At 72.7% G+C, this 42,500-nt stretch carries 35 protein-coding genes and 1 pseudogene; 17 read left to right on the top strand and 19 right to left on the bottom strand.

The genetic code is table 11. The annotated features are described in order from the left end of the window. The first annotated feature begins 198 nt into the window (after positions 1-198). Both RBH18_RS23220 and RBH18_RS23215 read left to right on the top strand, forming a co-directional pair. Complete coding sequence (locus RBH18_RS23220; protein ID WP_306211142.1) at positions 199-807, top strand: DUF998 domain-containing protein; 609 nt, start codon at positions 199-201, stop codon at positions 805-807. A 32-nt stretch (positions 808-839) separates the two neighbouring features. After that, entirely contained in the window at positions 840-2,294 is a 1,455-nt protein-coding gene (locus RBH18_RS23215; protein WP_306211140.1) for a glycoside hydrolase, read from the top strand. A 4-nt stretch (positions 2,295-2,298) separates the two neighbouring features. Here the strand turns inward: RBH18_RS23215 and RBH18_RS23210 are convergent, their stop codons facing one another. Further along, the gene (locus tag RBH18_RS23210; protein WP_306211139.1) at positions 2,299-3,237 is read right to left on the bottom strand and encodes an SGNH/GDSL hydrolase family protein; all 939 of its coding nucleotides are present in this window, start codon (positions 3,235-3,237) and stop codon (positions 2,299-2,301) included. A gap of 170 nt (positions 3,238-3,407) precedes the next feature. On the opposite strand from RBH18_RS23210, the gene RBH18_RS23205 reads away from it, so the two are divergent. Beyond that, on the top strand, positions 3,408-4,394 hold the full coding sequence (locus RBH18_RS23205; protein ID WP_306211137.1) for a DUF808 domain-containing protein: 987 nt from the start codon (positions 3,408-3,410) through the stop codon (positions 4,392-4,394). Positions 4,395-4,399: 5 nt separating this feature from the next. On the opposite strand, the gene RBH18_RS23200 is transcribed toward RBH18_RS23205, so the two are convergent. Continuing rightward, on the bottom strand, positions 4,400-4,777 hold the full coding sequence (locus RBH18_RS23200; RefSeq protein WP_306211135.1) for a DUF6114 domain-containing protein: 378 nt from the start codon (positions 4,775-4,777) through the stop codon (positions 4,400-4,402). Between the two features lie 2 nt (positions 4,778-4,779). Continuing rightward, positions 4,780-5,418, bottom strand: a complete 639-nt coding sequence (locus RBH18_RS23195; RefSeq protein ID WP_306211133.1) for a DUF6230 family protein — start codon at positions 5,416-5,418, stop codon at positions 4,780-4,782. A 264-nt stretch (positions 5,419-5,682) separates the two neighbouring features. Here RBH18_RS23195 and RBH18_RS23190 point away from each other — a divergent pair, with 264 nt between their 5' ends. Further along, positions 5,683-6,348, top strand: a complete 666-nt coding sequence (locus tag RBH18_RS23190) for a Tat pathway signal sequence domain protein (RefSeq protein ID WP_306211131.1) — start codon at positions 5,683-5,685, stop codon at positions 6,346-6,348. A gap of 219 nt (positions 6,349-6,567) precedes the next feature. Here RBH18_RS23190 and RBH18_RS23185 read toward each other — a convergent pair whose 3' ends face one another. Further along, positions 6,568-7,530 (bottom strand): EamA family transporter, encoded by a 963-nt coding sequence (locus tag RBH18_RS23185; RefSeq protein ID WP_306211129.1) that lies wholly within the window; start codon positions 7,528-7,530, stop codon positions 6,568-6,570. A gap of 79 nt (positions 7,531-7,609) precedes the next feature. On the opposite strand from RBH18_RS23185, the gene RBH18_RS23180 reads away from it, so the two are divergent. Then, entirely contained in the window at positions 7,610-9,232 is a 1,623-nt protein-coding gene (locus RBH18_RS23180) for a tetratricopeptide repeat-containing diguanylate cyclase (protein WP_306211128.1), read from the top strand. Between the two features lie 66 nt (positions 9,233-9,298). Here the strand turns inward: RBH18_RS23180 and RBH18_RS23175 are convergent, their stop codons facing one another. The 3 genes from RBH18_RS23175 to RBH18_RS23165 all read right to left on the bottom strand — a co-directional run bounded on the left by RBH18_RS23175 (position 9,299) and on the right by RBH18_RS23165 (position 12,867). Continuing rightward, positions 9,299-9,847, bottom strand: coding sequence for a hypothetical protein (locus RBH18_RS23175; protein WP_306211127.1), 549 nt, complete (start codon positions 9,845-9,847; stop codon positions 9,299-9,301). 321 nt (positions 9,848-10,168) lie between these two features. Beyond that, positions 10,169-11,962 carry a cation:proton antiporter gene (locus tag RBH18_RS23170; protein WP_306211125.1) on the bottom strand — a complete coding sequence of 598 codons (1,794 nt, stop codon included), beginning with the start codon at positions 11,960-11,962 and terminating at the stop codon, positions 10,169-10,171. Between the two features lie 41 nt (positions 11,963-12,003). Continuing rightward, complete coding sequence (locus RBH18_RS23165) at positions 12,004-12,867, bottom strand: helix-turn-helix transcriptional regulator (RefSeq protein WP_306211123.1); 864 nt, start codon at positions 12,865-12,867, stop codon at positions 12,004-12,006. Between the two features lie 111 nt (positions 12,868-12,978). On the opposite strand from RBH18_RS23165, the gene RBH18_RS23160 reads away from it, so the two are divergent. After that, entirely contained in the window at positions 12,979-13,854 is an 876-nt protein-coding gene (locus tag RBH18_RS23160) for an oxidoreductase (RefSeq protein WP_306211121.1), read from the top strand. 337 nt (positions 13,855-14,191) lie between these two features. Here RBH18_RS23160 and RBH18_RS23155 read toward each other — a convergent pair whose 3' ends face one another. The 7 genes from RBH18_RS23155 to RBH18_RS23125 all read right to left on the bottom strand — a co-directional run bounded on the left by RBH18_RS23155 (position 14,192) and on the right by RBH18_RS23125 (position 22,115). Next, positions 14,192-14,557, bottom strand: a complete 366-nt coding sequence (locus RBH18_RS23155; protein ID WP_306211119.1) for a 2-phosphosulfolactate phosphatase — start codon at positions 14,555-14,557, stop codon at positions 14,192-14,194. 15 nt (positions 14,558-14,572) lie between these two features. Beyond that, on the bottom strand, positions 14,573-15,121 hold the full coding sequence (locus RBH18_RS23150; RefSeq protein ID WP_306211118.1) for a hypothetical protein: 549 nt from the start codon (positions 15,119-15,121) through the stop codon (positions 14,573-14,575). A gap of 31 nt (positions 15,122-15,152) precedes the next feature. Further along, on the bottom strand, positions 15,153-15,965 hold the full coding sequence (locus tag RBH18_RS23145) for a trypsin-like peptidase domain-containing protein (RefSeq protein ID WP_306211116.1): 813 nt from the start codon (positions 15,963-15,965) through the stop codon (positions 15,153-15,155). Positions 15,966-16,019: 54 nt separating this feature from the next. Further along, a complete protein-coding gene (locus tag RBH18_RS23140; RefSeq protein ID WP_306211114.1) occupies positions 16,020-16,661 on the bottom strand; it encodes a DNA-binding response regulator in 642 nt (213 codons plus the stop codon). After that, a complete protein-coding gene (locus RBH18_RS23135; protein WP_306211112.1) occupies positions 16,658-18,844 on the bottom strand; it encodes a sensor histidine kinase in 2,187 nt (728 codons plus the stop codon). Before RBH18_RS23135 ends, RBH18_RS23140 begins: the two co-directional genes overlap by 4 nt. A 5-nt stretch (positions 18,845-18,849) precedes the next feature. Next, a complete protein-coding gene (locus tag RBH18_RS23130) occupies positions 18,850-20,049 on the bottom strand; it encodes a S8 family peptidase (RefSeq protein WP_372338969.1) in 1,200 nt (399 codons plus the stop codon). Between the two features lie 101 nt (positions 20,050-20,150). Next, positions 20,151-22,115: a right-handed parallel beta-helix repeat-containing protein gene (locus RBH18_RS23125; RefSeq protein WP_306211111.1), complete on the bottom strand. Its 1,965-nt coding sequence runs from the start codon at positions 22,113-22,115 to the stop codon at positions 20,151-20,153. A gap of 74 nt (positions 22,116-22,189) precedes the next feature. Here RBH18_RS23125 and RBH18_RS23120 point away from each other — a divergent pair, with 74 nt between their 5' ends. Continuing rightward, the gene (locus tag RBH18_RS23120) at positions 22,190-23,653 is read left to right on the top strand and encodes a gluconokinase (RefSeq protein ID WP_306211110.1); all 1,464 of its coding nucleotides are present in this window, start codon (positions 22,190-22,192) and stop codon (positions 23,651-23,653) included. Here the strand turns inward: RBH18_RS23120 and RBH18_RS23115 are convergent. Further along, a complete protein-coding gene (locus RBH18_RS23115) occupies positions 23,634-24,392 on the bottom strand; it encodes a hypothetical protein (RefSeq protein WP_306211109.1) in 759 nt (252 codons plus the stop codon). The two genes, RBH18_RS23120 and RBH18_RS23115, sit on opposite strands and share 20 nt — an antisense overlap. A 134-nt stretch (positions 24,393-24,526) precedes the next feature. Between RBH18_RS23115 and RBH18_RS23110 the strand changes: the two genes are divergently transcribed. Continuing rightward, positions 24,527-24,907 (top strand): STAS domain-containing protein, encoded by a 381-nt coding sequence (locus RBH18_RS23110; protein WP_306211108.1) that lies wholly within the window; start codon positions 24,527-24,529, stop codon positions 24,905-24,907. A gap of 137 nt (positions 24,908-25,044) precedes the next feature. Here RBH18_RS23110 and pdhA read toward each other — a convergent pair whose 3' ends face one another. Then, positions 25,045-26,142 carry a pyruvate dehydrogenase (acetyl-transferring) E1 component subunit alpha gene (gene pdhA / locus RBH18_RS23105; RefSeq protein ID WP_306211107.1) on the bottom strand — a complete coding sequence of 366 codons (1,098 nt, stop codon included), beginning with the start codon at positions 26,140-26,142 and terminating at the stop codon, positions 25,045-25,047. Between the two features lie 79 nt (positions 26,143-26,221). Here pdhA and RBH18_RS23100 point away from each other — a divergent pair, with 79 nt between their 5' ends. The 4 genes from RBH18_RS23100 to RBH18_RS23085 are packed head-to-tail and all read left to right on the top strand — an operon-like array spanning position 26,222 to position 29,937. Then, positions 26,222-27,268 carry an NAD(P)-binding domain-containing protein gene (locus tag RBH18_RS23100; RefSeq protein WP_306211106.1) on the top strand — a complete coding sequence of 349 codons (1,047 nt, stop codon included), beginning with the start codon at positions 26,222-26,224 and terminating at the stop codon, positions 27,266-27,268. A gap of 15 nt (positions 27,269-27,283) precedes the next feature. Continuing rightward, positions 27,284-28,309: a methyltransferase gene (locus RBH18_RS23095; RefSeq protein WP_306211105.1), complete on the top strand. Its 1,026-nt coding sequence runs from the start codon at positions 27,284-27,286 to the stop codon at positions 28,307-28,309. 22 nt (positions 28,310-28,331) lie between these two features. After that, entirely contained in the window at positions 28,332-29,297 is a 966-nt protein-coding gene (locus RBH18_RS23090) for a threonine/serine dehydratase (protein ID WP_306211104.1), read from the top strand. Further along, the gene (locus RBH18_RS23085; RefSeq protein ID WP_306211103.1) at positions 29,290-29,937 is read left to right on the top strand and encodes a helix-turn-helix transcriptional regulator; all 648 of its coding nucleotides are present in this window, start codon (positions 29,290-29,292) and stop codon (positions 29,935-29,937) included. The genes RBH18_RS23090 and RBH18_RS23085 overlap by 8 nt, the downstream gene beginning before the upstream one ends. On the opposite strand, the gene RBH18_RS23080 is transcribed toward RBH18_RS23085, so the two are convergent. Further along, positions 29,922-30,521, bottom strand: a complete 600-nt coding sequence (locus tag RBH18_RS23080) for a YdcF family protein (protein ID WP_306211102.1) — start codon at positions 30,519-30,521, stop codon at positions 29,922-29,924. The genes RBH18_RS23085 and RBH18_RS23080 overlap by 16 nt on opposite strands. Before the next feature lie 309 nt (positions 30,522-30,830). On the opposite strand from RBH18_RS23080, the gene RBH18_RS23075 reads away from it, so the two are divergent. The 5 genes and pseudogenes from RBH18_RS23075 to RBH18_RS23055 all read left to right on the top strand — a co-directional run bounded on the left by RBH18_RS23075 (position 30,831) and on the right by RBH18_RS23055 (position 40,867). Beyond that, positions 30,831-31,847 carry a multicopper oxidase domain-containing protein gene (locus RBH18_RS23075; protein WP_306211101.1) on the top strand — a complete coding sequence of 339 codons (1,017 nt, stop codon included), beginning with the start codon at positions 30,831-30,833 and terminating at the stop codon, positions 31,845-31,847. Continuing rightward, a complete protein-coding gene (locus tag RBH18_RS23070; RefSeq protein ID WP_306211100.1) occupies positions 31,844-35,716 on the top strand; it encodes a ThuA domain-containing protein in 3,873 nt (1,290 codons plus the stop codon). Before RBH18_RS23075 ends, RBH18_RS23070 begins: the two co-directional genes overlap by 4 nt. Before the next feature lie 56 nt (positions 35,717-35,772). Next, positions 35,773-36,654: pseudogene (locus RBH18_RS23065) on the top strand (OmpL47-type beta-barrel domain-containing protein); the annotation flags it as partial. 287 nt (positions 36,655-36,941) lie between these two features. Beyond that, positions 36,942-37,931: a hypothetical protein gene (locus tag RBH18_RS23060; protein WP_306211098.1), complete on the top strand. Its 990-nt coding sequence runs from the start codon at positions 36,942-36,944 to the stop codon at positions 37,929-37,931. Beyond that, positions 37,928-40,867: a family 16 glycoside hydrolase gene (locus RBH18_RS23055; protein WP_306211097.1), complete on the top strand. Its 2,940-nt coding sequence runs from the start codon at positions 37,928-37,930 to the stop codon at positions 40,865-40,867. The genes RBH18_RS23060 and RBH18_RS23055 overlap by 4 nt, the downstream gene beginning before the upstream one ends. Here RBH18_RS23055 and RBH18_RS23050 read toward each other — a convergent pair. Both RBH18_RS23050 and RBH18_RS23045 read right to left on the bottom strand, forming a co-directional pair. Continuing rightward, a complete protein-coding gene (locus tag RBH18_RS23050) occupies positions 40,864-41,655 on the bottom strand; it encodes an isocitrate lyase/PEP mutase family protein (protein ID WP_306211096.1) in 792 nt (263 codons plus the stop codon). The two genes, RBH18_RS23055 and RBH18_RS23050, sit on opposite strands and share 4 nt — an antisense overlap. Positions 41,656-41,722: 67 nt before the next feature. Next, positions 41,723-42,310, bottom strand: coding sequence for a hypothetical protein (locus tag RBH18_RS23045; protein ID WP_306211095.1), 588 nt, complete (start codon positions 42,308-42,310; stop codon positions 41,723-41,725). Between the last annotated feature and the right edge of the window lie 190 nt (positions 42,311-42,500).

Here is a 42,500-nt window from a genome sequence, read left to right as displayed (position 1 = left end):
CGCCCGGTTGCTGGAGGTGCTCTCCGATCCGGAGCGGGCCCGGGCCCCTGGGTCGCGAGGCGCGCGCGGTGGCGGAGCAGCACGACGAGGCCCGCACGGTGGCGGCCTTCGAGCAGTTGTACGCCATCCGGCGGCAACCGGCGGCCGTCCGATGACGCGCTGGTACCGGTTGGCAACGCTGTTCCTGCGCTGTCCACGGTGGCTGGCCTCGGCACGCTGGCCACCGTCGGCTCCCCGGGGGAGATGGTCAGCGACGCGGTCCGCTCGTTGCCCGGCGCCGTCCTGCTGGCCGTCTCGTGCTGCTGCCTCGCGGCCGCCGGCGCCTCGCTCTGCCTGGGCGTGCGCGCGGCGCTGTCCCGGACCCGGCTGCTCACCGCCCTGCTCGTGGCCTGGTGCGTGGCCCTGGTCGTGGTCGCCCTCTTCCCCGCCAACCCGCCCGGCGCGCCCCTCGATCACGCCGCCATGGTGCACCGCTACGGGGCCGCGCCGGTGGCCGCCCTGCCGCCCCTGTTCGAGCTGCTCGTGGCGGAAGTGGCAGCCCCTCGCCGCGGCGCCATGCTCCCCGGCCCGGCGCCGGTGCGGCTCCTGCGCGGGGCGAGCCTGGCCGCGCTCGGGGCGTGCCTGGCGTTCGGCGCCCTCAACGGGCAGGCGGTGCTGGCCGGCGACGACCTGCTGCCGCACTCCGGCGTGGCCGAGCGCATCCTGCTCGCGCTGGTCCTCGTGGTCGTCGGTCTCAGCGTCCGGGTGGTCGGGCACGAGCCGGCGAGCGGGCGCCGAACCCCGCACGAGCGCGCGACCTTATATTGACATCTGTCGATTGCTTGGGCGAGACTGCCGGCATGGTCACGCGAAGAGCTGTCCTCGGGGCGGCCGGCGCCGCGGTGGCGGGTTCCCTGGCCGGCCCCGGTGCCGCCCGCGCCGATGCCACCGTCGCCCTCACGCCGGGCGCCGACTTCGGCGCGTGGGAGGGGTGGGGCACGTCGCTCGCCTGGTGGGCGAACGTCTTCGGGAACCGGGACGACTTCGCGGATCTGTTCTTCACCACGAAGGCGGTGACCTACAACGGGGTGGCACTGCCCGGACTCGGGCTCACCATCGCGCGCTACAACCTGGGCGCCTGCAGCTGGAACACGGTCGCGGGCAGCAGCATGGCCGCGTCGCCCAACATCCCGGCGTACAAGCAGATCGAGGGTTTCTGGCAGGACTGGAACAGCACTGACACCGGTTCCAGCGCCTGGAACTGGAACGCCGACGCCAACCTGCGCGCCGCCCTCGTCAAGGCCACGCAGCGCGGCGCGATCAGCGAGCTCTTCGCCAACTCGCCGATGTGGTGGATGTGCCTGAACCACAATCCGTCCGGGGCGGCCGGCGGCGGCAACAATCTCCAGTCCTGGAACTACGCGCAGCACGGCTACCACCTCGCGGCAGTCGCGCGGCGGGCCCGGGACAACTGGGGCGTGACGTTCCGGACGGTCGACCCGTTCAACGAGCCCTCCTCGGCCTGGTGGACCGACACCGGCACGCAGGAGGGCTGCCACATCGACGCGAGCATCCAGCGGACGGTGCTGGCGCACACGCGCAGCGCCCTCGACGCGCAGGGCCTCACCGGCGTCGGGCTGTCCGCGTCCGACGAGACCAGCTACGACCTGGCCCGTACCACGTTCGCCAGTTTCGACGCGACGACGCGCGGCCTCGTACGCCAGGTCAACGTGCACGGATATCAGGGCAGCGGCGGCCGGCGCGACCTGCTGTTCAACGACGTCCGGGCGGCCGGCAAGGTGCTCTGGAACTCTGAGACCGGCGACAGCGACGGCACGGGACTAACCATGGCCAGGAACCTCTGTCTCGACTGGACGTGGCTGCACCCCACCGCGTGGGTCTACTGGCAGGTGATGGACCCCTCGGCCGGGTGGGGCGCAATCAGATACGACCCCGCCTCGCGTACGCCGGGAGCAGTCGAAGTCAAATATCACGTCCTCGCGCAGTTCACCCGCCACATCCGCCCGGGAATGCGCGTCATCGGCACGCCCGACGGCAGCACGGCAGCCGCCTACGACGCCGCGGGAAAGCGCCTGGTCATCGTGGCCGTCAACACCGGCGCCGCGCAGACGGTCACCTTCGACCTGTCCGCCTTCGCGACGGTCACCGGCGGCGTGACCCGGTGGACGACCGTGCCGGCGGGCACCGACCGCTACACCCGCCGCACCGACGTGACCCTCACCGGCAAGACCGTCCGGCTCGCCTGCCCCGCCGCGTCCGTGCAGACCCTGGAGGTCGCCGGCGTGAGCGCGTGACGGCTCAGACGTTCAGGAGGTCACCGGGGCCGGTCCAGTACTCCACGACGCGCGGCTCGCCGTCGACCTGCACCACGCGGCGGCGCAGCGTCTGCCACTGGCGGGAGCCGTCGGGCTGGTCGCGCAGCACCCACTGCCGGCACTCGGTCCGGTGCTTGACCTCGCCGTCGACGATCACCCGCTGGGCGAGGCACCGGCGGGCCTCGGTCATCAGGTACGGGTTCGGCCCCGACTCGATCGGCAACGGAAACGTGCGGGACAGCGCCTGATACCAGTTCCACGCCATTTTCTCGTACCCGAACTGGTCGGGATGGCGCAGGTCGTGCAGATCGATTCCGGTGACGCTCGACTGGTCGACGACGATCATCCGGCTGTCCTGCCGTTTCGCCACGAGCGCCGGGATGAGCGCGTTGTAGACCTGCGCCGTCTCCGCCTCCTCCGGCACGCGCGACAGAATGATCTGGGCCACGAAGACGTACGCCTCCGGCCGCGCCGCCCGCACTTGATCGAGCAGCACGCCCAGCTTCGCCACGATCGTCGCCGCGTCATCGCCCCGGGTCACGTTGTTCGTGCCGGCGTGCAGCAGGATCACGTCGGGCTCGTACTCGCCGAGCCAGCCGTCGACCTTCTCCCCCAGCTCCTCGATGCTGGCCCCGCCGTGCCCCTCGTGGTCCCGGTCGGCGGTCGTCCCGTTGCGCTGCGACCCGACGAAGTCCATCCGCAGCCCGGCACCGGACAGATGCATCGCCAGGTCGTCCCGGTACGACCCGAGCCCCGGCGTCCCCGTCCCGCGCGTGATCGAGTCCCCGAGCGGCATGATCCGCAGCGTCTCCCCCGGCGCCTGGTCGCCCGGCGCCGCCGCGGCCGCCCCGCCGTCCAGCAGCACCGTCGCCAGCACCGCGGCGATCATCGCCCGGCGTGCGTTCCCCAGCCCCCACGTCACCGCCCGATTCTGCGGTGCCGGCAACTGCCCCCGCACCACCGTCGGGCCCCCGGCCACCCGAACGAGGACAGCCCGGCGCCCTGCCGCCTGCCTGGTACAGCAAAGTTCCAGGCACCGTTCAGGAAAAGCCGCGAGAATGACCCGGCCGTCTCTTCTCTGGAAGGATCTCCTTGGCCGGTGGACTCGTAGCCCTGCTGGATGACGTCGCCGTGCTGGCGCGTGCCGCCACGGCCTCGCTCGACGACGTGGGCGCGGCCGCCGCGAAGGCCGGCGCCAAGGCAGCGGGCGTCGTGATCGACGACGCCGCGGTGACCCCGCAGTACGTGCGCGGGCTGGCCGCCGAGCGCGAGCTGCCGATCATCAAGCGCATCGCGCTGGGGTCGCTGCGCAACAAGTTCCTGATCATCCTGCCGGCGGTGCTGCTGCTGAGCCAGTTCGTGCCGTGGCTGCTCACCCCGATCCTCATGCTGGGCGGCGCCTTCCTGTGCTACGAGGGCGCGGAGAAGGTGTGGGCCAAGGTCGCCCACCACGACGCACACGGCGCCGACGAGCGGGCCACGGACGAGAAGAGCCTGATCTCCGGGGCGGTGCGCACCGACCTGATCCTGTCGGCCGAGATCATGGTCATCACCCTCAACGAGGTGATCGACGAGCCCTTCTGGTCCCGCCTCGCGATCCTGGCGGTCGTCGCCCTGGTCATGACGGTCCTCGTCTACGGCGCCGTCGCCCTCATCGTGAAGATGGACGACGCGGGGCTGCGCCTGTCCCAGCTGCCCGGGGCGGTCGCCTCGTTCGGCCGCGGGCTGGTCAAGGCGATGCCCGTGGTGCTGACCGTCCTCACGGTCGTCGGCACCGCCGCGATGCTCTGGGTCGGCGGCCACATCCTGCTGGTCGGCACGGACGAGCTCGGCCTGCACTTCCTCTACGAGCAGGTGCACCATCTCGAGGAGGCGGCGCACGACGCCACCGGCCCGCTGGGCGGCCTGGTCGGCTGGCTCGTCAACACGGTCGCCAGCGCCGTCCTCGGCCTGATCGTCGGCGCGCTGATCGTGGTGGTCATGACCTTCACGCTGCACCGCCGCAAGGGCGACCACGACAAGGCAGCAACCGAGGCGACGCCCGGCGCGCAGGCCGAGGCCGGCACAGAGACGCACTGAGACCGTCAGGCGCTGCTGTTCTCCTGGCGCCGGCGGGCGGTGGGCGACCAGGCGAAGGCCAGGGAGCTGCCGATCAGGCCGAGGAGCAGGCCGGCGACGAAGCCGCCCAGGTTCGAGGTGAGCCAGGAGGCCAGCGACAGGCCCGCGGCCACGAGCGCGTAGAAGAGCCGCTGCTCCGGGTTGATCAGCAGGAGCACGCCGCAGAGCAGGAGCAGCAGCGGGACGAGATAGCCGGCCAGCCCCTGCATGCCGACGTGCACGACGACCGGCAGGGGCGCCCGGACGGTCACGAGGATCTCGGCGCCCGCCAGGGTGACCAGCAGGCCGCCGGAGAACGGGCGGGCGCGCCGCCATCGGGTGAAGGAGGACGTCCGCCCGCCCATCGTCAGCAGCCGTCGCCGGTGAAGGTCATGCGCAGGTGCGGCAGGGTGAACCGGGCCGCCGTGGTGGCGTAGTTGTTCTGCCGCAGGTTGGCGATGTCGACGGTGTCGGCCTGCTGACCGAACACCCCCTCACCGCCCTTGACCTTGCCGCCGTTGCGGCGGTCGTTCACCTTGTCGAAGGTGCTCGCGTCCTGCCCGATGTCGATGTTCCTGAAGTCGGTGTCGCCCGAAATCAGGTCGGAGTCGACGATCAGGCTGTCGGCGCTCACGGGCGTGGCGCCGTCGCCGGCGGTGATCTTCAGATGCATGCCGCCGAGGGAGACGCTCTGGCACAGCTTGGTCAGCTTCGCCTTGTCGATCGCCGAGACGATGACGACGACCTGGCCGCCGGTGTCGCCGGCGTTCGGGCTGTCCTCGATCATCGTGTCGAGGGCGGCGAACTGCTCGAAACCGTCGCCGTGCAGCTGGGTGGCGGTGACCGTGAAGGGCATGCCGGAGATCGAGAAGTTCGCGGCGAGCACGCCCTGGGCGGTCAGTGCCACCAGACCGGCGGTCAGCGCCGTGGTCAGGGCCAGCATTCCGCCGAAGCGCTTCCATCGCACCCCGCCCTGCGGCGGGGGTGGAGATTCGTCAAGGGACATCGGTCGCTCCTGAGTCGACATGAGTGGCGGATAAGGCATTGCCGGGCGTCAATGTCGGTCGGGCGAAGTTACCGCTCGGTAAGAAGCGGGTCAAGGGCGGCGGACCGGAGATTGCAAGTCCTGGGATGTTACATATTCCTTGCCTTGACGTTACGGCTCGCCGGGGTCTATAAACCGACGGGTCGAGCGTCGGCGTCGGTACCGAGCGCACCATTCCGTCCACTTCCGGCAGGGAGAGTCATGCGCGCGTACCGAAGCATTGTTGTGATCTTTGTAGCGACCGCCACCGCGACCGCGGCCGCGTTCGCCGGCAGCCCCGCGCGGGCCGCCGGCGTCGCCGCGGCGTCCACCGTCCTGACCGTCGAGGCCCCCGGCGGCGCCGCCGTCGCCGTGGGCGACGTGCTGACTGCATCGGTCGCCGCCGGGACGACCGCCGACTTCGCCACCGCGGCCGGCGGCAGCACCGGCGTCACCTGCAGCCAGTCCGCCTTCACGGCGACGGTCACGGACAACCCGGAGGCCCCGGGCGTCGCGTCCGAGTCCGTCACCGCGCACACGTTCGCGTCGTGCACCTCGAACATCCTCGGCGTCACCCGGGTGAACAGCGTGACGGTCAACAACACCCCGTTCGCCACCACGGTCTCCAGCGGCACCGGCACCGTGACGGTCACCGGCACGGACGCGGCCCCGGTGCAGACCACGCTGAGCCTGGGCACGATCCTCGGCTCGGTCACCTGCGTCTACCGCGCCGTCGGGAACGCCATCACCGGCGTGTCCGACAACACCGACAACTCGATCTCGTTCGCCGGGCAGGCCTTCACGAAGTTCTCCGGCCCGATCACGTGCCCGGGCAGCGGCTACTTCACCGCCCGCTACGCCCCCGTGCTGGACAGCAGCGCGACCGGCGCACCCGCCGTCTTCACCAACTGATCCCGCCCCTACGGCTCGCCGGGCACCCGCAACGCGTCCGGCGAGCCGTGCCCTGCCACCGGGATCGCGGCGTCCTCGGCCGATCCGGGCGACCCCGTCCCTTGCGGAGAAAACCACGCATCAGCACGGTGATCGAGGTGGAATCCTCGGCCGCGGTCGCCGAAGGCTGCAACCGTGGGCTGCTGGAGGCATCGCGTCGCTGAGCTCCGCCCGGCCGGGTCAGCGCGGCGGGATGCTCGCCCCGGGGGCTGCCCCGGTCGCCGGGACCTGGCTCCGGCGCAGCTCGTCGAGGCGGACGAGGGCGATGCCGGCCAGGATGCACACGCCGCCGACGGCCTGCAGGACCGTCGGCAGCTCGTCGAGCAGCAGCCACGCGAAGAGCACCGCGAACAGCACCTCGGTCAGCCCCGCGAAGGACGCGAGCGCCGCGCCCAGGGCCCGGGCGGCGCCGATGCCGGACACGTACGAGACGACGCCCGCGAGGACGGCCAGGCCGGCGACCGGGACGAGCCAGCTGACCTCCCGGCCGGCGAAGGACACCGGGCCGGTGGAGGCGTGCAGCGGCAGCACTCCCACGGCGCCGAGCAGCAGCAGGATCAGGGCGCCGGACGCCATGCCGCCGCAGGCCAGGGTCACCGCGGGCAGCTCCGGGCCGACGTGCGAGGACACCACGAAGTACGTCGCCAGGCCCACCGCCGCGACCAGGCCCCACGCCACCCCGGCCGGGTCGAGGTCCGCTCCCCCGGCGAGGTCGAGCACGAGCACCAGGCCCACCGCCGCGGCCGCCGAGCCGGCGAGGGTCAGCCGGCGCGGCCGGTCGCCGTGCCGGGCCCACATCCACAGCACCACCAGGATGATGCCCGAGTACTCGAGCAGCAGCGCCACGCCGACCGGGAGATAACGCACGGCGTTGAAGAAGCCGACCTGCGCCCCGGCGACCGCGAGCAGGCCGAACAGCCCGATGGCCCCGAGCGTGCCGGGCCCCGCGAGCCGCCTGCCCCGCAGGGCGAGCAGCGCGGGCACGGCCAGCAGCACCGCGGCGATGCCCACCCGGACGATCACGGCGGCCTCCGCCGACCAGCCGGCGTCGATGAGCGACCGGGCAAACGACCCGGACGTCCCGAACGTCGCCGCCGACACCAACGCCAGGGCCAGGCCCGGGCCGACCCGCCCACTCCGCACGGAATCCAGCCTACAAAACCTCAGACCGAGCGACCCGGCGCCGATGGGGGCGGCCTGACCGGGCCGAGGGGAGGCGGACGTGAGCGAGGCCGTCGGAACCCTGCTCCTGCGCGCCGAGGACAGGCGGCTGGCCGGCGACTACCGCGGCGGCTGCGCCATCGCGGAGCAGGCCGCCACGCTGGCCGGCGCGACCGGGGACAGTGCGGGACAGGCTGCGGCCCTGCGGTCGTACGCGAATCAGCTGCTCCGCCTCGGCCGCCAGGAGGACGCCATCGCGGCGTGCCGGGAGGCGGTCGCGATCCTCGAGGCGCGCGGCGACGAGTACGCCATCTGCGAGGTGCTGACCGTCGAGGCCATGTCCCTCAACGACCTCGGCATGCACCAGGAGGCCCTCGAAGCCCTCGCCCGGGGACGCGACATCGCCCAGCGGCTCGGCGAGAACGGGCTGCTCTTCTGGGTGCACAACCGCACCGGCGTCGTCCACGGGAGCATGGGCGACCACGAGCTGAGCACCCACTATCTGATGCGCGCGCTGACCATGGCCGAGGGCATGGACGACGAGGCCCGCTTCTGCATCCTCAACAACGTGGGCGACAACGGCGTCTACGAGGTGCAGCGGTTGCGCTCGGCGGGTCAGTTCGCGGCTGCCGACCGTACGCTCGGCAAGGCTCTGGACTGTGTCACCGAGGCCCTGCGCCTGGCGCGGGCCGTGGACCACCCGTTCCGTCAGGCGATCAGCCTCGACAACCTCGGCATGCTGCGGGCGCTCTCCGGCGACCTCGACGCCGCCGCCGGGCTCATCGAGCACTCCCGGCAGATCGCCGTGACGGGCGGCTACCGGTCTCTGGAGCTGGCCGCCCTGCGCCATCTGGCCCGGGTACGCCTCATGCGCGGCCAGTCCGGCGACGCGATCGTGGGCCTGACCGTGGCGCTGCACCGGGCGCTCGACGCCGGCGAGAAGCCGATGGCCATGGAGATCCACCACGAGCTCTCCGCCGCGTACGAGCAGACGGGCGACCTGGCCGCGGCGCTGTCCCACTACCGCTCCTTCCACGAGCTGGAACGCGAGGCGCACAGCGACACGGCTGCGGCGCGCGCCCGGATGGCCGTGCACCACTTCGAGCTCGACAACGCCCGGCTCGAGGCGGAGAACGCCCGGCTGGAAGCGGAACTCGAACGCACCCGCAACGCCGAACTCGCCGCCGACAACGTGCTCTGGCAGCGGCAGGCGGCCGAGGACGCCCTGACCGGCCTGCCCAACCGGCGCTCGGTCGACCGGCGCCTGCCCGAGCTCGCCGCCGCCGGCCACCCCTTCTGCGTCGCCGTCGCCGACGTCGACCACTTCAAGAAGGTCAACGACGAGCATGGCCACCTGGTCGGCGACGAGGTCCTGCGCCGTATCGCCGCCGTCCTGCAGGAGAACCTGCGCGACACCGACCTGGTGGCCCGCTTCGGCGGCGAGGAGTTCCTGATCGCCGTGAACGCGGTGGACCTGCCCGCAGCGCGCATGCAGTGCGAACTGCTGCGGGCGCAGATCGCCGGGTACCCCTGGGACAGCATGCAGCCCGGCCTGGCGGTGACGATCAGCGTGGGCCTGGCCGAGATCCGCCCGGGCACCACCGTGGCGGAGGGCCTGGCCCAAGCGGACGAACGCCTCTACGCCGCCAAGCGCGCCGGCCGCAACCAGGTCTGCTGCGGCTGACTCCGCGTCGCGCCCGGTGCCCGTGACGGGCGCCTCGGCCGGATCGGCGGTCGCCCGGGCTGGAGCTCACAGCTCGGCGTATCGTCGGCGGATTCCTGCTCCCTTGTAGGCGCCTCTGACCGCGCAGACCGGGCAGCCGCACGGCCGCCTGCCGTGCGCGCCCGGGACGTAGCGCCAGCCGGTGCCCTGCGGAACGTCGCGGATCCGGCGCACCTCGGCGGCGGTGACCGCCCGCGGGACGAAAACCTCGTAGCCGCGCGGGTCGTCGAGGGCGGCGATCCGGCCGGCGGCCTCCGCGGCGCTGACCCACTCGGGTGCGGCGCCGTAGTGGCCGACGGTCACCGGCTGGTCGTCGGGCAGCCGCAGATGGACGGCGACCAGCACGCCGGGCTTCCACCGGCGCAGCTCGCGCGTCCACTGATGGGTGAGCACGAACGACGGCAGCATCGGCATGCAGTAGACCCCGCGCTCCCCGGCCCGCCCGTGGCCCCGCGCCTCGCCGACCCGCCCCTGGCTGCGCGGCTCTACGGCTCGCCCGTGGCTGCGCGCGGCAATGCCCGAGCGCTCGATGCCCCGAGCCGCCCGCGCCGTGGTGAGGTGCACGAAAGTCGCCATCGGTCCGGCACGCTACCGACATCCCGCCCGCGTCACCGCCGATTTTTCGCCTGCCGAGCCCTTGTTCCAGCCGGCCGACCTCCTGTTCCAGACAGCCGGTGTGCTTGTTCCAGACGGCAAGTTCCGCTGTTCGGGGCGGGCTGATCTGCGTTTCAGGCGGTTGACCGCGAACTGCAGGTTGCGGCCCTGCCGGCTCAGCGCCGGAACGCTGGGCTTTCAGCGCCCGCGCCGGCGATCCGATCGAGCTGACCGAGCTGACCGAGCGTGCGTTCGCCCGGCTGGAGCCGGCTCTCTGCGGCCCGGGAGCCGTCTGTTGAGCGGCTACGCGAGCTTGCCGCGGAGTTCGAGGTCGATCTGGGTGGCGTCGAGGGTGGCGAGGGCGTCGGTCAGCACCTCGGCGTCGAAGGTGCCGTGGTCGCGGGCGTCGAGGAGGGCTGCACGCTGGGCGGCCAGGACTGCGAGCCGGTGCTCCTTCGCGGCGGTGAAGTCGCGCTCCGTCGGGGCGGAAACCGACGGCGAAGCGGATGGCGATGCCGAGGCCGAAAGCGACGGCGAAGCGGAAAGCGGCGGCGAGGCGGAAGGCGATGCCAAGGTGGAAAGCGACGGCGAAGCGGAAAGCGGCGGCGGGGTGGAAAGCGACGCCGGGGCGGGGACGGATTCGCTGCTCGTTCGCAGGAGGGCGAAGAGCCGGTCCCGCTCCTCGGCCCGGCGGGCGGCGAGCGCCGCCTGATCGGCCGCGGGCGCGATGCGGCGCAGCAGGGGGCCGATCGTGCCGCCCTGGACCAGCAGGGACAGGGCGGCGACCGCGAAGGCGACGAGCACCAGCACCGGGCGCTGCGGGGTGTCTTCCGGCAGGGTCTGGGCGGCGGCCACGGTGACCGCGCCGCGCATGCCGGCCCAGACCACGGCAATGCCCTCGCGCCGGCCCAGGGGCTGGCGGAGGAAGTAGTCGATGGTGGCGAGGCCCATGATGACGCGCCGGGAGAAGAGGTCCAGGTCGCGTTCGGACGGCTCGCGCCGGCGCCGGGAGTTGACCTCCTTGAACGCCTCCTGTTTGCCCTCGGAGGTGCCGAGCTTCTCGTGCATGTCCTGCAGCATCGGCCGCATGCCGGCGCCGTGGCGGGCGCGGCGGGCGAGGGCGGCGAGGAGCAGGGTCACGTACGCCGCTCGCACCAGCACCGTCAGCACGAGCGCTCCGGCCGCCACGAGGACGGCGGTGCCGACGCCGGCGTGGTCCTGCTCGACGTCGGCGACGATCGCCTTGATCTGCAGGCCCATGGTGAGGAAGACCGCGCCTTCGAGGACCAGTTCGGCCGTACGCCAGTTCTGGGTGTCCGACAGCCGGTTCTGCGGTGACAGGTCGCGGGGCGCGCGGATGCCGGTGACGAGTCCCGCGACGACCGCGGCGACCAGGCCGGAGCCGCCGAGCAGGGTGGCGGGCACCGAGGCCAGGAACGGCACCGTGAACGAGATGACGGTGTTGACGGCCGGGTCGGTGACGCGGCGGCGCACCACGAGGTTGAGGCGGCCGGCGAGCCCGCCGACGAGCAGGGCGACGACGACCGACCACGCGAAGGTGCCGGCCGCGTCCCAGAAGGAGAAGGTCGCGGCCGTGGCGACGATCGCCGTGCGGAGCAGGACGAGGGCGGTCGCGTCGTTGAGCAGGCTCTCGCCGTCGAGCATCGCCACGACGCGCTGGGAGACCGAGGTCTGCTTGACGATGGAGGTCGCCACGGCGTCGGTCGGGCTGACGATCGCGCCGAGGGCCACGCCGTACGCGAAACCGAGCCCCGGGACGGCGTACATGAAGAAGAGCCCCAGCCCGAGCGCGGTGCCCACGACGAGCGCCACCGAGAGGCCGCTGATCGCGCCGAACTCGCGGCGGAAGTTCATCGCCGGCATGGACACGGCCGACGAGTAGAGCAGCGGCGGCAGCACGCCCTCGAGGATCCATTCGGGTTCGATGTGCGCCGACCCGAACACGGGCAGGAAGCTCGCGCCGACGCCGATCGTCACCAGCACCAGCGGCGCCGCGATCCCCAGCCGCGGTCCGGCCACGGTGGCCGCGGCGATCACGACGAGGCCTGTCACCATCACGACGAGCAGTTCGGTCACCGGTCAAGACTGGCAGCCGCCGCGCGGTGCCCGCAGGCGGTTCAGGCGCGCCGGCTCGTCCGGGTGGCGTGCAGCGTGGCCAGCAGGCGCAGGCGGTCCGCGGCGGGGGTGCCCGGCTCGGCGGTCCAGACCAGCAGGACCGGGCCGGGGCTGCCGGGCAGCGGATAGGTGTCCCAGTCCAGGACGATGTCGCCCACCTCGGCGACGTGGAAGGTCTTGGTGCCGCTGACCGACTCGCGCACGTCGTGGCGGGCCCACAGCCGGCGGAACTCCGCGCTGCGGATGCTCAGCTCGCCGACGATCTCGGTGGCGCGCGGGTGCGTGGGGTCGGTGGCGACGGCGGCGCGCAGCATCCCGATGTACTCCAGGGCCTGGTGCTCCCACGCGACACAGCTGTATCCCCGGGTGAGCGTGTCGTCGAAGAGCAGCAGGAGCATGTTGAGCCGGTCCGGGGGGACGATGCCCGGGTCGCCGAGCAGCGCCTCGGCCAGCGGGTTCCAGTCGAGCAGGTCGAGGTGCCGGCCGAGGACGACCGCCGGGGTGTCCATGACCCGCAGCAGCCGGCGGGTGCTCGCCGGCACGCTTTCCGCCGTACGGTGCACCGGGGCGGGCGCCGGTCGCCGAGCCGCCTGCGCGAGCGTGAACAGGTGCCGGCGCTCCTCGTCGTCGAGCCCGAGCGCCCCGGCGAGCGCGTCGAGCACGTCGTCGGAGGGGCGTACCTCCCGGCCCTGTTCCATCCGCTGGTAGTAGTCGGTGCTCAGCCCGGCCAGCAGCGCCAGCTCCTCGCGCCGCAGCCCGGCCACCTTCCGCCGGCCGCCGGGCTCGAGGCCGACGTCGCGCGGGTGCAGCCGGTTGCGGCGGGCGCGGAGGAAGTCGCCGAGCTCCCGGGCGTACGGATGGGTCATGCCCTCAGTGTGCCGCCCGGCCGGACCCGCAGGGTAGGTCCCGCAGGACCAGGGAAACCGTCCGGGAGTCTCCTAACGTCGGCGGTCCACCGCTGTTCCAGGGAGCTTGACATGACTGATCTCGCCGGCCGGGTGGCCGTCGTCACCGGCGCGAACTCGGGCCTCGGCCTGGTCACCGCCACGACCCTGGCCGAGCGCGGCGCCCACGTCGTGCTCGCCGTCCGCAACACCGCCGCCGGGAGCGACGTGGCGCGCCGCATCGGGGGCGAGGTGCGCGAGCTGGATCTGGCGTCGCTGGCGTCCGTACGCGCCTTCGCGAAGCAGCTGGTCGCCGACCATCCCGCGATCGACCTGCTGGTCAACAACGCCGGCGTGGTCCTGCTCGGCCCGCGCCGCACCACCGCCGACGGCTTCGAACTGCACCTGGGCACCAACATGCTCGGCCCCTTCGCGCTGACCGGCCTGCTGCTCGACGCGCTGACCGCGGCGCCGGCCGCCCGGGTGGTCAGCCTCAGCTCGATCACCCACAAGGGCGCGCACCTCGACTTCGACGACCTGATGAGTACGCGCGACTACCGCGCCGCGCCCGCGTACGGCCGGTCGAAGCTCGCCACCACCCTCTTCGGCCTCGAGCTGGACCGCCGCCTGCGCGCGGCCGGGTCGCCGGTGATCAGCACGCTGGCGCACCCCGGCCTGACCCGCACCAACCTGACGCCGCGCGCCTGGGAGCACCGCGGCCGCCTCGGCCGGCCGATCGCCTGGCTGGGCCTGCTCGCCACCCAGCCGGTCGAGCGCGGCGCGCTGCCGCAGCTCAAGGCCGCGACGGATCCCGGCGTACGCGGGGGGCAGTTCTTCGGCCCGGCCGGGCTGGGCGAGACGCGGGGGCGGGTCACCGAGGCCCGGCTGAGCAGGGAGGCCGCCGATCCGGCCGTCGCCGCGCGCCTCTGGGCCGTCGCCGAGGACCTGACCGGCGTCCGTTACCTCTGAAGCTCCTCGCCGAGGATCGCCTCGAGCCACGACCTCGGACGCCGCCTTCGCCCACCTGTGACCGCCCGGTCACCACCTCAGCGCCCCGGCATCGCCAGGGCGGCGTCGGCGATCAGCTGGACCAGGCCGGCCCGGTCGGCGGCCGGGCCGGACCCGACGGCGGCGCCGTACTGACTCACCACGCCAGGGCGGCAAGCCGCGTCGTGGACAGCCACCGGGAATGGGCGGAGGACCGGTCATGGGTGGTGGGGCGTGAGGACGGCGTGGTCGCCGCGGTGGTCGACGACCATGGCGAAGCTGTAGCGGTCGACGGCTCGGCAGTGGGTGAGGTCCTCGGTCAGGTCCACGCGGCCAGCAGGGCGGTTGCCTGCGATGCCCGGACCAGGCCGCGGGTGCCGTTGGTGGTGGCCTGGATCAGGCCCCGGCCGTCCAGGGTCGCCCGCGCGAGCTCGGCGGGTGAGTTGCCGAAGTCGAAGTCGCCGGGCTTGACGCCGTGCTCCTCGCCGGCGAGCAGCCTGCCGGGGTGGGAGGCGCGGAAGGCGCGGCCGGCGGCGACCGACGGTGCGCAGAGCACGTCGGTCGCCCCGCGGTCGAAGGCCACGGCTGCCGTCGTGAAGGCACGGATGACGTCGATGACGACCACCACCGCGCCGGCCGGCAGGTCGGTGCCGAGCCCGGTGATGCGCACTGCTCTTGTCTGCATGGTGCCATGGTGCGGTCAGGAGTCGACCTTGATCTCGGCCTTGTCGCAGGAGGAGCGGGCGGAGCGCAGGGCCCGGTCGACGCCGGGGCCGTCGCCGTTGGCCGCGGCGTCGAAGGCGTCCTGGATGCGGCGCATGCACGGGACGAGGGCGTCGCGCTGGCTCTTGGTCTCGGCGAGGTCGGTCTTGGTGGTGCCGAGCTGGCTGGTCAGGTCGCCGGTCTTCTTCTCCGCGTCGGCGAGCTTCTGCTGCGTGCTGGTGACGATGCTCTTCTGCTCCTCGACCTGGGCGGTCAGGTCGGCCCGGGTGTCGCGGAGGTTGCCCTTGGTGTCGTTGAGGTTGCCGTGCTCGTTGAGGTAGAGGCCGAGCATCAGGCCGCCGAAGACCAGCAGGAGGGCGGCGGCGATGCTGAGGACCAGGACGGTGGGGCGGCGGCGCTCGGGCGGTGCCGGGTAGGGCGTGGCCGACACGGGCGGGTAGGGCGGCGGCGCCGGCAGCGGCGCGGTGGGCTGCGAGGTGTTCGGCGGGGGCGCGGGCGGGAACTGCTCCTGCGGCGGATAGGTCACGGCTCTTCCTTCCACAAAAGAGAGAGTGGGATCAGCAGACGTCGAAGACGTCGCAGGCGGTCCGGATCGGGACGGCGAGGCCGATGCCCTCCGCGTCCTCCGCCTTGGCGTCGGCGATGCCGACGACTTCCTTGCGGGTGTTGACGACCGGGCCGCCCGAGTTGCCCGGGTTGACCGGCGCGTCGATCTGGATCATCGTGCCGGGGCCGCCGACCCGGGCGCGGACGGCGCTGACCACGCCGGTCGTGATGGTGTCGGTGAGGCCGAGCGGGGCGCCGACCACGAGGATCTGCTCGCCGGACGCCGGGGCCGCGGCCGCCGCGGTGATCCCGGTGATCTTGGCGCCGATCGTGAGCAGGGCGAGGTCGTGCCGCGGGCTCACGTCGGCGATCGTCGCCGTGTAGCCCTTGGCGTCGCGTTCCAGCCGGACGGTCTTGCGCCCGGTGGTCCACACGCTCTCGATCACGTGATAGGCCGTCAATATCCGGGTACGGCCGCCGGCGGGCTTGCCGACGGCGAAGGCGCTGCCGCTGAAGTCGCCCGCGATGACCTGGAAGACGCTGGGCAGCGCGGAGGCGGCGACGGCCCGCGGGTCGAAGGCCTGCCTGCTGCGCTCGTCCAGCGCGCCGAGCCGGGTCTCCAGGGTCTTCACCCGCTTGTCCAGGGCCGTGGCCTGCTGCCCCGCCGCGGCGTCGGCGAGGTCGAGCTGGTGCCGGTCGGCCGCCGCCTGCTGCCGCAGCTGGTCGATCCGGTCGCTCTGCCGGTGCAGGGTCACGACCAGCACGACCAGCACGACCACCACCGCGACGGCCCCGAGGAGACGTAACGCTTTGAAGAGAGCCACCTACGGAAAGTATCGACCGGCGGGGCCGAGCGGTGGGGGCCGAACAACCCCCATCTACAGATCGTCGGTGGTGAGGAGCCCGTCCTGGAGGGCCCGGGCGACGAGGGCGGCCTTGGTCGGCGCCTCCCGGCCCACGTTCGCGTACTTCACGCGTACCCGCTCCAGGCAGGAATTCACCCGATGCACCGTGAGGTGCAGGCGGCGCGCGACCATCTCCTTGCTCTCGCTGTGGAACCATTCCAGCAGCACCTCGGTCTCGCGGGGCGACAGCCGCGGCCGGTGCGGCCGGTCGTCGGTGCCGAAGGCGCCGGAGAGCGCGGGCGGGGTGTAAGGCGTCCCCGCGGCGGCCGCCCCGATCGCCGCGACCAGGTGGTCCTCCCCCTCGGCCTTCGTCAGGTAGGTGCACGCGCCGATGTCCAGGCAGGTCAGCACCGTGTCCCGGTCGGCGCGCATGCTGTAGACGATCACCTGGCGGCCGGCGTCGACGAGCCGCTTGAGATCCCCGTACGCGGGACCCGTCACGTCCAGCTGCAGGTCCAGCACCACGACGTCGGCCGTGGCGCCCGGCGGCAGCCACGCGACCGACACGTCCGGGCCCCACGCCACCACCTCGATCGGCGGATCGGCGAGCGCACACCAGGCGCGTACCCCGGCGTGCACCACGGGATGGTCGTCCACCACGACAACGCTGATCATGCCGCCCCCTGCCACACCGCCTGGATCCACCAGCGGTCGCCGTCGAGCACCGTCGAGCGGCGCACCCCGTCGCCGTCGGGCAGGTCCGGGGGCGCCGAGCAGCGGGCGACGACGCTGACCGTGACCGCCTCCGGCGTGCCGGCGACCGTGAGCCGCACCTTGCCCCGGGCGGTGGCCAGCGCGGCGATCGCCGGTTCGGTGAGCCGCCGGCGGGCCGGGGGCGGCAGCTCGGGGCGGGCGCCGTACTCGGCGAAGGACACCGGCACCCCGTTGCGCTCGGCCAGCTCGATGCAGGCGCGCAGCTCGTGCGCCAGCGGGTCGGCGACCGCCGCGTCCTCGCCGAGCAGCCGGCGCATCCGGGCCGCCTCGGCCGCGCACCGTGCCCGCACCCGCGGGTCGGCCGGGTCCAGCTCCCCGGCGGCGAGGCCTTCCAGCAGGGGTACGGTGCCCGGCGCCAGCTCCGCCCACCGGCGCTCCCGGTCGCGGTGCAGCTGCCGGCCGACCTCCTCGGCGGTCCGCACCCGCTCCGCCTCCCGCAGCACCCGGGCCGACGACACGGCCAGGCCCCGCAGCACGGCGGCGACCATGGCGATGCCGAGCTGGAAGGACAGCACCGCCCACGACGCGTTGACCACGCCCGCCACGCTCAGCGCGGCCTGCCCGTCCACGGCGGCCTGGGCGAACGTCACGGCGTACTGCGCGGCGAGCACGGCGGCGAGGAGCGCCACCGGGCTGTCGAGCAGGACGAGCACGAGCGGCCAGCCGGCGTCCCCCTCGGACCAGTGCGCCGGGCCGAGCCGGAACTCGGGGCGCACGGTGGCGGTCGCGACGATGGAACACACTGCAACCGCCACCACCAACGGCCAGCGCGGCAGTTTCCTCGCCCACGCGGCGATCAGGGTGACGGCCACCAGCCCGGCCCAGACGGCATATTGCGCCGGCAGCGACGTGTAGGCCTCCGGGGCCGCCAGCAGGTGCGGCAGATCGAGCAGCACCAGGACGGCCAGCACGGTGACGACCACGGCCCAGTGCAGTCCCCGTTGGAAGCTCGCGGCGATGACGCCCTCGTCGCCGTGCACCTCCGGAACGGCGAGCCGGCACACCAGCGTGACGGTGGTACCGGTTCCAGGGCTGCTCACCACGTGCGCCTCGCCGCCCCGGCGGGTCATGCGGTCCTTGATCGAGCGCGTGACCCCGTACCGGCGGGGTGGGGTCTGTGCGGGGTCGAAGCCCCGGCCCTCGTCACAGATCTCGACTGTCACGGTCGCGCCGTCACGGCGTACGGAAATGGTGGCTTGGCCGACCCCCGCGTGCCGCACGACGTTGGTCAGGGCCTCCCGGGTGCCGCGGCTGAGCGCGACCGCATCGACCGCCGGAAGCAGCAGGTCCCCCGGTGTACGCCACGAGATGTCCAGCGGCGTGGGCGCGGCGACGTCGTGCAGCAGCGCGATCAGGTCGAGCTCCCCGTCGGCATCCGGGCGGCCGATCTCGCGCAGGTCCCGGCGCGCCTGCTCGGCGAGCCACGGCTCACGCCGGGTCAGGACGCCGTTGCCGATCATCAGCAGGGTCACCGACGCGGTGTCGTGCAGGGCGGCGAGATACTCGCGCTCGTCGGCACGGCGGGCGGCGGCCACGGCGGCGGTCCGGCGCAGTTGCTCGCCGCGGGCGACGATCTCGTCCGCCGTACGGGCACTGCGCCGCACGAACCGGTAGAGCGCCCAGGACAGCGCCGCCTCCGCCGCCGTCCAGATCTCGACGGTCTCGTTGACCAGCCAGCCGCCCGGGTCGGCGAGGATCGTGCCGGCGTAGTGCGCGCCCACGACCGCGCTGACAGCGACGCCGAAACCGATTCCGGACAGCAGCCACGGGTACGTCACGACGGTGATCGCCACGGCGATGAGGACCCAGGTGCCGCCGCCACGCGGGTCGGACTCCACGGTCCAGGGCTGCGTGAGGCCGACGGCGACCATGACGGCCACGTCGGCGGGCGCCCACCGCCGGGTGCCTTTCCACGCGTAGAGCAGGTTCCAGGCGGTGAGCGCCAACGCCACCGGCGGCGCCGCCCCGAAGAGCACCGCCGCCGTGCTGGACAGACCGACGACGATCAGGCGCAGCGCGAGGGCGTACTTGCGGCCCTGCCGGAGCAGGCTCGCCTCGACCGCGCCCGATCGACGTCCGTCCACATGGGTCAGCCTACGAACAGCAGCCGGTTGGGGGAACCGGTTCCCGGGCTGGTCACCTTGTTCGCGGTCGCCCGGTTCACCAGGTTGTCCCGGACCTGGGCCGGGGTGTAGGACGGGTTGGCCGACAGCACCAGCGCCGCCGCGCCCGCCACGTGCGGCGAGGCCATCGACGTACCGCTGATCGTGTTGGTCGCGGTGTTGCTGCTGTACCAGTCGGACGTGATGGACGAGCCCGGCGCGAAGATGTCCAGGCAGGTGCCGTAGTTCGAGTACGACGCGCGGGCGTCGGTGCTGGTCGTCGCGCCGACGGTGATCGCGGCGGCGACCCGGGCGGGCGAGGAGTTGCAGGCGTTCGCGGTCGAGTTGCCGGCCGCCAGCGCGTAGGTGACCCCGGAGCTGATCGAGTTCGCGACCGCGTTGTCCAGGGCGGTGCTCGCGCCGCCGCCGAGGCTCATGTTCGCGACCGCGGGCTTCACGGCGTTGCTGGTCACCCAGTTGACGCCCGCGATCACCCCGGCGTTGGTACCCGACCCCGAGCAGTTCAGCACCCGCACGCCGACGAGCTTGACCTGCTTCGCGACCCCGTACGTGGTCCCGCCGACCGTGCCCGCCACGTGCGTCCCGTGCCCGTTGCAGTCCACGCCGCCGGTGCCGACCGCGTCGTAGCCGAAGCTGGCCCGGCCGCCGAAGTCGTTGTGCGTGTACTTGATGCCGGTGTCGATGATGTACGCCGTGACGTTGGACGCCGTCTGCGTGTAGGTGTAGGTGGTGCTCAGCGGCAGGCTGGCCTGGTCGATCCGGTCCAGCCCCCAGGTCGCCCCGGACTGGGTCGCGGTCAGCGAGACGGTCTGGTTCTGCTCGACGTAGGCGACCGAGGGGTCGGCGGCGAGCCGCTTGGCCGCGGACTCGCTCAGCTTCGCCTCGAAGCCGTTGAGCACCGAGCCGAAGGTCCGGGCGACGCTGCCGTCGTACCTGGCGGCGAGATCCGCGCTCTTCGCCGTGACGGCGGCGGCCTTGACGCTCGTGGCGCCCGCGGCGTCCTTCAGGACGACGATGTAGCTGCCGGGCACGGCCGTCGCGGTGCCGGCCAGCAGGATCTGGCCGGTGGGCGCGGCGAGCGCGGGGGTCGAGGTGAGGGCGGCGGCGGTGGCCGCGGCGAGGCCGGCGGCCAGGGCCGCACCGAGGCGGGGTCGTCGAATCGCCATGGGGATCCTCTCGTCCTTCGGACGCCGGGTGAGCGCCCGTTCCGCCGAGACTAAGCCCCCGGTATGCATCGCTGTCTATACCGAAAACGCCATACCGTAGGTCACCAGATGCGGGTGCGGGAGCGGCCGGCGGACAGGGCGGCGATCGGGCCCGGGGCGGCGGTGGCGGGGCGGGTGGCGCCGGTGAGGTCGGTGGTGATCACGGCCGGGGTGCCGTCGGGCTCCTCGAAGTCGGCGTCGGCGAAGCGGACCCGGGGCAGGTCGCGGCCGCCGACCACGCCGAGGCGCGCGTCGCCGAAGCCGGCGGGCAGGTCGGTGACCAGGTAGACCTCGTCGCCCTCGGCCTCGACCGAGACGGCGCCGGCGTCGAGGACGTGCGGGGTGGGCTCGCCGGCGAAGGGGCGGGCCCCGGCAAGGTAGACGTTGTCGCGGGCCCAGACCGGCTGCAGGACGTCGGCGAAGCGCTGGTGGTCGCCCGCGGGCTGGGCGGCCAGGCGGGACAGGTACTCGTCGAAGGAGGACGGGTGCGCGTCGTAGCCGGCCAGGCCGTAGCCGGCCTCGGTGGAGCCCGGCTGGCGGCGGTCCTTGTCGTACGCCTCGGCCAGGGACCCGCCCAGGAAGATGTTGCCGATCCAGCGGTCGTCGCCGCCGCGGATCACGGCGTAGCCGGCGACCTGGGTGCTGTGCGGCCGGTGGTAGGGAGTGGCCCGGTCCAGCACGGGCACCAGCCACACCGCGCCGGCGACCAGGTTGCCCACGAAGGCGCCGCCCTGGCTGAACGACTCGAAGGAGGCGCGGGAACCCAGGACGTTGTGGTCCACCAGGTACGGGCCGTGGCTCACCTCGACGAAGAGGTCGCGGTTGTTGTCGTGGTAGACGTTGCGGGTGATCCGGGTGCCCTGCGTCTCCCAGTCCAGCCACGTGCCCAGCGAGCAGTCGTGGATGCGGTTGTGCCGGATCGCCACGTCGATGGCGGCGTGCAGCTTGATGCCGCCGATCTCGTAGCCGTAGAACTCGCGCTTGAGGGCGATGTGGTGGATGTGGTTGTCCTCGATCGTCGAGAAGACGCAGCCGAGGTGCCCGACGATCCCGTTCTGCCCGCAGTGGTGGATGGTGTTGCGCCGCACGACGTGCGAGCCGATGTGCTCGGCGTCCCAGCCGATCTGCCGCGCCGAGAAGACCGACTCCAGCTGGTACTGGTAGCCGGGCTTGTCACCGCGCTCGGTCGCGTAGTTGTGGCCGGTCGACGCCTCCTTGCCAAGCGAGATGCCCGAGCATTTCGCGTCGTGGATGTCGTTGTCCTCGATGATCCAGCCCTTGGCCCAGTTCGGGCCGATGAGCCCGGGCTGGTCGGCGGTGGGCGGCGTCCACGGGGAGGCGGCCTGCGCGAGCTCGAAGCCGCGCACGGTGATGTAGTTCAGGTGCGGGACGAGCGGATGAAACACCGACCGGCGTACGTTGATCTCGGTCAGCTCCCGGTTGGGATCGGCGCCCTGGAAGTTGGCCCAGATCGTCGTCGCCTCGGGACCCACCTCCGCGTACCAGACGAGCCGGGTCTGCTCCTCGTCCGGCACCGGCGTCAGCACACCGGTCCAGTTGTCGAGGACCTCGGTGCGCAGCGGCGGGTCGTCCAGCTCGGCCCGGCCGGCGACCTCGTAGAAGCTGCGCCCGTTGAGGTAGACGTCGCCGAGGTGCTTGTGCGGCGCCCCCTCGTCGTAGACGATCCAGTCGCCGGCGACCTCCTCCGCGTACGGGTTGAAGTCGCCGAAGAGCGCGTTGGGCAGCACCGCGCGCCACACCGTGCCGCCGTCGGGCTCCCAGGTGGTGACCCGCTCCGAGCCCTTGATCACCACGTGCTCGCCCTCGGCGGCCGTGTAGGTGATCCGCCGCGTGTCGCTCAGCCCGCCACGCCGGGGCGTGACCCACTCCCGGTACTCCCCCGCGTGCACGACGACGGTGTCGCCCGGCCGCGCCTCGGCGGCGGCGCGGTTGATCGTCCGGAACGGCTCCTCCGCAGAGCCGCTGGACTGGTCGGAGCCGGTGGTCGCCACGTGCAGCAAGGTCATGAGGGGACCCTAGAGTTCCGGAAGAAACGGTGTCAACGCTCCGAAAGTTTCGGGGGCTCCGCTAGGGTGGCCGGATGACCGACGTCTCTCTGCCCGACGCGCAGGATCCGCTGGTGCTCGCCATGGACATCGGGTCGACCGCGACGCGGGGCGGCGTCCACGACGCGGCGGGCCGGCGTGTGCACGGCCTGCAGCACAAGGTCCCCCACGCGTTCACGGTCGCGCCCGACGGCACCTCGGTCATCGACCCCGAGCAGGTGACCGCGGAGGTCGGGCAGGTCCTCGACGCGGTGACCGCCGACCCGCGCCTGGGGACCCGCATCGCCGGCGTCGCGATGGACACCTTCGCCGCCTCGCTGATCGCGGTCGACGCGTCCGGGCGCGCGCTGACCCCGTGCCTCACCTATGCCGACTCCCGCAGCGCCGGCGCGGTCACGGACCTGCGCCGGGAGCTCGACGAGTACGCGGTCCAGCAGCGCACCGGAACCCGCCTGCACACCAGCTACCACGCGCCGCGCCTGCGCTGGCTCGCCGCCACGCAACCGCGCGTCGCCGCCGCGGCCGCGCACTGGTGGTCGCTGGGCGAGTTCATCTGGCACCGGCTGATCGGGCAGCCGCTCGCCGGCACGTCCACCGCGGCGTGGACCGGGCTGCTCGACCGGCGCACCGGCACGTTCGACGCCGAGCTCCTGGCCGCCGCCGGCCTCGACCCGGATCGCCTCACCCCGCCGTCGGACGACCCCGTGCCCGCCACGACCCGGCCCGCGCTGGCCCGGGCCGTGTGGTTCCCGGTAATCACCGACGGCTACGCGAGCACCATCGGCTCCGGCGCGCTCGACGCCACGGTGCTCACCGCGGCGACGGCCACCAGCGGCGCGCTGCGCGTGCTGCTCGACGGCCCGGCCGACCCGCTGCCGCCGGGACTGTGGAACTACCGGGCCGACGCCCGGCGCACCCTGCTCGGCGGGGCGATCAACGACGTCGGCCGCGCCGTCAGCTGGGCGCAGAGCACGCTCCGGCTCAGCCCCTCCCCCGAGGCCGCCCTCACCGCGCCGCCCTCCTCCGCGACGCCGCTCGTGCTGCCGTACCTGACCGGCGAACGCGCCCCGGGCTGGGCCGGCAGCGCCCGCGCCGCGTTCGGCGGGGTGTCGGCCGCTACCGACGCCGACGCCCTGTTCCGCGGCATCGTCGAGGGCGTCGCCATCACGTACGCCCGGGTCGCCGACGAGCTGCACCCGGCCGCCCCGCGGATAGCCGAGGTCGCCGCGGCCGGCCGGGTCAGCAACGACCAGCCGTCGTGGCTGCAGATCCTCGCCGACGTCCTCGCCCGCCCCGTCACCCACGTGACCCGCCGCCGCTCCACGCAGTGCGGCACCGCGCTGCTCGCCCTGGACACGCTGGCGCCCGGCGTCGCGCGCGAGCCCCGGACCACCGGAGCGACCTACGAGCCGCGCCCGGCCCACGCCGGGTACTACGCCGACCGGCGCGCCCGCTTCGCCGAGATGTACGACACCCTCGTCAATCCGGCTCGGCCATAGCGTCGTCGTCGGGGTGGCTCGCGAACTCGGCGGGGCTCGCCTCGCGCAGGGCGACCAGGGGCTCGAGATCGGCGACGGACCCGGAGACGCCGCCCGGCACGAGCCTCAGGGCGGCGCCGTCACGCAGGCAGAGGACCGCGTGCTCGCGGGCCGGGGGCGAGCCGCAGCCGCCGCGCGGGCGTTCGATGACGGCGTGGACGCGGCGGTCCGACGGCCCGCGCAGGGTCATGCTGATGCTGTAGCGGCCGGCCCAGGTGCCGGTCAGGCGGTAGCCCGGGACGTCCGGCACGACCAGCGGCAGGCCCACGGCCGCGAACTTCTGGGCCCGCCACCGGTCCTGCGCGGCCCACGTGAGCAGGACCGCGAGCACCACGACGACGGCACTGCCCTTCCTCCCGTACGCGATGAGCGCGTGCACCGCGACGGCAGCGGCGCCCCAGAGCAGGGCTGCCTCGACGCGGTTGCGCTCCGCCCCGGCGACCAGCGGCAGCACGGCCAGCGGAACGAGCAGAAGCGGCACGGCAACCTGGCGCCCGGGCCCGCCGGCGACGACGCGGAACGCGGCGACGAGGGCGACGGCCGCCACCGTGGCGACGAGGCCGAGACTCAGGGCGGTCGTGACGTCCTGGTCGGCGTAGTCGGGCACCTGGTACGCGCCGAGGGAGCCGAGCACGACCGCGATCGCCCCGGCGGTGGCAAGGCCGCAGACCGTGGCGCCGGCCGCTGCCCGTACGTCCATCCGGCGATGGTTCCAGCCGGGCGCAAGCCGCGTCTGTCCGCCGGGCCCGGGGCCACGGCGGTAGCATGGGGGCGCGGAGCCGGTGACTTTCGGCAGAGAGAGGCAGCCGGCCGCACCCATCCTGGGACGACGTCATGGATTTTCCCGACCGGCAACCCCTGACCATCGAGGTGTCCCCGCCCGGGCCCGGCCGTCGCGCCCGGCTGGCCGTCACCGGCGAGCTCGACCACGACACCGTCGGCGCCCTGCGCGAGACCGTCGGCGAGCTGCTCGACCGGCGACCGGCCTTCGTGGAGCTCGACCTCGGCCAGGTCACCTTCATCGACGCCGCGGGCACCCGCGGCCTGCTGCAGTGCCACGCCGCGGCCACCGGCCACGGCACCACCCTGAGCCTGCGCAACCTGCACCCGCTCGTCCTCGACGTCCTGCGCCTCGTCGGCGCCGACGCCGTCCTCGGCCTGCCCGGCCGGGGCGGCCTCAGCGACGCGGGCCTGTACCGCCTGCAGCACGCCTGACCCTGCCTGCCGAGCTCCCGGGCCGCTGCCGCCGGGCCGTTCACCGCCGGCCGAGCGGCACGCGGCCCGGCGAAGCCGCCCCTCCGCATCGGACACCGCGCGCCGGCGGGGTGGCACCTCCGGCGCCGCCTGCGCCCCTAGTCGGTGAAGGCCGAGTGGTAGTCCTGGAACTCGCGGCGCTGGGCGTCGAGCTCCGGCGAGCCGGTCGGGTAGACGTGGTCGAACATCGAGACCGGCTGCGGGTCGGGCAGGGCCATGACCCGGTCGCGCAGGTCCAGGGCGAGCTTGCGGGCGTCCTCGTCGACCTGCTCGAAGAAGTCGTCGCCGGCGATGCGCTGCTTGGTCAGGAACGCCTTGACCCGGCTGATCGGGTCCTTGGCCCGCCACTCCTCCACCTCGCCGGCGGCACGGTAGCGGGTGGGGTCGTCGCTGCTCGTGTGCGCGCCCATCCGGTACGTGTACGCCTCGATCAGCGTCGGCCCCTGGCCCAGGCGCGCGTTGTCGAGGGCCGCGCGCGTCACGGCGTACGAGGCGAGCACGTCGTTGCCGTCCACCCGGATGCCGGGGAAGCCGAAGCCGTCGGCGCGCCGGTGCAGCGGGATCCGGGTCTGGCGCTCGGTCGGCTCGGAGATGGCCCACTGGTTGTTCTGGCAGAAGAAGACGAGCGGCGCGTTGTACACGCTCGCCCACACGAACGCCTCGCTGACCTCGCCCTGGCTGGTGGCGCCGTCGCCGAAGTACGCGATGACGGCCTCACCCTCGGGCGTGCCGGTCGCGCCGTCCAGGGTCACGCCCATCGCGTAGCCGGTGGCGTGCAGCGTCTGGGCGCCGATGATCAGCGTGTACTGGTTGAACTTGTGCTCGTTGGGGTCCCAGCCGCCCTGGTCGATGCCGCGGAACAGGCCGAACGGCATGATCGGGTCGATGCCGCGGGTGTAGAGCACGCCGTGCTCGCGGTAGGTCGGGAAGACCATGTCCTGGTCGCGCAGCGCCCGGCCCGAGCCGACCTGGGCGGCCTCCTGGCCGAGCAGGCTCGCCCACAGGCCCAGCTCGCCCTGGCGCTGCAGCGCGAGACCCTCGGCGTCCAGCCGGCGCACGATGACCAGGTCCCGGTAGAGGTCCCTGTACTCCTCGTCGGTGAAGTCGGCCGAGTACGTGACGCCGTCCGCCGTCGTGACGCTCCCGGCGTGCTCGCCGTCGGGCGTCAGCAGCTGGATCAATCCGTCGTCCGCCATGTGCGGTCCCTCCCTCGCCGATCATGGACCGTGACACACCTTAAGACCTTCCGCACGTACCGGCGGGTAGTCTGCGGCTGTGAGAGAGGCGACTGTCGTGGTCATCGGGGCCGGGCAGTCCGGGCTCTCGGCCGGTTACCACCTCAAACGACGCGGCATCGCCCACGTGATCCTCGACGCCGAGTCCGCACCGGGCGGGGCGTGGCAGCACCGCTGGGAGTCGCTGCGGATGGCGACCGTCAACGGCATCTTCGACCTGCCGCGCTTCCCCAAGCCCGCCCTCGACCCCGAGGAGCCCAGCCGCACGGCGGTGCCCCGCTACTTCGCCGGCTTCGAGCGGGCCGCCGGGCTCACCGTGCTGCGGCCGGTCACGGTCTCGGCCGTCCGCGACCGGGGCCGCAGGCTGCTCGTCGAGACGGACCACGGCGACTGGCTCGCCGAGGCGATCATCAATGCCACGGGCACGTGGACCAACCCCGTCCTGCCGCACTACCCCGGGCAGGAGTCCTTCCTCGGCCGGCAACTGCACACCCACGAGTACGTGTCGGCGGACACGTTCACGGGCGAGCGCGTCGCCGTGGTCGGCGGGGGCATCTCCGCGGTGCAGCAGCTCGAGGAGATCTCGCGCGTCGCCACCACGTACTGGTACACCCGCCGCGAGCCGTACTTCCGGGACGACTTCACCCCGGAAGGCGCCGGCCGCGAGACCATCGCCAAGGTCACCGCCGACGTCGAGGCGGGCAACCCCACGGGCAGCGTCGTCTCCTACACCGGCCTGATCTGGACCCCGTACGCCCTGGCGGCCAAGCAGCGCGGCGCCCTCGACCGGCGCCCGATGTTCACGGCGATCGAGCCGCGCGGCGTCCGGGAGGCGGACGGCTCGTTCACCGCCGTCGACACGATCCTGTGGGCGACCGGCTTCAAGGCCGCCCTGGCCCACCTCGACCCGCTGCACCTGCGCAACGACCGCGGCGGCATCACGATGACCGGCACCCAGGTCGCCGCCGACCCCCGCGTCCACCTGGTCGGCTTCGGCCCCTCCCAGTCCACGGTCGGCGCCAACCGGGCCGGCCGCGCGGCGGTCTCCGCCCTCGCCAAGTATCTGGACACCCACCCGGACGATTGACTAGCGTCGATCACCGTGCAGGGATCCCCGGACATCGAAGCGGCAGCCTTCGTGCTGGACGAGGTCGTCGGCTACCTGGTCCCGGCGGCGTTGCGGGCGGCGGCCGTCACCGGCGTGGCCGACCATCTGCGGAACGGCCCACGGCCCGTCGCGGAGCTCGCCGCGGCGACCGGTGCGACCGAGGCCGGCCTCCACCGGGTGCTGCGCCTCCTGGCCACCCGCGGCATCTTCACCGAGGCCGCGCCGGGGGTGTTCGCGCTGACTCCCCCGGCGGCGGCCCTGACCACGGACGCACCCCATCCCGTACGCGCGGCGGTCCTCATGATGACGGACCCGGCCATGTGGCGCTCGGCCGGCGAAGTGGCCGAGAGCACCCTCGACGGCAAGCCCGCCTTCGACCGCATCTTCGGCGCTCCCCTCTTCGACCACTACGCGCGCAACCCGGAAGCCGTGGCCGCGTTCAACGACGGCATGGCGCAGTACTCCGGGCTGGAGAACGATCCCGTGGCCGCCGCCTGCACCGTTCCCCCGGACGCGCACGTGGTCGACCTGGCGGGCGGCCAGGGCGGACTGCTGTGCGCGGTGCTCCGCCGCCATCCCACGGCGACGGGCACGCTGTTCGACCTTCCGCACGTGCTACCCGGCAACGTGCTCGCCGCGGACCCGGCGGTGACCGGGCGCTGGCGCCTCGAGCCCGGCGACTTCCGCACCGAGGTCCCGCCGGCCGACGTCTATCTGATCAAGCGCATCCTGCACGACTGGGACGACGACACCTGCGTACGCCTCCTGCGCACCTGCGCCGCCGCGGCCCGCCCGGGCGCCCGCATCCTGGTGATCGACCCGGTCCTCCCCGAGGGCGACACCCCGCACCAGGCCAAGGCCGTCGACCTCCTGATGATGACGGTGATGCCCGGCCACGAGCGCACGGCCGCCCAGTTCGAGCGGCTCCTCGCCACCGCGGGCCTGCGCCTGACGCGGATCATTGACATCCCGGCGATGCCGGTCTCCGTCCTGGAAGCGGTCATTTCCACGACCGGTTGAGATGCCTCTACAATTTGTTGACATGATCACCCTCGAAGCGATCGAGGCGGCCGCCGGGCGGATCGCCGGCGATGTCGTCCACACCCCCACGGTGCCGAGCTCCGGGCTGAGCGACGCGCTCGGCGTGCCGGTCACTGTCAAGCTGGAGCTGCTGCAGCGTACGGGCTCCTTCAAGGTCCGCGGCGCGGCCAACAAGCTGCGCACGCTGACCGCGGCCGAGCGCGCCGCGGGGGTCGTCGCCGTCAGCGGCGGCAATCACGGCATCGCGGTCGCGGCGATGGCCGGGGCGCTCGGGGTCAAGGCGACGGTCGTCATGCCGCGCACCGCGCCGCGGCGCGCGATCGAGCTGGCCGGGCAGTACGGGGCCGCCGTGCAGGTCACCGACGACGTCACCGAGGCGTTCGCGCTCAGTGAGCGGCTGCGCGGCGAGGGGCTCACGCTGCTGCACCCCTTCGACGACGCGGAGGTCGTGGCCGGGCAGGGCACGGTCGGGCTGGAGCTGGCGCGCGACGCCGGGCCGCTGACCGACGTGCTGGTCAGCATCGGGGGCGGCGGGCTGATCAGCGGGGTCGCGGCGGCGGTCCGGGCGCTGCGGCCGGGCGTCCGCGTCTGGGGCGTCGAGACCGAGGGGTCGGACGGCATGCGCCGGGCGCTCGCGGCGGGCGGGCCGGTCCCGATGACGCCCACCTCGATCGTGTCGACGCTGTCCCCGCCGGCGGTGGCGACCATGACGTACGAGCACGTGCGCGAGCTGGTCGACGACGTGCTCGTGGTGAGCGACGCGGAGGCCGTCCGGGGCTCGCTGGAGCTCGCGGAGGCCGCGAAGGTGTGGACCGAGCCCGCCGCCGGGTGCCTGCTGCCGGCCGCGCGCTGCGTGGTCGACCGGGCCGGGCCGGAGGCGCGGATCGGGCTGGTCGTGTGCGGGGGCAACGCCGTCGTCGCGGACATGCTGGCGTGGGCGGACCGGCTCGGGGTCACCGTTGGCTGAGTCCTGGGCGACGCCGGAGTTCCAGGCCGAGGCCGCCCGCGTCGTCGCGGCGCACCGGCCGCTGGTCGAGCCCCTGGCCGCCGCGATCGGCCCCGGCGCCGAGGTGGTCCTGCACGACCTGAGCAGGCTGCCGAACTCGGTGGCCGCGATCGCCGGCGGGCTGAGCGGGCGCGGGATCGGCGCACCCGCCACCGACCTGGGCCTGCGGCTGCTGATGCAGGACGACCCGCCGGAGAGCATCGTCGGCTATCGCACCGAGCTGCCCGGCGGCGTCGTGTGCCGGTCGTCGACGATCTTCCTGCGCGGCACCCTCGCCCGGCCCGTCGCCGCGCTGTGCATCAACCGGGACATCACGCGGCTCACGGCCGCCCGGGATCTGCTCGCCGAGCTGATCGACACGCCGAACACCAGTGGGCACGAGCGCTTCTACGACAGCGTCGAGCAGCTGACGAGCGATCTGCTCGCGCGGGCGGTCGCAGCGGTGGGCGTACCCGTGGCGCGGATGAGCAAGGCCGACAAGATCGAGGTCGTCAGGGACCTGCAGCGGCGGGGCTTCTTCCTGATCAAGGAGTCGGTGGAGCTGGCCGCGGCGGCGCTGGGCGTGACCCGCTACACGATCTACAACTACTTGAACGAGTGACCGATCAGGTCGCGCGTGTAGCCCTCGCCGAGCAGGTGGCGGTAGGCGACGTGGACGGCTGAGGGCACCTCCTGCCGGACGGCGTAGCCACGCCACGGGTACTCGATCACGCGCTGCAGGGCGCCCACGAGCCGGTCGATCGCCTGCCGCTCGTCGGCGGCTCCGGACACGTACTCCTCGAAGGTCACCCGCCCCGCGGCGCACACGGCCGTGACCTCCGGCCAGACCTTGCGGCAGGTGGCATAGGCGCGGCGCTGCATGGCCGGCTCGGCGACGATCATGACCGTACGCGGCCGGATGCCCGCCGCTCCGAGCACCTCGCGGGAGAGCGTGAGCGTCAGCCCGGTGTGCGTGGCTCGCGGCTCCACCAGCACGGCGTCGCCGGGCACGCCCTCCGCGATGGCCCGCTCCCGCTGGTCCTCGGTGAGCACCATCGTCGGGAACCAGCCGGCGTGCCAGAGCTCGGCGGCGTACCCGGCGTCGGCGAGCCCGATGGCCGCCTCGCACCTGGCCAGCGGGTGCCGCATCTGGTGGTAGTCCCAGATCAGCCGGGCGGCCTCCCGGTGTCCTTCCGTGACAGTCACGATGACGCTCCTTCCAGTCCGACGCCCAGCCTTACGGCTCCCGGCGGGCGAAAAGTTCAATGCGCACCGAGGGTGACGAATATTGCCGCCGCGTAACGGGCCGGTTACCTGGTCGCCGCGCCGGGAGCGCTTCCATGGCCCCCTACGGACCGTCCCCATGGGAGGAAATGCCTGGTGAAGCCGATCTTGACGGCCGGTCGGGACCTTTACTTTCGTCGATTCGCTACATAGATTGCTCTCCATCGACAAAAGTTCTGGGACGCGGGACGGTCACGTTCCGCGACTGTCGTGCTGCCCGATCGGAGCCGCATGCACTCTGACAACGTTGGCAAGTCCCGCTGGCGATTCTCCCGGCGCTCCCTGCTCGCGACCGGTGCGCTAGGCCTCACGGTTCCCGCCGTCGGCGCCGCCTCCGCGCTGACGCCGAGCCGTCCCGCCCGCGCCGCCGGCACGGTCCGCAAGGTCACCGTCTACGCCGAGGCCCTGCCCGGCAACCTCTACGGCTACGGCCTCGAGCGCGGCAAGGCCACTGTGCCCGGTCCGACGCTGGAGATGTACGAGGGCGACACGCTCGAGATCACGCTGGTCAACACCACCGACCAGCGGCTGTCGATCCACCCGCACGGGGTGGACTACAGCACGGACTCGGACGGCTCGCCGTTCAACGCCTCGTTCAACGCGCCCGGCGAGACCCGCACGTACGTGTGGCGCAGTCACGAGATGACCACCGCGTCCGCGGGCCGGCGGTTCATGCCGGGCAGCGCGGGCTACTGGCACTACCACGACCACGCGATGGGCACCGAGCACGGCACCCTGGGCGTGGCCCGGGGCCTCTACGGCGCGCTGATCGTGCGCCGCCGTGGCGACCTCCTGCCCGACAAACAGGTCGTCGTGGTCTTCCACGACTCGCAGATCAACAACCGGTCCGCGCCGGACACCCCGATGTTCCAGGCGAACCTCGGCGAGCGGATCGAGTGGGTCGCCATCGGCCACGGGAACCTGTTCCACACGTTCCACCTGCACTCGCACCGCTGGGCGGACAACCGCACCGGCATGCTCGAGGGCCCGTCCGACCCGAGCATCACGATCGACAACAAGGACCTCAACCCGGGCAGCTCCTTCGGGTTCCAGGTCCTCGCCGGCGACGGGGGCGGCCCCGGCGCGTGGATGTACCACTGCCACGTGCAGACGCACTCCGACAGCGGCATGAGCGGCATCTTCCTGGTGCGCAACGCGGACGGCACGATGCCGCCGGGCGCGCAGGAGGCCATCGACCGCTTCCACCACCACGTGCACAGCGCTGCTCACGAAGGGCACACCGGATGAGGCTCACCGCATCCCTCGCCACCCTCGCGCTGGTCATCGGCGTCCTCCAGGCGCCTGCCGCCGCCGCTGACCCCCCTGCCGGGGAAATTCTCGTCTTCCACGGTCCCGCGGCGCAGCAACAGGATCCGGTCGCGCGCGCCGCCGAGACGATCACCTCGCTGGCCGCCGCCCAGGACGTCGCCGTCGATACCACCAGCGACCCGGCTGTCTTCACCCCTGACGGACTCGCGAAGTACCGCGCGGTGGTCTTCCTGTCGGCCACCGGCGCGGCGCTGACGGGCGCGCAGGAGGGCGCCCTGCAGGCGTACGTGAAGGCGGGCAACGGTTTCGTCGGCATCGGCGACGCGGCCAAGGCCCAGCTGGACTCGACGTGGTTCACCGGTCTGATCGGCACCCGCCCGGCCGGGGCGATCCCGACGGCCGAGCCGATCGCCAAGGTGACCGCCAGCGGCGAGAACCCGCCCAACGAGACGGCGGCCAAGCTGATCGACGGCGACGCGAACACCAAGTGGCTCGTCCGGACGCCCACCGGCTGGGCGACGTTCGAGCTGGCCGCCGCCAAGGCCGTCACCGCGTACGCCCTCACGTCCGCCAACGACTCGGCCGGCCGCGACCCGAAGGACTGGAAACTTCAGGGTTCCGCCGATGGTGCAACGTGGACTGACATCGATTCCCGGACGGGTCAGACGTTCCCGGAACGGTTCCAGACGCGCCGCTTCGACCTGGCCGCCCCGGCGACGTACAAGTTCTTCCGGCTGAATGTGACCGCCAACAGCGGCGAGCCGCTCACCCAGCTCGCGGATCTGCGGCTGTTCACGGGCACGACCACCACTCCCCCGCCGCCCGCGGTGAACCGGGCGGTCGTCGACGTGCTCGACCGGCAGCATCCCGCGACCAAGGGGCTGCCGATGACCGTCAGCCGGTCGGACCGCTGGTACAACTGGGATCCGAACCCGGTCGGCACGGTGCACACCGTCGCGCAGGTCGAGGAGCGGCACTACGACGCCGGGCTCGGCGCCAACGGGCCGTTCCACCCCGTCTCGTGGTGCCGCGACTACGACGGCGGCCGGTCCTTCTACACCGGCATGGGCCACACCGCCGACTCGTACGGCGAGGACGCCTTCCGCAAGCACCTGTCCGGCGCGCTCGGCTGGGCCGCCGGGCTGGTCCGCGGCGACTGCCAGGCCACGATCGCGGCGAACTACAAGACCGAGCGGCTCACCGCGGCCAACCAGACCGGGCAGCTCGACCAGATCGGCGAGCCGCACGGGCTCACCGTCGCGCCCGGCGGCACGATCTTCTACGTCGGCAAGGCGGCGTGCCCGGGCGGCCCGATCGTCGACTGGGCCGACCCGAAGGTGGGGCTGGGCTGCGGGACGATCCACTCGTACGACCCGCGCACGAAGCAGGTCAAGCTGCTGACCACGCTGGCGGTGATGGGCAACCGGGGCAGCGGCTCCGAGCTGGTCAAGAACGAGGAGGGGCTGCTCGGCATCGTCGCCGATCCCGCGTTCCAGAGCAACGGATGGATCTACGTCTACTGGATGCCGCACGAGTCGATCGACCGGGAGAAGCGGACCGGCGAGCGGACGATCAGCCGGTTCACGTACGCGAACGGGACCATCGATCAGGCGACGCGCAAGGATCTGCTCACGTTCCCGGTGCAGATCCACAGTTGTTGCCACGCCGGCGGTGGCATGGCGTTCGACAAGGACGGCAACCTGTACGTCGGGTCGGGCGACAACAACTCGTCCGAGGGCTCGCAGGGCTACTCCGGCAACAACTGGACGGCCGAGTACGCCGGGATCTCGTTCCAGGACGCGCGCCGGACGTCGGGCAACACGAACGACCTCGCGGGCAAGATCATCCGGATCCACCCCGAGGCGGACGGGACGTACACGATTCCGCCGGGCAACCTCTTCCCGCCCGGCACGGCCAAGACCCGCCCCGAGATCTACGTGATGGGCGTGCGGAACATCGCGCGGCTGCAGATCGACGAGGAGCGGCAGTGGCTGACGGCCGGCTGGGTCGGCCCCGACGCCACGAATCCGTCGCCCGAGCTCGGTCCCGCGAAGTACGAGACCGCCACCATCATCACGTCGGCGGGGAACCAGGGCTGGCCGTACTGCATGGGCAACCGGCAGCCGTACCGGGACCGGAGCAGCACCGATGCCACGGTGCTCACCGGCTGGTACAACTGCGACGCGCTCAAGAACGAGTCACCGCGCAACACCGGGCTCGTCGACATCCCGCCCGCCCGCGACAACATGATCTGGTACTCGCCCGGTGGCGGCGGGCCCGTGTTCCCGCCGCGCGCCGACGGCAGCGGCATTCCGACCTACAACGCCGCGGACGCCACGTACACCCAGCCGTATCTGCGGGGCGGCGGCCAGGCGGTCATGTCCGGCCCGACCTACCACTACGACAAGGTCGACACGTCCAGCGGCGTGGCGTGGCCGCGGTACTGGGACGACAAGTGGTTCCTCGGCGACCAGTCGAACGCGAACAACCGGGTGGCGGTCACCGTCGATCCGGCGGGTGTTCCCACCCAGTCGCCGCCGCCCTTCGCCGAGTCGCTGCGCGCGATCCTGCCCGCCGGAGCCGGTTCCACCCAGTTGCAGTCCTGGATGGACGCCAAGTTCGGTGCGGACGGCGCGCTCTATCTGCTCGACTACGGCGGCGGGTTCTTCAGCCTCAGCCCGGCGCAGAAGCTGCTCAAGGTGAGCTACACCGGCGGGCCCGCCACCCCGGCCCCGGCGGCGAGTGCGGTCGCGGTGCAGAACAAATTGCTCACGTACGCCTTCACGGGCTCGCGGTCGGGCGGCGTCTCGCACCGGTGGGACTTCGGCGACGGCACCGGTTCCACGGCGGCCGACCCCGTGCACACGTACGCCAAGGCCGGCACCTACACGGCGAAGCTGACCGTCACGTACGCCGACGGGGAGACCGCCACGGTGACCACCACCGTGGCCGCGGGCTGCGCCGTGCCGGACACTCGGAAGAACGTCGTCATCGACGGCAAGGACACCGGGGTGCCGAACCTGGCCGGCGACGGGGGCTGCACGCTCAACGACCTCATCGGCGACGAGGGCGCCTGGGCGGACCACGACACGTTCGTCCGGCACGTCACCACGCTGGCCGGGCAGTTCCCGCTGACCGCGCGCCAGGCGGGGGTGCTGACCCGGGCGGCGGCCGCGTCGGAGATCGGGCGGCCGGGCCGGACGGCGTACGAGCCGCTCTTCGACGGCACCGCGGCGTCCCTGCGCGGCTGGCAGCAGGCGCCCTCGGGATCGTTCGGCATCCAGCCGGACGGGTCGCTGCGCTCGGCCGGCGGGCTCGGGATGCTGTGGCACACCAGGGAACTGGGCGACTTCTCGCTGCGGTTGCAGTTCCGGGACATCGCCCCGGGCACCGGGCGCGCCAACAGCGGGGTGTTCGTGCGCTTCCCGGACCCGCGGACGCCGGTCGCCGAGCGGCCTTCCTGCGGCCGGACCGGCTCCGCGGCGACGTCGGAGGCCTGGGTCGCCATCTACTGCGGGCACGAGATCCAGATCTACGACGGCGAGACCGGCGAGGTGCAGAAGACCGGCTCGGTCTACAACTTCGACCCGCAGCCGCTGTCCGCGGCGGGCGCCACGGCGAAGAACGTGTGGAACGACTACGAGATCCGCGCCGTCGGCCAGCACTACACGATCATCCGCAACGGGGTGGTCATCAACGAGTTCGACAACACGCCCGGCAAGCAGTCGTCGCGGGCCGGGGACCCGCCGACCGACCTGCGGCAGTTCCTGCGCGGCCACATCGGCCTGCAGAACCACGGCGACGCCGACCTCATCGAGTTCCGCAACATCCGAGTCCGGGGACTGTGATGCGCTTCCTGCTCCGAGGTGCCGCGGCGATCGCGCTGCTCCTGGCCATGGCCGTGCCGGCGGCGCCCGCCGCCGCCGCGCAGACCCTGACCTGGACGGCCGACGACAGCGTCACCCAGTACAAGTCCGTGCCCACGACGGCGGTGACCGGCGAGACCACCGTCGTCTTCGAGAACAGCACCGCCACCGGCAACACGACCGGGATGCCGCACACGCTGACCTTCGACACCAGCACGCCCGGCTACAACCATGACGTCACGCTCAACATCCTGGCCAACCCCTTCGACACGAACAACGGCCGGCACACGGCGACCGTGACGCTGACCGAGGGCCGGTACCGGTACTACTGCACGATTCCCGGGCACAGCTCGATGGTCGGCGAACTCGTGGTGACCGGCGGCGAGGAGCCGCCGGAGGACACCACGGCGCCGACCGTGTCCGCCACCGTCACCGGCAACGCCACCGTCACCGTGACGGCCACTGACACCGATTCCGGTGTGGCCCGCGTCGAGTACCAGCTCGATGACGGCGCCTGGACGCCCTACACGGCACCGGTCTCCGTCACGGCGCCCGGCGCGCACGTGCTCCGCGCCCGGGCCACGGACACCGCCGGGAACACGTCGGAACCGGTTTCCGTCAGTTTCACCGTCACCGAGCCGGAGCCGGACGAGGACGTCACGGCGCCCACGGTGGCCGCTCAGGTCGGCGGAACCCGCGACGACGCCGGCAACTACGTCGGATCCGCGACCGTCACCGTCACCGCCGCCGACGACGACTCCGGGGTGGCCCGCGTCGAGGTGCAGGTCGACGGGGGCACCTGGGCGGCGTACACGCAGCCGGTGGTCGTGACCGGGGCGGGCCCGCACATGGTCCACTACCGGGCCACCGACAACGCCGGGAACACCTCGGCGGAGCAGATGGCCCACTTCACCGTGGTCGCCGGCGACGGCGGGGGCACCGACGAGTGCCCCGGCGGCGACGCGCGGGCCACGGTGTTCCTGGGCGGCACCGACACCGGGGTGCCCAACGCCGACACCGGCAACGGCTGCACCGTCAGCGACCTCATCGACGAGGACGCCGGCTATCCCACCCACGCCGCCTTCGTCCGCCACGTCGAGGCCGTCACGAACGGTCTCGTCGCGGCCGGCACGCTCACCGCCCGCCAGGCCGGCACCCTCGTCCGCGCGGCGGCCCGCTCATGAATCCCTTCCGTAGGAGTCAGTCCATGCGCCGTACCGTCAGACTGGCCGCGGTGACCGCCGCCGCCCTCACCGCCGGGGTGCTGGTCCATGCCCCGGCCGCCCAGGCCGACCTCGTCACCTACTGCATCGGCACCGGCGGAGCCGTCACCGTGCCGAACGACCTCTACGTGCCGGCCGGCGAGTCGTGCGCGCTCACCGGCACGATCGTCACCGGTAACGTCAGCGTGGCCGCGGGCGGCAACCTCGTCGTCGCGGGCGGCCGGGTCGACGGGCAGGTGAGCGTGGCGGCCGACGGCTACCTCGACCTCAAGCAGAGCACCGTGCGCGGCGACGTGACCCTGGCCTCCGGCGGGTACGGCGTCTATCTGAACGACAGTGACACCGGTTCCCTCGCCGTCCGGCCGAAGGGGTCCGCCACCGTCGACAGCTTCCTCTTCGCCGAGCGGGCGAGCGTGGACGGCAGCGTCAACGCCCAGGCCGGCGAGGTCCACCTCGACGACGGCACCCAGGTGACCGGGTCGCTGTCGACGACCGGCACCTACTACACGGACCTGCACGACTCGTTCGTCGACGGCGCGCTCTCGGTGCTCAACAGCGCCACCGGCAGCGTGGTGTGCGGCAGCGCGGTGCGGGGGCGGGCGACCTTCTCCGGCAACCTCGGCGGCGTGCAGGTCGGGCTCGGCGGCACGCTCGACAGCTGCGCGTCCGGCGGCTACTTCAACGCGGACGTGAGCATCACCAACACCACCGGGGCGGCGTCGGTCGCCGACACCATCATCAACGGGTCGCTGACCGTGCAGCGGAACACGCCCGCCGCGTCGGTCGCCGCGTCGAACCGCATCCGCGGCGGCGTCATCGGCGACACGGCAGCGGCATCGAAGTCCGCCCGGTCGGCCGCCGCCGGCGCCGGGACAGCCGACCGCGACGAGAGGGGCGAGCAGCGCGCCGGGCAGCGCCGGGCCGCCGCGGTGTCCGAGGCCGTGGCCGCCGGTGACGCGGGGCTGGGCCGGTGAAGCGCCTCGCCGTGGCCGCCGTCTTCGCGGCGACGTTCATGACGGCCCCGGCGTACGCCGCCGAGCCGCCCGCCCAGGAGCCGGGCGTGACGCTCCGGACGTACGACATCGGGGTGGCCGCGAGCCGGATCTGCGAGCTGAAGCCGGGGCAGACGCCCAACGTCGACAAGCTGATGCCGACGATCGACTGGACGACGGCCGACCAGTTCGGGCAGGAGGACAACTTCGTCACGCACGCGCTGGCGAATCTGACCGTTCCTGGAACCGGTTCCTACACGTTCCGGCTGACGAGTGACGACGGCTCGAAGCTGTTCATCGACGACACGCTCGTGATCGACCACGACGGGCTGCACGGCGCCGAGCCCAAGGACGGCACGGTCACCCTGACGGCCGGGCTGCACCCGCTGCGGGCCGAGTTCTTCGAGAACGGCGGCGGACAGCAGCTCACCCTCGCGTGGCGGCCGCCGGGCGCGGACGACTTCGCCGTGGTCCCGACCAGCGCGCTGAGCACCGACGCCGGGGTCGTGCGCGTGACGGCACCCGGCCGCAAGGAGTGCGCCGCCGGCACGGACACGCCGGGCGACGGGCTGCCGCTGACCGCCGTGCACCCGGGTTACGACCTGACGAACCTGCGCCCGCCGGGCTTCGAGCCGCAGGTCTCCGGCATGGCGTGGAAGCCGGACGGCACGCTGGTCATCAGCACGTGGGGCGGGTCCGACAAGCTCGAGGGCGAGGTCTACCTCGTCAAGAACGTGACCGGGAGGACCGGGCCGGGCAGCGTCACGTACAAGAGGATCGCCGGTGGGTTGAAGGAGCCCATGGGCGTGGCCGTGGTCGACGGCATGGTCTACGTGTCGCAGAAGCACGAGCTCACCGAGTTCCGCGACACCGACGGCGACGAGGTGCTCGACAAGCAGCGGACCGTGGCGGTGTGGCCCTTCGGCGGCAACTTCCACGAGTTCGCCTTCGGGCTGCTCTACAAGAACGGCAACTTCTATCTCAACCTGTCGGTCGCCATCAACCTCGGCGGCGCGACGACCGATCCGCAACCGGTCTCAGGACGCGGCACGAGCGTCGTCGTGAACCGCAGGACCGGCAAGGTCACCACGGTCGCGGGCGGGCTGCGCACCCCGAACGGCATCGGCTGGGGGCCGGGCGGCAAGCTCTACGTGACCGACAACCAGGGCGGCTGGCTGCCGTCGAACAAGCTGCTCCGCATCGAGGAGGGCGCGTTCTACAACCACTACACCAACCCCGACGGCCCGTACGACTCCCAGCCGGTCACGCGGCCCGTCCTGTGGCTGCCGCAGAACCAGATCGCCAACTCCCCCAGCACGCCGGTCCTGCTGAACTCGGGGCCGTACCAGGGGCAGCTGCTGATCGGTGACGTCACCTACGGCGGCCTGCAGCGGGCGGCGCTGGAAACGGTGCACGGCGTCGAGCAGGGCGCGGTGTTCCGGCACACGCAGGGGCTCGAGGCCGGCGTCAACGAGGTGTCGATCGGCCCGGACGGCGCTGTCTACGTCGGCGGGCTCGGCGCGGACGGCAACTGGGGCCAGGAGGGCAAGCTGCGCTTCGGGCTGCAGAAGCTGACCCCGAACGGCACGACCGTGTTCGACATGAAGACGGTGAAGGCCACCCCGACCGGCTTCACCATCGAATACACCAAGCCGGTGGCCGGCACCGACCTGACCGGCGCGTACCAGGTCGAGCAATGGCGCTACGTTCCCACCGCCCAGTACGGCGGCCCCGAGGTCGACGAGGAGACCCTGCGAGTGACCGCGGCCGCGGTCTCCCGTGACAGGAAGACCGTCACGCTCACGGTGCCCGGGCTGCGCAAGGACCGCGTGGTGCACCTGCGCTCGCCACGCCCGTTCACTGCGGCTGACGGGTCGTCGCTGTGGAGCACCGAGGCCTGGTACACGCTCAACGAGATCCCGGGTGCCCAGGCGCAGCAGGTGTTCTACGAGGCCGAGGAGGGCAACCGGGAGGGCGGCGCCACGCTCGCCACCGACCACCGCGGTTACTCGGGAATCGGTTTCGTGGCCGGTTTCGGCAACCTCAACGCCTCGAACACCACCTTCGTCACGGTCGACAAGGCCGGCGACTATTCGGTCGGGCTGCGCTACTCCAACGGTCCCGACCCGTTCAGCGGGACGAAGACGGTCAGCGTCCACGTCAACGACCGCAAGATCCGGCAGGTGTCCCTGCCGACCACCGTCACGTGGGAGGAGTGGGCGACGGCGTCCACGACGCTGCGCCTGGCCAAGGGCGTCAACAAGATCACGTACCGGGTGGACGCGCTCGACACCGGGCACGTCAACCTGGACCTGATCAGCGTCCGGACGCCGGGTGAGCGGATCACGCTCTTCGACGGCCACGGCCTGGACAACTGGCAGCACACCGACGGCCGGCGCCCGCAGTGGCCCGCGGTGGACGGCGGCGCCACCGAGGTCTGCTGCGGCGACCTGCGCACCAAGGAGGCCTTCGGCGACTACAAGCTGCACGTCGAGTTCAAGGTGCCGCTGCTGCCGCCGGAGGTCACCGGCCAGGACCGCGGCAACAGCGGCGTCTACCAGCAGGAGCGCTACGAGCTGCAGGTCCTCGACTCGTACGGCGACACGACGCTCGCCAGCAATGAGGCGGGCGCGATCTACACGGTCAAGGCGCCGGACGTGAACATGGCGAAGGCACCGGAGACGTGGCAGACGTACGACGTCACGTACCGGGCCGCGCGTTACGACGCCGCGGGCGCCAAGACGGCGAACGCCCGGATCACGGTGATCTGGAACGGCCGCAAGGTCCACGACAACGTCGAGATCCCGAACGGCACCGGCGGCAACATCCCGGAGGGCCCGTCCACCGGCGCCATCCGCCTGCAGGACCACGGCAACAAGGTCCAGTACCGCAACGTCTGGATCGAGCCGGTCGCTTAGAAGGCCGCGTCGCGCAGGGAGCGGGGCAGCGCCTGGTCGAGATAGGTGCTCGTCCCGCTCTCCCGCAGTTCGCGGGCGGCGCTCACGAGGGCGCCGTAGGCCGCCCAGGCCAGGCTGCCGCCCGTGGACACCCGGCGCACGCCGATCCCGGCGAGCTCGGACACGCTGGGACCGGTGCGCAACGCCAGGACGTTGACGGGCGCGGCGGTCTCGGTGACCACGCGGGCGATGTCGGCGGCAGCGGTCAGCCCGGGGGCGTAGACGCAGCCCGCCCCGGCGTCACGGTAGGCGATCAGCCGCGCGATCGTGTCGTCCAGGTCTCCGGCGCCGTAGAGGTGGTTCTCCGCCCGGCCGGTCAGCACGATGCCGTGCCGGGCGCATTCCCCGGCGGCGGCGGCGATCCGCTCGGCGGCGACGTCCACGGGCAGGACGGCTCCCGTCGCCGGATCATAATCCTCAATTGACACACCACTGGCACCGGTTTCCGCCAGCATCCGCACGGTCTCGGCCACGCCGCGCGGAGTGTCGGCGTATCCGCTCTCGGCGTCCACGGACAGCGGGATGCGTACGGCGGCGGTCAGGGCCGCGACGTGGGCAACCAGCTCGTCGCGGGTCACGTGCTGGTCCGCGCGGCCCAGCGACGCGGCGAAGCCGGAACTCGTCGTGGCCAGCGCGGGAAAGCCGAGCTGCTCGAGCAGCCGCGCCGACGGGACGTCCCAGGGGTTCGGCAGCACGAAGGTGCCGCCGGCGTGCAACGAGCGAAAGGCAGCGCGAGCATCCTCAGTCACGTTGCGCGATGCTACCCGGGCCCGCCTCCCCGGCGGGGAAGCGGACCCGGGGCGGTGTCGTGGCGCGTCAGTCGAGGATCGGCAGGGTGCTCGGGCCGTTGTCGACGAAGGAGAAGGTGGTCTTCAGCGGGGCGTCGCCCAGCTCCTCGGCGATCAGGCCGGAGCGGCCGAAGTACTGCAGGAAGGCGTCGCGGCTGCTGATGGCGTACGTGGGGCGGCCGGACGAGTCGGTGGCGTCGAGCTTGGTGATGGCGAAGTTCTGACCGGCGCGGCCGGCGTCGCAGAGGGCGGCGACCACGGTCAGCGGGTTGCTGCCGTTGTTCTTCAGGCCCATGCAGGCGGGCTCGCCGTTCGGGTCGGCCTTCGCGGTCTTGATCAGCCACTTGTTGCCGTTGGGGACCAGCACGAACAGGCCCTTGTCGATGTCGCCGTCGGTCAGGTTGAGGCGGCCGCGGGCGTCGACGGCGAGGATGGACTCGAACTCCTCGACCGGCTTGATGACGACCTGCCGCTTGCCCGCGAGAATGTCGCCTTCCGTGGCCGCGGCGGAGGCAGCGGCGGCGGGAGCCGCGGCGGAGGCGGACGCGGGAGACAGCCACGCGGCCTGGGAGAGGACCAGGCCGCCGGCCAGGACGCCGAGCACGAGCTTCTTCACGGGACTACCTCCAGGTCGGAATTGCGCTGACCTGGTCCACGATCGTCCGCTTGCGACCCTCCCGGGGGAATCGCCCGGACTCGTGGCACGAACCCGGGAGACCGCCCGACGCCTGCGAGGCCCGCCTGCGTTGCCACCCACTACCGCCGCCGGTCAGCCGCCGCCGTCGCCGCCCACTGCCGCAGCCCGT

Origin of the sequence: Actinoplanes oryzae, assembly GCF_030757795.1 — a bacterium.
Classification (GTDB): Bacteria; Actinomycetota; Actinomycetes; order Mycobacteriales; family Micromonosporaceae; genus Actinoplanes.
This window is presented reverse-complemented; position numbering and strand designations above follow the sequence as displayed.

What these genes read in the sequence shown, in the direction of transcription:
- RBH18_RS23215 (WP_306211140.1), top strand. Translation starts at nt 840, where the DNA reads ATGGTCACGCGAAGAGCTGTCCTCGGGGCGGCCGGCGCCGCGGTGGCG.
- RBH18_RS23200 (WP_306211135.1), bottom strand. Translation starts at nt 4,777, where the DNA reads ATGGGCGGGCGGACGTCCTCCTTCACCCGATGGCGGCGCGCCCGCCCG.
- RBH18_RS23195 (WP_306211133.1), bottom strand. Translation starts at nt 5,418, where the DNA reads ATGTCCCTTGACGAATCTCCACCCCCGCCGCAGGGCGGGGTGCGATGG.
- RBH18_RS23175 (WP_306211127.1), bottom strand. Translation starts at nt 9,847, where the DNA reads ATGGCGACTTTCGTGCACCTCACCACGGCGCGGGCGGCTCGGGGCATC.
- RBH18_RS23165 (WP_306211123.1), bottom strand. Translation starts at nt 12,867, where the DNA reads ATGACCCATCCGTACGCCCGGGAGCTCGGCGACTTCCTCCGCGCCCGC.
- RBH18_RS23160 (WP_306211121.1), top strand. Translation starts at nt 12,979, where the DNA reads ATGACTGATCTCGCCGGCCGGGTGGCCGTCGTCACCGGCGCGAACTCG.
- RBH18_RS23155 (WP_306211119.1), bottom strand. Translation starts at nt 14,557, where the DNA reads ATGCAGACAAGAGCAGTGCGCATCACCGGGCTCGGCACCGACCTGCCG.
- RBH18_RS23140 (WP_306211114.1), bottom strand. Translation starts at nt 16,661, where the DNA reads ATGATCAGCGTTGTCGTGGTGGACGACCATCCCGTGGTGCACGCCGGG.
- RBH18_RS23130 (WP_372338969.1), bottom strand. Translation starts at nt 20,049, where the DNA reads ATGGCGATTCGACGACCCCGCCTCGGTGCGGCCCTGGCCGCCGGCCTC.
- RBH18_RS23125 (WP_306211111.1), bottom strand. Translation starts at nt 22,115, where the DNA reads ATGACCTTGCTGCACGTGGCGACCACCGGCTCCGACCAGTCCAGCGGC.
- RBH18_RS23120 (WP_306211110.1), top strand. Translation starts at nt 22,190, where the DNA reads ATGACCGACGTCTCTCTGCCCGACGCGCAGGATCCGCTGGTGCTCGCC.
- RBH18_RS23115 (WP_306211109.1), bottom strand. Translation starts at nt 24,392, where the DNA reads ATGGACGTACGGGCAGCGGCCGGCGCCACGGTCTGCGGCCTTGCCACC.
- RBH18_RS23110 (WP_306211108.1), top strand. Translation starts at nt 24,527, where the DNA reads ATGGATTTTCCCGACCGGCAACCCCTGACCATCGAGGTGTCCCCGCCC.
- pdhA (WP_306211107.1), bottom strand. Translation starts at nt 26,142, where the DNA reads ATGGCGGACGACGGATTGATCCAGCTGCTGACGCCCGACGGCGAGCAC.
- RBH18_RS23090 (WP_306211104.1), top strand. Translation starts at nt 28,332, where the DNA reads ATGATCACCCTCGAAGCGATCGAGGCGGCCGCCGGGCGGATCGCCGGC.
- RBH18_RS23075 (WP_306211101.1), top strand. Translation starts at nt 30,831, where the DNA reads ATGCACTCTGACAACGTTGGCAAGTCCCGCTGGCGATTCTCCCGGCGC.
- RBH18_RS23070 (WP_306211100.1), top strand. Translation starts at nt 31,844, where the DNA reads ATGAGGCTCACCGCATCCCTCGCCACCCTCGCGCTGGTCATCGGCGTC.
- RBH18_RS23060 (WP_306211098.1), top strand. Translation starts at nt 36,942, where the DNA reads ATGCGCCGTACCGTCAGACTGGCCGCGGTGACCGCCGCCGCCCTCACC.